Below are 57,671 nucleotides of genomic sequence, written 5' to 3'. Positions count from 1 at the left end.
TTCTCAAGAATTTGATCCTTAAAAAAGTATGGTAAAACAATAAGAAGTGCCAAAAGCACAACCAGCAATCCTCCGAATATTTTCAGAAATTTCTTCATTCAGTTTTGTTTTAATAATTTTTACATAACAAATATAAAAAACATCGAGAACATTAGCTTTTCCTGTCTCTTCAAATTTATATTAAAGTAAATTTAGTTTTTTTTCACGATCCTCAGCTTCCTATATGAAAGATTTAGAGTTTTTTAAGATTTAACCCGAAATTAAATACAGTTTTTTTATCAGAAATATGATGGGAAGGCTTGCAAACACTACTTTTTTTTCTCTATATTTGCACCGCCTTACAGAGGAAACAAGGACGCGTAGCATAACTGGATAGTGCACCACGTTACGGCCGTGGAGGTTGGGGGTTCGACTCCCTCCGTGTTCACAAAAACTTCGATAGTTTATCGAAGTTTTTTTATCTGTTTTGCAAAACAAACAGAAATTTTTATCGTAAAAATAAACGCAGATGTTTGTAAATTACAATTAAAATTTCTTATATTTGCACCGCCTTTTTAAGGAAACGGACGCGTAGCATAACTGGATAGTGCACCTCGTTACGGCCGAGGAGGTTGGGGGTTCGACTCCCTCCGTGTTCACAAAAAAACTCATCAAGAAATTGATGAGTTTTTTTTTATTCCAAACTTTTAATTATTGCTGCAAATGAGTTCCTAAGAATTTCTCCATTGAGCGATAAAAATCATATCTGTTTTCCTGATTACGAAAACCATGCCCCTCATTGTCTTTCACCATGTATTCAACCTCTACACCACGTTTTCTCATCGCTTCAACCATCTGATCTGATTCATCGATGTTAACTCTAGGATCGTTAGCTCCCTGAGCTACAAATAAAGCAGCCGTAATTTTATCTGCATGTAAGGCAGGCGAAACTTCAGCCAACATTAAACTATCTTTTACAGGATCACCTGCCATTTCGTAAAACATTTGACGATAAGGTTCCCAGTAAGGTGGAATGGTATTCATAAAAGTAAACATATTGCTCACTCCTACATAATCAACACCACATTTATACAAATCAGGCGTAAATGCTAATCCTGCTAAAGTTGCATATCCACCATAACTGCCACCGTAGATTGCCACTTTTTCCTTGTCCGCAATTCCTTCGTCAATAGCCCATTTTACCGCATCACTAATATCATCCTGCATGGCTCTTCCCCATTGCTTAAACGAACATTCCCAAAATTCGCGTCCAAAGCCCGTTGAACCTCTAAAGTTCATCTGTAAAACAGCATATCCCCTATTAGCCAGGAACTGAATCTCCGGGTTAAAACCCCAATGATCTCTAGCCCAAGGACCACCATGAGGATTTATCACGATAGGTAAATTTTTAGCTTCTACACCTACAGGCAAAGTAAGATAACCATGAATCGCTTTTCCATCGCGACTGGTGTACTTAATAGGTTTCATTTTAGCCATATACTTTTCATTAAGCCAAGGACTCACTTCCTGAATCAAACTTAATTCGTCTGTATCTTTATCGTAGAAATAGTATGCTCCCAAAGAACGATCACTGTAAGTTCTTACCAGAAATTTATCTTCATCTTTATTTGTACTTGTAAAATAACAATCATATTCTGACAATTCATTTTTCACACGCTTGTACATTTTTTCGAATTCTTTATCGAACATTTTGTAATGGTGTAAATCTGTAGTGTAGGAAGCATAAGCCAAAACCTTTCTCTTTTTAGAATAAGATAATCCTTCCACATCTACCATTTCGTGTGCAAACAGTGTTTCCACTTCTTTTCCTGTCTTAGGATCAAAAATTACAATTTCTTGCTTGTCTCTTCCTAAATTAGAACTGGCATATAACATCTTATTATCGAAAGTGAAAAAATGAGGAGACATGCTTTCCTTAAAGTTGGTTGTTAAGACAGGCTTAAATTCGTCTTTTTCAGTATCACGATACAATAAAGTAGCATTTACCATATCGGTAACGGCAGTTGCTATTCTTAGTTTTCCATCATGATCTGTCATCCACCCTGTTATATTACCAGGATTTTCATAAAGCATCGTTAATTCTCCTGTAACAATATTTAATCGATACGGATCAAAAACACGAGCATCACGCTTATTCATCGAGATAATTATCTCATCGGGAATCGCTTCCAAACGATCGATAATTCCTGTTCTCACATTTTCGAAGTCGGTAAAACAAATTAAATTCTTCCCATCAATATCAACTCCATACAGTTTGAAGTTCTCGTTCCCTCCGTCATCTTTCAAATACAGAATACGATTGTCGTTAGCCCAAAAATAACCAGATATATCTCTATCTGTTTCATAAGTTATCTGAATAGCTTTTTCCGAACCAATTTCCTGTACAAAAATATTCATGCGATCCTGATAAGGCGCTCGATAAGAAAATTTCGTTCCTTCCGGCGAAATACGATAAGAGGTTTTTTCAGGATTCTTAAAGAAATCTTCCAAGGCAATTGTAGGTGGTTTTTCCACTTTTGATTTTTTAGATTCTTTTGTTGTACATGACAACATAATTGTAGCAAGCATGAGCATACTCGCAAAGGCAATTTTTATTTTCATAGCTAATAAAGTATTGATGAACAACTAAATGAAACATTAATTTACAACAATATTTAGTAGCAAACAATAACTTATATCTAATAAAAAAGTGGGAAATAACACTTTTTAAAATGTCAATTATCAAATGATTTATTAATCACAAATTAGCCTCATTTTATAAACGAGCTTATTTGATCTTAAAATATTCGTAGATTTACCTCAATTCAAAACATTTTATGCGCACAAAGCTTATTTTTTTATTACTATTGAGTCTTACAGTAAGTTCCTGTTCTAAAAACAACAATGAAGAGCCTCCTCTTGTTAACGAATTTATTAAGGGAGTAGATTTATCCTTCTTACCACAAATTGAAGAATCAAATATTGTTTTCACAGATAATGGAATAACTTCTGATGCCTTAAATATTTAAAAAAAAAATGGATTAAATACTGTTCGGATTAGACTCTGGCATTCGCCTGTCAATAAACATTCTGCTTTTGAAGAAGTGAAAACACTATCAAAAAGAGCTAAGTCTATAGGCTTAAAAGTGTGGATTTGTGCACACTATTCCGATACCTGGGCTGATCCTGCAAATCAAGAAATACCACAATCCTGGTCGAATTTAAATTTTGAACAACTTACTGATAGTGTATATTCTTATACAACAAAGATTATGAATGAAATTCAACCCGATTACATACAAATTGGAAATGAAATAAATTCAGGTTTTTTATTTCCCCATGGAAATATTGATACAAATTTTTCTCAATTTAAAACACTTGTAAAATCAGGTATTAAAGCGGTTCGCGATTCTGATACAGAATGCAAAATTATGCTTCATTATGCCGGTCATTCCTACGCCTCATCATTCTTCTCTAATTTAAATCATTTAGATTTTGATATCATAGCTCTCTCCTATTATCCCCTATGGCATGGGAAAGATTTAAATGAATTGAAAACCAATCTCATTCAATTGAAAAATCAATATGACAAATCGGTAGTTATTGCTGAAACGGCCTATCCTTTTACTTTGTCTTGGAACGATTGGACGAATAATATTGTAGGTCTTGAAGAACAACTCATTTTACCGGATTATCCTGCAACTCCAAACGGACAATTGGATTTTCTTTTAAAGGTTCGAGAAATTTGCAAAGTAACGAATGCGCTTGGTTTTTGTTATTGGGGAGCTGAATATGTGGCTTTCGAAGGAGCAGAATCGAAAAATGGTTCGAGCTGGGAAAACCAAGCTTTATTTAATTTTAAGAATGAACTGCTACCCGCTGCTGAGGCGTTCAATTAAATATAAAATAAATTCATATTCAAGTTTACTCTTCTAAATAAAGAATAAAACACACAAAAAGACCTCAAAGTCTTTTATTAAAACTATTTTTATCTCGTCTAAATTAAATTAGACCTGATTAAAAGTGGAGAATAATAAAATGACTAAAAACTTTTCTGAATACTTAAAAGAGTTTGAACAAACTCTAAAGTCGGTATTTTACGAACGAGATGACATTAATAAATTCAGTTTAAACCGTGGTTTTCCACCATTGGTAATGCGAGAGATAATGTCTGGATCACCTCTATCTGTAGCCATTCCAGAAAATTACGGTGGACGTGGAGCTAAGGTGAAAGAATGTTTAGGTATACTATCATCGGCGGCATATGAGTCCTTACCATTGGCACTAACACTAGGTATAAATATTGCCTTGTTTCTTGAGCCTGTTGCAAAATACGCGAATGATACCGTTAAAAATGGCATTTTCAAGCGCTTTCTGGAAAAACAACAAATGGGTGGATTGATGATTACCGAGCCTGATTTTGGTAGTGATGCCCTAAACATGCAAACCCATTACACAAAAACCGATGATCGCTACCATATTAAAGGAACCAAACACTGGCAAGGATTAACCGGATTAGCAGACTTCTGGCTTATTACTTCCCGTCAAAAAAATGAAAAAGGAGATTTAGGACGCGACATTGACTTTTTTATTTGCGATGTAACTCAAAAAAACCAACAAGTTGTAGTTGAGGAATATTTTGATAATCTAGGATTGTACATGATTCCTTATGGCACAAATAAACTTGACGTGCAAATTCCACAAGAATACAAATTAGAACCAGAAAGTTCAGGCGTAAAAATGATGCTTGACATTCTTCACAGAAGTAGAATGCAATTTCCTGGTATGGGACTAGGCTTTATCAAACGATTAATGGATGAAGCCATTGATCAGTGCAAAACAAGGATTGTTGGCGGTAAGAGTTTACTTTCATTTGATCAAGTGCAACACCAAATCTCTAAAATGCAATCTGCCTACACCATTTGTTCTGCTTTGTGTGTGCGTAGTAGCAACAAAAGTGGCCTTGAAAACAATTTAGCTACCGATGGAATTGAAGCCAATAGTATTAAAACAGTTGTGACCGATTTAATGCAGGAAGCAGCTCAAACTTTGGTACAACTTTCAGGAGCCAAAGGATACCGTTTAAGTCATATTGGCGGACGAGGAATTGTGGATAGCAGACCGTTTCAGATTTTTGAAGGAGCCAACGAAATGCTCTACACTCAAATTTCAGATATGATTCTTAAACTAATGAAGAAAAAAAAGGAGACCAATCTTTTTCAATTCCTAAAAGAATTTAATCTAACTGATAAGGCTTCTGAGTATTTTAAAAAAGAGATCAACTTTTCAATTGATTTTGATCTTCCTCAACGAAAATTGGTTGATTTAGGAAAAGCTTTGGGTAGAATTGTTTCTGCTGGTTTTGTTCTTGATTTGGAAGATAAAGGCTTTAGAAAAGATTTGATCACAAATTGTATTGATTCCTTACAGCAAGATATTAGCAATTTAATTAACTCCTATCATATCAACAAAGGAGTTTCGAGCATAGAAAACTACAACGAAGGAAGTTCATGGATTGAAATGGCTTAAAACAAATACATATCTTATGTGCGAAACCACCTCATTATTGAGGTGGTTTTTTATTTGCTATTTACAATGATTATTTATTATGTAGCAGTAATAATCCACACTTAATTAACAGTATATTTTGCTTATATTTGGTAATATAAGCAACTTAACAAACCCAAATCTCTAGTTAAAACTATAAATCCAACCCAAATGAAATGTAACGTGAGCAAATACACAATCATTACAATGATATTACTGCTGTGTTTAAACAATACACTTTTAGCTCAAAAAAACAGTAAATTAATTACTGGGAAAATCATTAACAAACACACAAAGCAACCCATTCAAAATGTGGAAATTTTTATTTCAGGAACTACAATTGGAACTACGACAGGAAAAGATGGTACGTTTAGCATTAAATCCCCTTATATTCCTTGTCATTTAGGTGTTAATCATGTTAGTTATCTATCCAGAGTATTCACAATAACATCAGCTTCTCATTTAAATATTGAACTCATACTTAATTCGCGAAATATTAACGAAGTTAAAGTAAAGGGTAAAAATTTAAGGCGTAAAAATCTTCGATTATTTTACAAATACTTCATGTTAAATGCCGATCGGGAACAAATAAAAATCCTTAACGATTCGGTACTTAAGTTTAAACGTAGCGAGTATAATTTTCACGCTTATTGCAAATCACCACTACTCATCGAGAACAGATATTTAGGATATCGAATAAAAGTTTTAATACAAGATTTTAGTATCTGCAAAAAGCAACAGCCCGGAGGGAAAAATGTCAAATTAAAATCTATCAGTGGTGAAGATAGTTACAAACTATCAGCATTTTACTTTTATGAAAATTTACCAACTAAAAACGCTCTTCATATACAAAACATTGCACTCAATCGCAGAGGTCATTACTATGGTTCACTAAGGCATTTTCTTACCAGTTTATATTTTAAGAAACTAAATTCAAATGGTTATTTAATAAAACACCATTCTGATTCAACCGTAGCTGCATTTACTCTAACTTATGAGGAGCGCAATCTTAAAAGATATAAATTCAACAAAGATCTTTTAAATGTTACCTATTACTATGACAATGAACAAAGACCTAAACAGTTGCCTCTTACTATGGGGGAATACTTTTATTCAAATACAACATTTATGTCTCTGGGCAAAGAATTCGATGTTCGTCCTAATGGTACATCTTCAAACTTATCTTTTGAGATAAGAGGTGATATGGGGCAACGTTCCTTGGTAAATACTCTGCCTAATGATTATGAACCATCATTTTTAATATCACCTCGATAATTTTTCAATCATAATTTTAATTTATGGTTTATTAACATTTGATCGTAAAATTAACAATATAAGATTCCTATATTTGATTGAAAACTAGTAGTAACAAAAAATCAAATACAAAAAACAGCTATTTATGAAATTAAAATTAGCAATAGCACTTTTATTTAGTGCTTTATTTACATTCGGAACAGTTGCACAAGAAACAAAGGTTAAAAAGCCAAAAACATATTATTTTATCGATGGCAAAGAGGTTACTAAAGAGGATATTTACAAACTAAAACCCGAACAAATTAAATCATTAAATACAAGCATTTCAGATGATCAAAAAAACCAATTAATAAAAAAATATGGTGACGAAGCTGAAGATGCAATAATAATGGAGATTATTCTTAAAACGGAGGAGGAAATTAAAAATACAAAACCCATTACATCCGAGGAAGCTGCGGCAATGGGTGAAAAAATGGCAAAACAGCAAAAAGAGAGAGAAAAAAAAATAAAAGAATCTACACTCGTAAATACAGGTGATTTGGCTCCTGATTTTACTGTTGAAATGCTAGATGGAAAAAATATTAAACTATCTGATTTAAAAGGTAAAGTCGTGCTTTTAAACTTTTGGGCAACCTGGTGTGCTCCATGCATGAGAGAATTGTACGAAATGCCTGAGAAAGTATTGCAACCTTTTGCCGATAAAAATTTTGTATTTCTGCCTATTTCACGCGGTGAGAAAAAAGAAATGGTTGCTAAAAAAATAGAAAGATTAAAGAGTAAAGGAATTTCTTTCGATGCTGGATTGGATCCAAAAGAAGAAATTTTCAAACTATATGCTACCAACTATATTCCTCGTAATTACTTAATCGATCAAAACGGTAAAGTGGTTTATACTTCGATTGGCTACAGCGAAGAGAAATTGAATGAATTAATTTCGAAAATTGAAGAATTATTAAAGTAAGCGAAAAGAATAATTTGTAACACAAAAGAGATCAAGCTTTAAAGCTTATCTCTTTTGTGTTTAATATCACTTCTTCTCCTATTAAAGAAAGTGATAATTTAGTAGGTATTAAAAATTATATCTAATTCCGGTAAGAATTCCTATTGAGTATGGTTTATAATCAAATTCACTACTCTTATTTATAGAATTCAAATAGTACTTAAATGTCGGTTCAACACCTATTTGTAGTTTTGAGTTCAGTTTGTATTCAAATCCTAAACCAACTAAAGAGCTAAAATTTGTAGTACGTAAATTCTCGATCTCACCAATCTTACGCTTCGATCCTGAGGTATCATATACACCATTAGCAACAATAAAGTTAGCACCCAACCCACCACTTACAAAAACACCTAACCTTTTTTGAGTTAAGCTGTATCGTAAAATAAATGGCACTTCTATTGTCTCAAAGTTCTGCATTATATTCGATGATGAGTAGGAAGAATTTACATACTCACTATTTGCAGCTTGTGATGAATGATTTGAAAATTTAATTGCTCCTGCTGATGTTGAAGCTGGAAAAACTTTTCTTCCATTAGAACCAACAAAAGATGATCCTGATTCTCCAGTTAAATTCGCATCGTAAAATAACATTTCCTGACCACCTCCACTACTTAAATCTTGCCCAAAACTATTATATAAGAACCCTGTTTGAAGAGCGAGTTTTTTTCCCAATGCATAATTAACTTTAACTCCACCTCCAAAACTTACAATACCACTTGCAGCACTCTCTGCAGAAGTTTCATTGGAATATGCAGAAGATACTTGCCCCAATATCGACCATCTGTTTTCTTTTAAGGCATCTTTCGATTCTTGCTCCATTAACATCAAATTGGCTTTTATTTGCATTTCATCTGCTAAAAGAACTACTGGATCGACCTTTTGTGCCAAATTATATTTCAGCTCTTGAGATGAATCTTTATCGCGAGTAAACAATCGGCTAAATCCTAATGGAATTGCATCAATAATAGATTCTTTTGGAATTGAACCTGCCTTTGATTCTCTAACTATAAGAACATTAGATTTTGATACGTTCGATTCAGGCTTGGAAATGATATTATTCAGATCTGTGCTCTTCGTATTTTTTGCTTCTATATTTTGTGAATTAAATTCTTGATTGTCATTTTCTATCGTTTTTTCAGAATCCGTTTTAGTATTAGCGCTTATTTGCTCAAATTGTATAGCATTAGAATTAACATCGAAAAGTGCTTGATTAGTGATACTGAATAATAGAAGAATAGCGGCTGCTATTCCAGTTGAAATGTAAATTACTAACATTTTCTTTTTACGTTTTGCAAGCATCTTTCCATTAATTGCATTCCAAACCTCAGGATTCGGCTCAACACTCAATCCTTTCAATCTATCTGCAAACAGACTATCAATATGTTTGTTTTCGTCTAGCATATTTTCAGTTTGTTTTCATTTTCATTCAAATACTCATTCACTTTTCGTTTTAGTATCGCCCTACCTCTGGCTAAATTCGATTTAGATGTCCCTACCGTAATATTCATCACCTCAGCAATTTCATTGTGAGAATATCCATCAAGTACGTATAAACTAAATACCATTTGATACCTATCGGGTAAATTCTGTATCAATTCCAGTAGCATATTCAATGGAATGTCTTCTGTTATCGACTGCTCTTCAGTATCAATTTCATCTTCCCAAACCTCATCCACTACCTGAATATGCTTCGATTTTCTAAATTTCTCTAAAGCAGTATTTACCATTATACGACGCACCCAACCTTCAAAAGAACCTTTAAATTTATATGTTTTTATACTTTGAAACATCTTGATAAAACCATCTTGCAAAGTATCTTCAGCCTCCGCTAAATTATTGGAATACCGCAGACAAACCCCAAGCATTTTTGGGGCATACTCCTTGTAAAGAAACTCTTGTGCTTTAGACTTTCCTTTCGAGCAATCTTTTATAATCTTTTCTAATTTTTGGTTTTCCAAAGTGGTTCTCAACTTTTACCTTATCGACGTTTAACTAATAGTAGTACACAAATGAATAAGGTTGCGTCAAAATTACATTTTTTTCCAACATCTTCTTATCCATTCCTCATAATCAGCACCTTTAATACTTAAAACTTCTTTTTTTAAATTAATTAAGCAACCATATCAACAATTTGACATCATGCAAATGTAAAAGTTTTACAAACTATAAATGTAGATAAGCACCCGGGAATAAGTAAAGCTTATCTCAAAAATATTTAAAAAGACAAAAAATGAAGACGATTAGAGCCATAGTGGCAATTTTTATGTGTGCAATAGTTTTGATTTCATGTGATGATGATCTTGATACTCCATCAACACAAAGTATAGGTGATATTTTTGTTCGAATTGTAAAAGTGGATGATGAAATACGATACGCTCCAGTTATATACAACTATTCGAACTTTTCGATTAAAGAAATAAATGTAGAAGGTCCAACTGATAGTAATCTTAGTTATGATTTAACAAGCTACGATTCAGATACTGGATTCAGATGGTTACCTTCTGAAGATGATTACACGATTGATGATGTTACAAATGGAATATACACATTTCAAGTAACGGCCTCAGACGAAACTGTTTTTACAACTGTGGATAAATTACTTGATACCAGAATAAATCCAGTAGAAATCACAAACTTCGTTTACGATGAAGATATGCATAGTTTTGTACTAGATTGGAAAGATATTGAAGATGCCGATACTTACGTTGTAAAAATAATGGACTCTAAAGATGGAAAGTATCTGTATGTATCAAACAGATTGTATACATCGAATCATAACTTTAACATTTCATCGAATAAATGGACCTCATTTGAAAAAGTTGATGGCACCACTTATGTAATTGGCGTTTATGCTTACAAATTTGAAACAGCTCAAGCCAGCTCTGGTTACGATATCAATTGTGAATCGGTAGAATACCAGAATTTTGAATGGTAAACAATTAATTTTCAACAAAAAACTCGCTTTCCTAGTTGGAAAGCGAGTTTTGTTTTAATCCCTAATAATTGAACTTGATGTTCAGTATAAATTTGATGTTTTATGCAAAATTTAGAAACCAATACCCAAAATCAGGTTAGCAGTTTCTGCCTGTGGGTTAATACCAATCTTAGCCCATGCATTTAAAGAAAAATTATCATTAATCTTAATTTCTCTTGTTGCAGTAGCTCCAATATTTACAAAACCAAAGCTCTCTCCATACACTTGATCCTCGAAAGCATTCAAACCTGCAAATAGAGAAACAGTTTCACCTCCTATTTTCACAGGATATCCAAATTCCACGTAAGTTGAATAGTTTTGATCTCCATTCTCATCTAAATCCCGTCCGTAAAGCATAGTACTTACGCAAACACTTAATGGAAATTTCTCATTAACGTAGAAGTTTAAACTCGCATCAATCAGGTGATTTGTTGTACTTCTGTCTAAATCAAGATAGTTGTAATCGTCAATAGAAGCTCTATCGCGATTCGCGAATAAATCCCAAACTGCAACATTAAAATGATCACTAAATTTATATCCAACATGGAAATCGAACTCTGAGTAGGTATTGTCAAATGCATATCCACCCCAAGCTCCGAATGTGAAATTATTATTAGTGTAAGCCAAATCCATTTCAAAATTAGCTGTATTACTTACCATAATACCTCTCCAATAATGACGAGTAGTTACCGACGGACTAACTGTTACTTTTCCTTGTGCATTTACATTCATATTTGATGCAAATATGATTATCAATGTAAATAATAACGATATTTTTAGGACTGATTTTTTCATTAGATTCAAATTTTTGGGCTGTAGAGATCCAGAAGATTTAATTGACTAAATCTCTACAGTATGTTTAAAATGTAGTGGTTCAATAAGTTTATAGATACATAAATAAGAATGCTGCAATGGCAGTTCCTACAATTGGGGCAACGATAGGCACCAATGAATACGCCCAGTCGCTTGTACCTTTATTTTGCATAGGTAAAATAGCATGCATGATACGAGGCCCCAAGTCTCTTGCGGGGTTAATTGCATATCCGGTAGTTCCGCCTAACGAAAGACCAATAGCTACAACTAATAAAGCAACAGGTAAAGCACCTAAAGTTCCTAATCCAATCTTAGCACCTTCCATTCCAGCAGCTTCAAGAGAAGGACCTGCCAAGTAAAAGATAACGAACATCAATACAAAAGCACCAATGACTTCACTAATTGCGTTACTTCCAATGTTTCTGATAGCAGGACCTGTTGAGAAACAAGCCAATTTAGCTCCACCATCTTCAGTAGAATTAAAATGATCGCGATACATTAACCAAACAAGGAATGCACCCATAGCTGCTCCTAACATTTGAGCTGCAATAAAAAGACCTACTTTTGACCAGGCAAACATTCCTGCTAATGCCAATCCGATAGTTACGGCAGGGTTAATGTGAGCTCCTGAAACAGGACCTGCAACTGCAACACCTGTAAATACGGCTAATCCCCATCCCATTGTGATTACAATCCAACCGCTATTGTTTCCTTTTGTTTTATTCAATACAACATTTGCAACTACTCCGTTACCTAATAATATCAGTAACATGGTTCCTATAAATTCTGCAACAAATTCACTCATGATAATATGGTTTTATTTAGTAATTGTTAATAAAAGAATGCCGGAATTCTGTCTTCATCCATTCCTTCTTCTCCATATTCCGGCATTGGTTTAAAAATATATTAGATGTTGAAAATTAAGCTTCAGTATCCCAATCCTTTGAACGACCAAGGGCTTTGTTCCAACCATTAATCAATTTCTCAGATTTTTCTTTAGGCATTGCTGGCTCAAACTTACGATCCATTGCCCATTGACTCTTAATGTCATCGATACTATCCCAATATCCAACTGCCAAACCTGCTAAATATGCAGCACCCAATGCTGTTGTTTCAAGAGTTTTTGGTCTGTAAACCGGAGCATCCAATACATCCGATTGGAATTGCATTAATAGGTTGTTAATTGCAGCTCCACCATCAACACGAAGTTCGTTGATCTTAATTCCTGCGTCTGCTTCCATTGCTTTCAATACATCCATAGTTTGGAATGCAATACCTTCCAATGCAGCTCTTGCGATATGTGCTGAAGTTGCACCTCTTGTCAACCCTACAATTGTACCTCTAGCGTACTGATCCCAATGCGGAGCTCCTAAACCTGTAAGTGCAGGAACCAAGAATACACCTCCGTTATCTTCAACCGAACCGGCCAGTTCTTCAACCTCAGGAGACGATTTAATAATTCCTAAACCATCACGTAACCATTGTACAATAGCTCCTCCCATGAAAATACTACCTTCAAGACAGTAAGTAGTTTCGCCATTAATTTGCCAACCAATAGTTGTTAACAAATTGTTGTTCGACTTTACTGGCTTATTACCTGTATTACAAAGCATGAAACATCCTGTACCATAAGTATTCTTAACCGATCCTGGCTTAATACACATTTGACCGAAAGTTGCTGCCTGCTGATCACCTGCAATACCTGCGATAGGTACCTCGTGTGCGAATAAAGTAGTTACGGTATGTCCGTATACTTCTGAAGAAGATTTAACCTCTGGTAGCATACTTTTTGGAATGTCAAGTAATTCTAACATTTCTGTATCCCACTCTAAGGTTTTGATGTTATAAAGTAAAGTTCTACTTGCATTTGTAACATCAGTTACATGCACCTTTCCTTGAGTTAATTTCCAGATTAACCAGCTATCGATAGTACCAAATGCTAATTTTCCTGCCTCAGCTTTTTCACGAGCTCCTTCAACATTGTCAAGAATCCACTTCACTTTTGTTCCAGAGAAATACGAGTCGATAATTAAACCTGTTTTATCCTGAATCATATCAGCATGTCCTTGAGCTCTCAGTTCATCACAATATTTTGAGGTACGACGATCTTGCCAAACGATTGCATTATAAATTGGCTCACTAGTTTCACGATCCCATACAACAGTTGTCTCTCTCTGATTAGTGATACCAATCCCCGCAATACTCTTTCCATTAGCTCCTGCATGTGTAATTGCTTCTGCAGCAACTCCAGCTTGCGTAAACCAAATTTCGTTTGCATCATGTTCTACCCAACCCGGCTGAGGAAAAATTTGTGTAAATTCTTTCTGTGCCGTGCTTATCATCTCGCCCTTCTTATTGAAAACGATTGCTCTGGAACTTGTAGTTCCCTGGTCTAAAGCTAAAATAAACTTGTCTTCCATACTTCTAATTAATTTGGGTTATTGTGTTAATTAAAATACTCTCCTTCTGAATTCACTTTTGCTTAAAATTTTCCAATTGTAAACGATTGCAAAAGCGAGATAAATTTTTTTAATCCCGAAAGATTAAATTTCACCAATTCCAAAATGGAATTTTTTGATTAGTTAATTTGAAGGTGGTAATCCATGTGATAACCAAACCTTCCAGAGTAAAGTGTAGGACGATTGTGCAAAGTAATTTCGTGCCAAAACTAACAAATTGATTAATAATATTGTAACAATTAATAAAATCAGTAGTTATAAATAACAGACTAAGAACTACCTTTAATAAATGCTTTACTCAATTCGTCCTACAAATAATCTCTTATATCAAAATGTATCGAGATGCCAAGTTTTTGTAATCTTTTACTTGGTTCTCTTCCCATTGTTTATCGTATCCTAATTCCTTAGCCATTAATTCTGCTACCTTAGGAGCCATTCTTATACTTTCTTTTGCATCAAGAAGTAATGAACGTGTTCTTCTCGATAATATATCTTCAATGGTTCTGGCCATTTCATACCTAGCCCCCCAAACTACCTGTGCATTCAACACTTTTAGCTTTGAGCTTAAATACTCATCCAAACCATCTTCTTTTTTAGCTAAATCTAAAATCTTCTCTTCATCGGAGCCATAGAAATACATTGGATTATTTAAATCTGGATTTAGCTTATATCCATGAATTTTTAGATTTCTTGTTTTTGACTTTTTCTCTTGTAATCCTGCTGTTTTGGCAACAGTGTTCATTACATCTTCAGCCATTTGTCGGTAAGTAGTCCATTTACCACCTGTTAAGGTTACCATTCCCGATTCGGAAACAACAATTTTGTGTCCTCGAGATATTTCCTTCGTTTTTTTACCATCGCCACTAGGTGCTGCCAATGGTCTTAAACCAGCAAATACGCTTCTTACATCTGATCTTTTAGGAGGTTTTGATAAGAATCTACCCGCAGTCTCTAAAATAAAATCAACTTCCTCTTCCAACGCTCTAGGTTCTAGTTCTGCACAATCTTTGTGTACATCGGTGGTTCCTACAACAACTTTGTTATGCCATGGCACAGCAAAAAGAACACGACCGTCACTGGTTTTAGGAATCATCACTGCATAATCTCCCGGCACAAATTCCTTATCTAAAACCAAATGTACACCTTGACTGACCTTTACGATATCTTTTGCTTTAGGTTCGTCCATTTTGATAACTTTATCAACAAAAACTCCCGTTGCATTCAAAACTACTTTACCTTCTATCGTATATTTTGTTCCACTCTCCAAATCAGTAGCTTTCACTGCTGAAATTTTTCCATTCTTCTTTTCAAATCCTTCAACCTTCATGTAGTTGATAGCAACTCCACCATTTTCTACAAAAGTTTGACACATATTAATTGCCAATCTGGAGTCATCAAATTGTCCATCGTGATAAACAACTCCACCACAAAGATTTTCGCTTTTTAGTGTAGGAATATGCTTTAGCGTTCTTTTTTTAGAGAAAGGCAATGATCGCCCGTAACCTAATTTCCCAGCCATTAGGTCGTACATTGTTAAACCTAAAGTATAGTAAGGTGTTCCCCACCATGTATAATTAGGAATAATAAATGATTGATCTTTTACCAAGTGAGGTGCATTTTGCTTTAACAAACCTCTTTCTCTTAAAGCTTCCAAAACCAATGATATATTTCCCTGAGCAAGATAACGAACGCCACCATGAACAAGCTTGGTACTTCTACTCGAAGTTCCTTTAGCAAAATCATCCTGCTCCAGAAGTAGTGTTTTGTATCCACGAGTTACCGACTCAATAGCTGCTCCTAAGCCTGACGCTCCACCACCAACAATGATCACATCCCATTTCTGTTTTACACTTTCAACCTCTCTATACATCTTATTTCTCTTTGTAATAAACCACGTTTGTATTATCGCTTATAATTCCTCTTCCCAGTATTTCCAGATACTTCCATTTTGTTCATCATCTTGAACAAGCTTATCATTTTGTCCGGCCAAAAGGTCTAAGAAAAAAGAATAAAGGCGATTTTCCATTTGCATATCAAATTTCATGTCTTCCATAGCAGTAAAAAATAAATGTGAATACACAGCACTTTGTATTACTATGTAGTTCTATCAAAAAAAATGGAAGCTTTCTTCCAATCGTTTTATAAGCTAGTTTGAATAAATCAATTTCTAATTATAAACTCGAACAATACAAAGCTAAATAAATTACTTAGTAATGCAAGGTGCTAGGCAAAGAAAAGTATTGTTTTAATTTAGTCTAAAAACTCCATAAACTCCAGATTCCCAATATTTACTGACTTACAGCTAAAGCAATTCCTATTTTAATTTATAATAATCGAGTAAATTAAAATCATTCAATTTTATATCTACTGAACTTCTTGATGCAATATTATAAAAAAACTGACTCACCAATTAGGCGAGCCAGTCAATTATATCATTATTTATTAAGGTACTAAAAGTTAACTTGAATTCGTCCTTTTAATACTCCGATATTCTTATCTAAAGGATATTTTTGATTATCAACATCCATATAGTCATAATTCAGACGAAACATTACATTAGAGCTTAAATAGTAATTTACAGCTAAGCTATAGGTATCAGCTTTTCCCCCCTGAACACTCATATTACCAGCGCCACCCAACGCAGCATTTAAATCTGCAGGACCATAGCTACCATTAAAATAAGTTCCATCAACATCATTTAAATCTGTATGATCGTAACGTACAAGAAATTCGAAAGAACCAGCTTTAGGTCTCTTAATATATGCAGTTGATGAGTTATATTTATAATCATCGCCTAATAAAAATCCAGCTTGTACATAGTAAGCTTTTGTTTCTATATCACGAAGCTCACCATACCAATCAGGATAATCTTTAGGAGCTACAGGCCATGCATAAGTAACGTAATACAATGGACCATCTTTCATTAATTTTGACACATAATCATCATCACGAGTTACTTTAGCTTGAGTATACTCTGCTTGCAACATAAATGAACCCTTTAATGCTAATGTTTGGAAATTAAACCTCATATCAGACTGCGCACCATTCATGGTAGCATTTAAGAATTTGTGCTCAGGACCCGCTGCGAATTCAACTACACGATTGTAATCATCATCGTTGAAGCTTTCGTTAAAACCATTAGCTTCTGGCTTTCTGTAAGTAAACGATCCTCCAACTTGGAATACAAAATCTTCGTTTTGAATCGGAGTATATGCGACTTTCGAAGTAGTAGAAAATCCTTGATCACCTTTACTATTATTATCAACTGTTCCTGCAAAAATACCAGTTGAACCATAGAATTTTTGAGTGTAGTACGTATATCCCAAACCAACTCCACGACCAATACCCATTGATTGAGTTGTGTTAGAAGAACCAATAAATCTTAAGTTTTTACTTGACTCTGCCGCCTCAATTCCAAATGGCTCAAAGAAATTACCAACAGTAAAAGTGCTATTCTTTTTATGGTGATATCTTAAGAATGCATCTTTAATTTTCACCTCATCATTACCAAAGCCAACGTTTACCTTAGCACTCCATTTTCCCCATCTCACACTTGTTCCAAAGCGAATATCACTAACAGATACATCCGAACTCAAATCAGTTACATCATCAAAATAGTGAACACCATCCATATAAATTCTACCATTTATACTTACTTGATATTCTTTATCAGCAGAAGTCAATTTAATTCCTCCATTTGGGTTTTCAACTGATATTTCATTTTCCTGAGCATTTGCGCCTGAAGCTAGCACTCCCGTTAATAAGGCAGCTATATATAATTTTTTAAACATATTACTTTTGCTTAATAATTTGTAAATAGAAATTGATTAATAACCTAAAGCGTCCAACACTTCTTGAGCAGTTCCAACTACTTCACGCTTCTGGTAATTCATAGAAAGGTCTGTAAGATTAGTAAATCCACCATCGATAAACATATTTGGATTTACATCATAATTAAAGTTTCCTTGTACAGTTCTATTAGGATCATCGAAACGAGATACACCACCATAAAAGTAATCTCCATTATACTTTCTTAACTGATCTTCAGTATCAAATGAATAAGCATGTACAAGCATTCCTGCTCTGTGGTACATTTCACACATCCAAGGCTCAGTAAGATCTGGGTAACCATTTGGTTTACCTTCGATAGAAGGACCTGCAATATGACAGTTATATTCTACAGAGAAATTGATAAACTCAGCTAAAGACTCAATTGTATTAGAAGGTCTTACATAAGATGCACTTTCATCTTCCCATAACAACATACACTTAGGCACACCTGGCAATTCCTTTTCAAGGTTAACAATTGATTGTCTAGAAAATGATTGCAAAATAAAACGACCATTTGTATTCGCTACATCAACTTTACCTGCAATTGTAGGAATAACTTTTGGAGAAGAAGTTACATTCCATCCTTCAGTAGTTAAGAAAGTTGCCAAATCAGCTTCCATTCCAGAAAATAAATATGGTTCTTTGGTCTCGGCGTATACACCCGGACGATTTCCATTGTCCTGAGGATCAACTTCAAATTCATAATATCCAGCCCACTCACCTGCTTCGGTAAGTTTTGTCATATCTTTAACTGGCTCTCCATTTACATCTCTAAGAATTCTATATCCTTCAGCAATTTTCAGCACCTCTTCAAGAGTAGAAATTTTCTCACCAACAAATGACTCTCTTGCGTTCTCTGGCACATCAACATTAAACCAAGCACCAGCATCAAGCTTTCTCAATTCAGCTAAAGTAAAATAACTAACAGGATAATCCTCTTTTCCTGGGAATATACTCTCAATATTAGATGTTCTTCTCAAGTTATTATCATGCAGTGCTAATAATACACCATCTTTAGTTCTTTGCAAATCAATCTCAAGGTAATCAGCCCCCATATTTCTTGCCCAACGGAAAGCTGCTTCGGTTTCTTCAGGAGCCCAAAATGTTGAACCTCTATGCGCAATAACAATATCACTTTTCACATAATCTCTTACCGCTTTAGCTTCAGCACTAAGTTCTTTCAAAGGATATGTTTTGTAGTAATTAAATTCATTGTAATCAGGAGTATCATCTTCACACCCAACCAAGCCTACACTGCACAAAGCTACTGCACCAAATAATAGGTTTTTTAGATTAATTTTTTTCATATTACTGTTTTTCTAGGTTAAATTATATTTTCAATAAGTAGTTAATTTTTATACTAATGATGAATTCCATTATGGCCTCTCAACTCTTGTACCCATGAAATAGCAATAAAGAGTATTGACATTACACAAGCCGCTAAAAGAACAACGAAACCACCTGACCAACTCCATTTATCCACAACAGCACCCATAGCTATATTTGCAAACAACGCTCCTCCCATATAGCCAAATAAGCCTGTTAGTCCGGCAGCAGTTCCAGCTGCTTTTTTTGGAACCAAATCAAGAGCATGTACACCTATTAACATTACAGGTCCATAGATCAAGAAACCTATACAAACCAATGCAATAGAATTCGCAACAATAGAATCACTTATCCAGTACATGAATACTGAAATAGTTACAAAAACCATATAAATGATACTTACAGGAGCACGTTTTCCTTTAAAAACAGTATCACTTAAATATCCACAAAGTAATGTTCCTGGTATTCCTGCCCACTCATATGCGAAATATGCCCATCCTGTCTCTTCAATTGAAAAACCTTTAGCCTCTTCTAAATATAGAGGAGCCCAATCTAGCACACCGTAACGCACTAAATAAACGAAAGCATTCGCTATTGCAATCATCCATAAAAGTCTGTTCTTAAGAATATATTCAAGAAATATTTGTTTTGCAGTCATTTCCTTCTCAAACTTCTCCGAATAAGATTCAGGATAATCATCCTTATATTTTTCGATATTTGGTAAACCGCAAGATTGTGGTGTATCACGTATTAAAAGCCATGCTATAAAGGCAACTACTAAAGCAACTATACCAGGAAAGTATAGTTTTGCTTGCCAATCAACAAAAATGGCAACGCCCAAAATAGCTAAAGGACCAATAATACCTCCACCTACATTGTGAGCAACATTCCAAATTGACATTTTAGTTCCTCTTTCTCGAATAGAAAACCAATGAACCATTACACGTCCACAAGGAGGCCATCCCATTCCTTGAAACCATCCATTCATCAATAATAGAACAAACATTATCGCAATTGAAGATGTAGCCACAGGCAAAACTCCCATAACTATCATAGTAATTGCAGAAAGAACTAATCCAAGAGTTAGAAACCTACGTGCATTACTCCTATCTGAGACATTCCCCATAATGAACTTACTTAATCCATATGCAATGGAAACTCCCGATAAAGCAAATCCCAATTGAGTTTTTGAATATCCTAAATTCACTAAATCAGGCATTGCCAATGAGAAAACCTTTCGTACAAGGTAATAACCTGCATACCCTAAGAATATACCAACAAACACTTGCCATCGCAATCGTTTGTATGCAGAGTCAACATTATCCTCAGGCATCAACTCCTTATGAGGAGCTGGCTTTAAAAATCCGATCATATTAATAAAAATTAATGGTTATTGTAATTTTGATCATTCTCAATCTATCCGATAGAAGCTACTTATAATTCTCCATCCCAAAACTCCCAAATACTGCTATACTCAACATTCTTTTCTTTTAATTTTACTTGCTTTTGTAAATCAAGAATTTTCGAGAAAAAAAAGTATAAACGATCCTCTAGCTGTTCATCAAGTTTGACATCTTTCATAGTAGTATTGGAATGTAAATCTTATTGCACAACACATTGTTTAACTATGTATGTATTGTAAAAAAAATCTCTAATAATGCTTAAGAGATAAGTTAACCATCTATAGATTATCTTAATCCTTAAGAACAATGGCAAATCTAAATAAAATACTTAGCAATACAATGTGCATAGTAAAAAAAGATACTATTTATAACTATTCTAAAAAAATACATTAACAAATCCATTATCAGTGATTTACAAATAAAAAAAAGGTTATTCCAATTGTGAAATAACCTTTTAAATACTAAAAATATACTTTTTTAATCGTCAGCATCTATCCAATTTTGTGATCGACTTACAGCCTTTTCCCAATATTTCTTATGATGCTTAACAATTTCCTTATCCATTTTAACATCGTACTCCTTATCAAGTTTCCAATGATCTTGAATCTCCTCAACACTATTCCAAAAACCAACACCTAATCCGGCTAAATAAGCTGCTCCAACAGCAGTAATTTCCTTAATTTCAGGTCTAACAATAGGCAAATTCAGAAAATCAGCTTGATACTGCAATAAAGTATCATTGGCCATTAATCCTCCACCTCTTAATTGTTCTACTTTAATACCAGAATCAGCCTCCATTGTTTTTAGTACATCTGAAGAACGATGAGCAATACATTCCAATGAGGCACGTGCAATATGACCTGCACTTGTTCCCATATTTAAGCCCCAAAAGGTTCCTCTGGCATACTGATCCCAATAAGGTGCTCCCAAGCCTGTAAATGAAGGAACGATATACACACCTCCATTATCCTTTTCGGTTAAAGCAAGCGATTCAATTTCTTCAATTGAATGAATCAGATTTAAACTATCGCGCAACCACTGAACAACAGCACCTCCAATAAATACACTTCCTTCTAAAGCGTAGGTAACCTTATCTCCAATTCCCCATGCTATTGTTGTTATCAAATCATTTTTCGACTCAACTGGTTCGGTCCCCGTATTCATCAACATAAAGCAACCAGTATTGTAGGTATTTTTAACCATACCTTTTTCAAAACAAGCCTGACCAAATAGTGCTGCTTGCTGATCGCCACAAATTCCAGAAATCGGAATCTCTTCACTAAACATAGATCTTTTAGTGTATCCATAAATTTCACTAGAAGAACAAACTTTTGGAAGAATGGATTTAGGAATGTCCATTAACTCTAACAATTCTTCATCCCAACAAAGATCATGAATATTATAGAGCATGGTTCTACTGGCATTGGAAACATCTGTAACATGAACTTCACCTTTGGTAAGTTTCCAAATTAACCAGCTATCAACGGTTCCAAAAGCCAATTTGCCTTGTTCAGCTTTCTCTCTGACTCCTTCAATATTATCAAGAAGCCATTTTATTTTAGTTGCTGAGAAAAAAGCATCTAAAATTAAACCAGTTTTTTCTTTTATTTTTTTAGAGAACCCCTTCTCTTTTAAATCGTCACAAATATGAGAAGTTCTTCTGTCCTGCCAAACAATCGCATTATTAATTGGTTCACCTGTTTCCCTATCCCAGATAATTGTAGTTTCACGTTGATTTGTGATTCCCAATCCTGCAATATCCTTACCAGTTAAACCCGCTTTGGCAAGCACCTCTTCAGCAACTGAAGCTTGTGAATACCATATTTCCTTAGCATCCTGCTCGATCCAACCAGGCTTAGGATAATACTGTTCATACTCCTTTTGAACTTGGGCAACTATTTCACCTTTTTTATTAAATAAAATTGCCTTTGAAATTGAAGTTCCCTGATCTAAGGATAAAATATAATCTTTCATTCCCTGGTAATTATTAGATTTTTCAAAATTCTTAAACACTTTCTTCTATTCTCTTAATAGATAGATTTAAAGAATCAACATATTCTCGCATCACTGCAAGATGCGAAATCCCCTCATCAGTAAGTTTATAGTATTTTCTTGGAATACCAGTATCCATTTCTGCCCATTCCGAAGTTACCAGTTTCTCCTTTTTCAATCTATTTAAAAGAGGATAAATGGTTCCTTCAGCAATTTCGAGGGATGTAAATTGATTCATCTCGCTAATTAATTCATAACCGTAACACGGTTTAGATCTTAACAATAACAAGATAATATATTCCAAAAGTCCCTTCTTAAACTGGGATTTCCATTTGGTTATAAAATATTCGTTTATTTCTTGATTCATGGTTTAACAAACATATAAAAAAACACATAGTTTTACAAGATACTTTGTAAAAGCTATAAATTAAATGATCTTTCTCAGCTATTATTCTTTTTTTTAGATTACTTCAAAGATACTTCAACTCTGTACTTTGGTTTTCTTTGTTGTTCCGAGAGATTTCTCAAATCAGCAGTTCTTACTTCGAAATTTTGATTTGAAACATTCAAACTATCTTTCAAATAAATTCTTACCTCATTATTTCTATTTAGCAATATGGAATCTGTATAGCCGATTAATTTTTCATTTCCGATAAAGCGAATGCATTTCTCTTCAACAGATAAGTCAAGATCCGTGCTGTCCTTTGTAATAAAATTTTGAAATTCAATTGACGAATTTGTCCAACTTAGCAGCTCATTACCAACTAAATATCTTTTTGGCAAAGCTCGACTTTCAAAATATTTAGATACGCATTCTCCCAATGCTATCATTTTCTTTTCATCATCTATATTGGTCTCTTGCGTGAATGTAAATTTCAATTCAGGCTTTTTAGTAAGGATCGTAGCAATCTTATGTAGCGTTAGTTTTTCATTATCATTTAACTTATCCTGAGCAATTTCAAATGGCATTTTCTCGATGCTTTCTGGGTTGGTTCCAGCCAAATTTCCTAATATACCGAAAGGTTTTACAGCTGTTTTCACAAGAAAATTCATTAATGTTTTCCAAATAATTTTACCCAGCTTAAAATCAGGAGAATTTGGGTTTCCAGAAACAGGCAAGTCAAAATTAATCTGATCATTCTTATCTTTTAACAGGTACAAAGCCAAACGAACCGGGGCCTTTATCGTATTTGGATCGTTAGTTTTATCTCCAAAATCAAATTCCGAAATGTTAATTTTATTTGTATTGATTAACTTTTTTGGCTTCATTACAATACTCCAATCATAATTGAATTCTCCTTGTTTTATCGGTCTGGCAATATAGAATTCAGTATAAGGTGAAAAGCTCGTCAAATCAAGTCTATCTAATGTTCCATCAAATTTAAAATTATGAACATCTTTAAGACTAAACGTTACATTTCCTTCTGAATGTCCCCCTCCATTTAAATCAATGGAATAGTTCAATGGAATTTCGTTAGCCTTATCGGTTATTCTTCCAATATTCAATTTGATATCATTAATATCATAAATAAATTTTCGATTCAGAGTATGATCGGCAAACTCAACAAAACCTTTATCAACAACCAAGCTATCAATAGAATAGAATAATTCACTCTCTTCTTTTTTTTCTAATGTATCTATTGCAATATTTACAGAATCCACTTCCATAACCGGAGCAAATATCGATTCAAAATTGCTTTTCTCTTTAAAAAGAGCTGCATATATTTCAGGTTTAGTAAGAACAATCTTTCCAATTTCGTAATAGGAAGAACCCACGTGCATTGAATCTAAACCAACTATAGTTGATTGGCTACCTAAAAATTTATTCCCTTCGGTATCCTTTAAAACAAAATCGTTCATTTTAACCTTACCTTTTAAATAAACATCCATAAAATCAACCATACTACCATCAATTTTAATCTGAGTATTCAATTTACCATACATTTCTGAAACATGCATATAATCCTTTAAATAAGCTACAAAAGGACTGATATCGAGAGAACTTACTCCTAAATCGATCACGTATCTTTCTGTAGAATGATCAACATCTGCAATTATAGAAACATTACCTTCTTTGCCCAAAGAAAAATTGACGCCCATTTCAGATTTTTTATTGTTCCAGGCAATCAAAGGCAATTCCAAATTTATATTATTCAAATCCAGTTTATTTCTCTTTTCTATATCCTTATAAACAATGTATCCATTTGAAAACTTGATATCATGAATTGCAAATTTCAAATCAGATTTTTCTTCATCAATCGTCGTGCTGTCTACTATTGTAGTTTCATCTGAAGTTATTAAATCATCAAAATTAAAACCAACACTATCCTGAATTACCGATACATTTAATCCATCAAGATAAATTTGAGATACCGCATATTCTCCAGATATCAATTTCCAGGGAGAAACATTAACATACAACTCATTGAACGAAACAAACTCATTCGATGCATCTTGTTCTAAAAGCTTCAATCCTTTAATACGAACGGATACTTTAATATAATTAAAATGCAGTTCTGATATTTCTAACTTTCTACCAGTTAATTCTACAAAGTTATTTACAACATAGGATTTTACTATTGATGAGAGAAAAAACAGAAAGAAAAAAAGAATTGTAAAAATTGATAGAAGAATGATCTTCTTCTTTGACAAACGCTTCATAGTTTTATTTTATATTGACAAAACAAATCTAAAAATAATAATGATATTAAAATTGTTTTTTTTGTTAAGAATTAAAGCAAAAAAAAGGAGACTCTCGCCTCCTCCTTGTTTAACCCTAAACTATTAATGATTGTATATGTGAACGTCTCTTTGTGGGAAAGGAATTCCAATATTATTCTTATCGAACTCTTTCTTAACCGTTTCTTGCATATAGAAAAATACATCCCAATAATCTGCTGCATTCACCCAAGCTCTAACGGTAAAATTAACCGAACTATCAGCCAATTCTGAAACCGCAATAAAACTTGCCGGCTCTTTCAATACCTTAGGATGATTAGCCAGCAAACCTTCTAAAATACCTTTTGCTTTATCAATATCATCAGTATATCCAATACCAAAGCTCATATCAACTCTTCTTGTTGGTTGAGTAGAGTAATTAATCATGGAACCAGTAGATAAACCTCCATTAGGAATAATAATAGTCTTATTATCAAGTGAAAGCATGATAGTGTTGAACAATTGAATTTCCTTAACAACTCCAAGATAACCTTGAGCTTCTAGTAAATCACCCACTTTAAAAGGTTTAAAAATTAGGATCATAACCCCACCAGCGAAGTTTTGTAGAGTTCCAGAAAGTGCCATACCTACTGCCAAACCAGCGGCACCTAATATTGCAATGAAGGAAGTCATCTGAACACCAATCATTCCAATGACAGAAATCACCAGCATTATTTTTAACAACATGGATAGTAAACTTACAATGAATGGTTTTAATGTAGCATCCATCTCTTTCTTATCCATCAATTTCCCAATGCCTTTAGTAATCATCTTGATAATCCACAAACCGATTATTAAAGTAATAATAGCCAACAACAATTTTGGTGCGTAAGCCATAGCCATAGTCCATAGCTGATCCGACTTACCAATAATTACATCCATATCCATTTTTCTACAATTTTTGGTTTTCTATTTGATTCCAATTTACAAACGAATAATTAATGAGTAGCATAATAAAAATCCCCACTAACCAAACGTAGATTAAATTTAAATAAAAATTAGCGTAAATTAAAACCTACAGATCATTAATTATTTGCGACTTGTTGGTGATAAAATGATTTTTCTGTTTTGATTTTCTTAAACAATATATCTAAAACATTGATTTAACGGCAAAAAAAAGGAAGCTTACGCTTCCTTTCTCTTTCTGTCATAAAATCTTTTTCCATCGCTTTTTCCTCGACGATCTTTAGAAGAATCTCTTCTAAATCCTCCTCTATCACTTCGGTCTCTGCGTTCACCTCTATCGCGACCATCTCGATCTCCGCTTCTTGATCGTCCCTTACGGTGACTGATACTTCCACCACTTGGTCGGTCGCCCGAAATTTCGATTCTTATATTTCTTCCTCCGATAACTGCTCCAGCAAATCCTTTTACAATTTCATCGGTAAATTCTTTATCAACATCAAAGAATGAGAAAACACCCTTCAAATCAACTCTTCCTACATTTTTACCACGAACACCACATTGTTTGTGAATCAAGTTAAGCAAACGAGGTACATCAATACCATCTTTCTTACCTACATTGATAAACATACGATCTTCACCTTTTCCATCTTCTCTCTTGTTTCTTCTCTGAGTAGTAGATTTCAAGTTCAAATCATCGGCATTCTTGTAGTAATCCCAGAATCGGCTAAATTCTAAAGAAACAAATCGCTTGATTAATTCTTCGCGACTTAAATCTTCTAATTTTTCATTGATTCCGTCAATAAATGGAGCGATTTCTTCCTCCTGAACTTCAAGTTCGTTTACACGATGCATGAATTTCATTAATTGTCTCTCGCAAACATCTTTTCCCTGAGGAATTTTCACTTGCTCGAAATCGGTCTTCAATCTTCTTGAAAGATCTTTTACTTTACGTTCCTCTCTTGGAGTAACCAAAGCAATCGAAACACCTTTCTTACCAGCACGTGCTGTACGACCACTTCGGTGAGTATAGAATTCTAACTCATCTGGCAACATGTAATGAATTACGTGCGATAAATCATCAACATCGATACCACGAGCAGCAACATCGGTAGCAACCAATAACTGCAATGAGCGATTCTTAAAATTACGCATTACTCTGTCGCGCTGTACTTGAGTTAAATCCCCATGTAAAGCATCAGCATTGTATCCGTCTTTCATTAATAATTCAGCAACTTCCTGAGTTTCCTTACGGGTTCTACAGAAAATGATACCAAAAATATCAGGATAAAAATCGACAACACGCTTCAAAACATTGTAACGGTCACGATTGTTCAACATGTAATATTGGTGTTCAATATTCTTGTTGGTTGTATTTGCTTTTCCTACTGTTACTTCAGTAGGATCAGTCATATAATTTTTAGAGATTCGTCGAACTTCTGGTGGCATAGTTGCAGAAAACAACCAAGTCACTTTTTCTTCGGATGTAGAAGATAAAATATCATCAATATCTTCTTTAAATCCCATGTTCAACATTTCATCTGCCTCATCAAGAATTAAATATTCTACAGCAGATAAATTAACAGCCCTCCGTCTAATAAGATCAAGAAGACGCCCAGGAGTTGCAACAATTACATGTGCTCCTCTTCTCAATTTACGAATCTGCTCGTCAATACTAGCACCTCCGTAAACATTAACAACATTCAAGTTTAAGATGTTCTTCGAGAACGTCTTAAGATCGTCTGCAATTTGGATTCCCAATTCCCTTGTAGGGGATAGAATCAAAGCTTGCGGTGTTTTAACCTCTGGCTCGATAAGCTCAAGCAAAGGCAAACCGTAAGCCGCCGTTTTTCCTGTACCCGTCTGAGCCAAGCCCACGAAATCTGATCTTCCGTCTAGAAGAATTGGAATCGCTTGTTCTTGGATAGGAGTTGGGGTAACGAAGCCTAATTCGGAAATGGCTTCCAGGATGGCCTTAGACAGACCAAGATTTTCAAATGAATTCATTCTATAATATTTATGAGCCGCAAAGGTAACAATTAAAATAGGAAGTATTGCCTATTTGTGAATAGAATGATAGAATTTAGATTTAGCTCCTTAATTTTCTGATTTTTAACCAGTAAGAATAAATTCTTTTCTTGCTTAAAAATACAATATCAACATCAAATCAAATGATTTTTTATTATGATGATCATAAATGCAAGTCTACGTTTACAAATTGATATTTTTTTATGCTTTTAATCGGTTAGAATAAGAATTCTTCAAGCTTACTTTTGATTACCATCACTTAAAACAATTTGCAACATTTGCTTTATATCATTTTCACTTTGCATTTGCTCGCCAACAGCTTCTGCATTTTGCTTATACTCTTCCTTATTCAACAAATCCAACAGCTTATCTTCAAATTTTTGTGTATTTATTTTTTTAATAGAAACTCCTTTAGGTCCAAGATTTAATTTGCAAATACTTTCATTCCAGAAAAATTGATCGATAAAATGAGGAACTATTAAACTTGCACATCCATATTTTAAAGCAGAATGTGTTGTTCCTGAGCCGCCATGATGAACCACTGCATACATCTTTGGCATGATCCAATCGTAAGGTATTTGATTTACAAAATGGATATGATCTGCATGATGTTCAGGTTGAATTAATCCACCCCAGGATGTATTTACAATTGCAGGAATTTTGTGCTTCTCTAATACCGAAAGAATGGTATTTGTCTTTTCCCTAGGGTTGGTGTTTGATATACTTCCAAACGTAATGAATACAATTTTCTGATATTTTTCTATAAAATCAAGCAAATCCTGATTTGGCATCCATGAATTTAATTTATCACGCTCGTAATATCCCACTACATTTGCATTTGCCAACCAGTAAGATGGTTGTTTAAAAAGTGATGGTGAAATGGTATAAATCGATTTGGTCTGTTTCAACAATCTCTTTCTAATAGAAAAAGGATTCAACTTATTTCGCAGGTATTTTCGCGTGGAAAAATAAACGGCTATTGAAAGTATTAAGCTTTGAAGTGAATAGGTAAACGAATTTAGAAATGTTCCATAATTACCGCCACCCGCAAAACAGATTATCGAATGATGCTTTACCTTGTGTAAAAAACATGGAAAAGGATGAACGAATACTCCTCGCCCAGGATTCTGAAACTCCCACACTATAGGATACACACATTTCTGATTGTAGAATACATAGTCAGGCTGTTCACGATCGAGAATTTCCTTTTGTTGCTGAACAACTTCTTTGTTAATTCGTATAGATTTATTAGCTAAACTTAGCAATACCTTCATTCGTTTGAACCACGATCCGCTCCTGCTGGTTAACTGCTTCGATTTCTCACCAGTAATTAATACCTCCAGAAACTCTTTGGTAAAAGGATGAAAAGTAGCATTGGATTCTTCAACTACTTCGCGAAACTGTTCCGGAAAAACATAAACCACCTCCCAATCTTTGCTCCTGAGAATTTCTCCCAAAGCAAACAAAGGCTCTATATCTCCTCGACTTCCCAATGAAAATAATACTGCTTTCAAATTTAGATGGTTAACTAGTATATAAAATACATGAATTCAGATTTTGCTCTTGAATCTACAAAACAATAAACCGTAAACAAAGTATTTGTATAATCAATTCACAATATTTGATTGTACAAAAAAAACCGCCTCGCAATGCGAAACGGTTTTTATTATATTGTTTTTATTACAACTTAATTCCTTACCAACATAAATACCAATTCTGATTTTATGACCGATGGCATTTCAATTTTACGAAGATCCAAGCTTTTTATCCAACCTTCAATTTCTTTTTCTTTAAGACTGTACAAAACTTCACGAAATTCATCTATCTGATCGTCGTTGTAGTCGTTCTCTTCGAAGTTTTTATAGGCATCCAATTCTTCATCTTCGTAATAGATAATCTCCTCAGACAATTTATTGATTAAATCGGTCTCACAAACCTCATGTGCACCACAACACTCCTCCATCGGTTCCGATGCAGCTTCTTCTTCAACCTCCCCTTTACGCGCTCTTAGCTTCTGACCAATCCAAGTTGTCAGAAAAGCAATCGCAGCAATCACTACCAGTGATATCAATAAAACTTCCATGTGTGCAAAGCTAAAAATTCAGATCTAATAAATCAAGATATCTAGATATAAGTTTGATTATTCCTTAGTATCATTTTAAACCCTCATCCTATCCATCTCCTTAAGGTGAAGGAAACAATATTCGTCTATGTAATTCAGAGATTTATTTTTTCTTTCCTACAAATCGAATTACCATTGCTTTACCTTGATGTAACTCTCCCTCATCCAAGTCTACTTCCAGCTCTTCTATATAAATAGGCTCGAATTCTGGAAAATCATGCTCAAATTCAGAAATATCGTAAAGCAAATTATCGTTTTTTGGTCCTCCAGAAGATCTACCTAGTTGTTTTTTCGAGAATACTTCCACAATCAGATGTCCTCCTTTTGCAACCGAATTAGAAATGAATTGATGTGCTTTGGACCGATCATCCTCCGCTAAATGAAGATAAAACACTCCTACTGCATCAAAATTGCGATCGGAGACTACTAAATCCAATATACTAGCCTGAAAACAATTTACCGTAACACCTTGCTCCGATAAAAATACTTTTGCATTCCTCACAGCCTGTTCACTGTAATCAAAAGAATCTACTTTCCAACCAAGTTTCGAAGCAAATGCGGCATTTCTACCTTCACCATCGCCAGGCAATAACACTCTGCCAGTATTTAATTTAATCAGCTCACTCTCAAAAAAGGAATTGGGCTTGATACCGTATATATGTTTAGCTTCAGTATATTTTTCATCCCACATTTCTTTCATTACATCGTTGTTTTAAGGTTATAAAACAAAACCACAAATTACAGATAATTTGTGGTTTCTATCTCATATTAATTAGATATTATTTTCCACCAATTGCTTTCTCGTATTCTGCCTTGTACAATTTCACCTGATTGGTTAATCGTTCAATTTCAGCTTCATTTTTAACTTTCACTTTACGCAACCAACTTAATTTTCCGTCTCTCTCTTCTATTTGCTTTTTTAATTCGGCAATTTCATTGTCTTTGCGAGAAATCGCATCAATTGTCTTTTTCTTTTCTGTTTTCAGCTTTTTCTTATCCCATTCAGCTTCTATTCCAGCAGTTTTAATTTCTTCAGATAATTTTGCTGATTCAGATTTCAGATCTTGAACCTGTTTCATCATATCAGCAATTTTACTTTCGTTATTGCTATTTTGATTGATGATTTTATTGTATTTCTCAAGGGTTTCGTCTAATCGAGTTTTTAAAGCTGTAGTATCCGACGCCAATCCCATTAATTCAGTACTTAAACCATCGATCTCAGAATTCTTCATAGCATTACTTTCAGCCATACTGTTCTTCATTTCGTTGAACTCGGCTAAAGTTTTGTCTAGTTTGGAATTCAAATCACCAATTTGCTTTTTCTTTTTTGAGTTCTCTTTATCAAGAGCGCTAACTTTTGCATCGCTTCTACGCTTTGCATATTCCAACTCTTCATATTTCTTTTTCGATACCACACAAGAGCTTAACATCAGTGATACTAAAGACAGAACTAGCAATTTATTTTTCATAGAATGTATTTTTATGTCATTGGATAAATTTCAATTTCTAGTATTTAGAACTGAAATACAAGCGAAGATATTTCTTATTCAACAAAAAATAAATAAAACAGCCTAAAATTTAACATTTTTTAAAGCCAAAGCAGGTCATTTCTCTTTTCCTAAACTGATATTAACATATCTTTGTATACTTTAGTATGAAGAGTGAAACTAAAATTACCAGTTTGTAATTCATATTTGGCAAATTAATTGATAGACTCATTCAAACGAATAAAAAAATCCTACATAGCATGCAAAAATTAACTCTTTTAAGTATTGCTCTTTTGTTATTCTCTTTTGTTGGTAAGACTCAAGAGACACAAAATGAAGAAGAAAACTCTAAAATTATTCGAATAGTTGGTAAACTAATCAATAAACAAAACCAGGAGCCCATTCCATTTGCAAATGTTGGTGTTATAGGTTCTTATATTGGTGCTGCATCGAATCTCGATGGAATTTTCGAATTTAAAATCCCTGGTAAATACAGCGAAAAAATGATTCAGGCTTCGGCGGTTGGGTTTTCTACATTCACTGCAAAAGTTGCCGATTGTGTAAACACAGATACATTATTTGTTGAATTAATTCCAAAAAATTACAACATTGGCGAGGTTGAAGTAATGGCAGAATCTCTTGTTCTGCAAAAGAGAATTAAGATGGCTATGGAACGAATTCCTGAAAATTACATTCAAACTCCTTTCAATTACGATGTTTACTATCGCTCAGAGAAATTCGAAAACAGCGATTTAAGCCGCTTAAGAGAAGCTGCTGTTAGAATTTACGACGATAAAGGTTATCAAAGAGCCGATGCTTACCAGGTTTTTAAGGAGCGAGGATACAAATTTCTGCAGGTGCGTAAAAACTTTGAACCAGCTTCGCTTGCTGATGGGTCAACCTATTTAGATGAACTGTTAGAAATGGATATTGTAAGAAGTCGAGGAAATATTTTAAATGGCAATCATATTGGTTTCTACGATCTTAAATTAGATCAGATTACCGAATATGAAAATGATTCGATTTGGGTGATTAGCTACAAAAGCAAACGACCTATTCTAAGTAATACAGGTGATTATTACGCTAAATCATACTCTGGAAAAATTTATATCAAAATTAAAGATTATGCAGTAATTAAAAATGAAACACATGTTGTTGCAAGCAATTACTCACCACAAGGACGTAGTTTTTATGTGAACGAAGATCGCCAGAAATGGAAACCACTAAAAATTGAATATAATTTTAACGTTACCTACAAACAACATTCTGGAAGATACTATTTGAGTTACGTAAATTACAAACGTCATCACGAATTACAGGAAAAAACAAGTGGGACACAAAAGATTTTGGATATCAATACAGAGATGCTGATCACGAAGATTAATACAGAAGATCCTGAAGCAATCGAAAAAAGGTCATACTATGAGAATATGCCTTACGATAAGAAGTTTTGGGAATCGTACAATATTATATTTGACGGAGAATAAGGAAAGAGGCGAAAGCCTCTTTTTTTTATCATTACATTCTAACAATTGAATACACCAATTGATCCATATGCTTTCCATTTTTATACACAGCAGCAACTTGTCTTGACTCTAGTATAAATCCAGCTTTCTCAAGTACTTTTGAGGATGCAATATTGCCCGAAAACACATAAGCATACAAACGGACGATATCCATTTTGTCGAAAGCAATATCCACCATTTGTCTTACCACATCAGTCATTATTCCCTGATTCCAATACTCTTGCCCCAGCCAATAACCCAACTCCGCCGATTTACAATATACATCCTGCTGTTTCTCCACACCAATACAACCTACAGCATTTTCTCCCACAACAATTGCCACGTGATAAGCATCAACACTTCGATTCGAGAAACGAACCCAACGCAAGGCATCGCTATAGGTATAGGGCGAAGGAAAACTATCCTTAAGGAATTTTGAGACTTCTGTATTGTTTGCATATTTCACAATACTGTCTTCATCGCCTTCTCGCCATTTTCTTAGCAGGTATTTCTGAGTCATTTGTTTTTCCATTTTCACCTCCCTTGCTATAATCTACAAGTTCATGAAAAATATATGATCTCACAATTTTAGGGAATAAAAAAACCGCCCAAATAGGCGGTCAAGTATTTTAAAGCAGTATACCTTTATTCTTCGGTATTTTCTAATTGCTCTTCTTCTTTATCAAGATCTTCTAACATATTGTTTTCTTGCAACAAGTTATACCATTGGAAAACTTTCTTCATATCAGAAACATAAACACGATCTTCATCATAGTTAGGAAGAACCTCTACCATATATGCTTTTAATTCTTTTCCTGAAGCCTTGTGACTAATTGCTTTTCCTCCGTTTTCTTTCTCTTTGATGCTTTTGAAAACTTCAGCCAATTGTACATCCCCTTCGTCGGTAAAGATTGCAATATCCTCTAAAGCACTGATTTTTGATGTAGCATAAGCTGGCATACGTTTCTTATCAACCAACGATTCTACGATCAATGCATTTTTAGCATTGGATACCATTTTAAAAAGACCTGAATGTCCTGATATAGCTAATATTCCTTTCAACATATTTTCAATTTTTATTTGGAAGCACAAATTTATAATTCTATTGTATTTTATAAAACTATTTAGCAAAAAATAGTCAAAATAAGAGCTTTATTAAGCAAATCCTCTCTCCTTTTTAATTTGATCGAAAGCCTCGCTTACTTTTTGAAATTTTTCTTTCGCAGCTTTTTGAACATCTTCGCCCAAATAACTCACCTTATCGGGATGATATTTTACAGCCATTTTTCGATAAGCCTTTTTCACTTCATCATCGGTAGCACTTTTATCAAGTCCTAAAATTTTATAACTTGAATCAGTATCTTTCACAAACATCGATTTAATCGATGAATAATCACCAGATTGTATTCCAAGATAATATGATATTTTATCGATAATATTTTGTTCTGGTGAGGAGATTGAACCATCGGCTTGAGCAATTCCAAATAAGAAATGCATCAATTGCAATCGCGATGAATAATCCAAATTTGCCCGTATTTGATTACAAACTTGTTCAATCTGTATATTCTGCGTCAAAATATCCTTAAGCATGGCAACAGCCTCGCTGGCTCTTACTGGCCCAAAACTTCTTACCAGATAATTTTTGACGTAATCCAATTCAGAGCGAAGTACTTTTCCATCTGCTTTCATTACAGCAGCTACCAACACCAATAGGCTCATCACAAAATCACCCTGACGTGTTTGTCCTGCCGTGTTTCCTGTTTCAATTTTAACTGTATCAAATGCCGATCCAACCAAGTATCCTAAAACTCCTCCGATAGGTCCCAAAAAAGCCCAACCTAATCCTCCGGCAATCCATTTTCCGTATTTCGCCATATTGCGGTACTAATATTTTAATTGTTTTTGATTTTCACAAAGAAACCTAAAGATAATTGATTTTTAAAAAAGATAAGAAAACGTGCTAAAATGTTAACAAAGTTTAACAGCTCAAAGCTCCAATATTTATACCTTCTTTAGGTCATCATCAATGCTTATGATTTGTGGAATTATTAATTCGGAATTGTTGTAAATCACGTAATCCGACTTCGCAACTTTCACAGCTTCAGATATCTGATTTTCAATTCTTTCCTTCACAGATTTCTCACTCACCTTATCCCGTTTTATTACTCGAGAAATTCGAACTTCCTCCTGCGCAGTAATGCAAATAATTTTATCGAAATTCTTATACAAACCTGTATCAAACAAAATCGCTGATTCCTGAATAACATATGGCGCTTCTTTATTTGCTTCACACCATTTTGTGAAATCCTCACGAACAACAGGATGAACAATCGCATTTACTTCTTTCAATGCATCAGGTTGATTAAATATAATATCAGCAAGGTATTTTCGGTTCAATTGTTTATTCCGTAGATATACATTTTTACCAAACTTAGCTATAAGCTGTTCTCTGATGATCAAATTTTCATTCATTAATCGTTTGGCTTCTATATCTGAAATATAAACAGGAATTCCCATCAGACTAAATACTTTTCCTGCAATTGATTTGCCAGTACCTATTCCTCCTGTTAAACCTACTTTTAGCATGATAATGGATTATTGAACTGTTTTTCTATTCTCAATCAGAAAAGATACCGACTGCGGATAAAACCTTACATTGCTAACAAAGTCGGGTTTTCGCTTTAATTCTATCTTAAGTTTACTTGCATCTCCTTTTGCAGCTTCATCATAATCTACTCTTACGTCAAAATGATCGGTAGAAATGCTTTCATACTTATTCATTCCCACAAAATAGGACACTTTAACATCCCCAGGAAACAAACGTAGAATAACCGAATCAGGCAAATTATTTATTTTAATTGGCACATTTTTTTGAGCCTCGGTAAACCTAACAACTGGAACAGTTACTTTAATCTTTTTAGAAGAAATTTCCAGTCCATCCATCTGAATAAACCCAATATTCTCATCTGTTGTTTTCTTTATTCCAGATAGAACCAATTCTTTGGTTTCCATACGCTCAACTGAATCAATAATTGAACTTGCTCCTTTAATAATTACACTATCTGGTTCCAAAATCAACGGTTCACTTTGCATAAATTGTTGCTCAAATCCAATTCTTGCATTCAATTTAACCGGTACTTTTTTTTCCTTTACAGGTGAAAATTGAAAATACAGGGTATCCGGACTTATACTCAACAATTGAATACCAGAAGATAGTTCTCTTTCCAATCGCTTAATAATACCAGAAGTAATTAATGGATAGTTATTCTTCGAATTCTTATTGATTCGATAATTTGTGTATTCATTTACATCGAATGGATTCGATAAAAATGCAGTACTCACTTTGTATTTCAACAAATCAAAACCATAAGCCTGAACACGCAAATCCAATTTAGTTGGTAATTGGCTAACCAAAATCTTCTCTTTAGGTAGATTTGTATAGTTAACCGGATAATTAATACTAGTAGTATACTCTTTACTCAGAGCATTTAGAAACCAAAATATTGTTGAAAGTCCTACAAAAAACAAATAAACCAGAAGTTTCTTGTTCGAAGTAATTTTTTCTTTATTGAAAAATTCTTTTAGTTTCTGAAAATTAAAATTATCCAAGATGTAGGTGTTTAAAAGTAACTGTGCCCAATTGGACACAGTCAAGTTTTACTATTTTTGAGCTACGTCACTCATATCTTTAACAACCGCTGCTTTATCAACTTTCAAACGGTTTTGTCCTTCAACCTCAATAACAATTGCACGTTCCTGAATTTCAAGAACTTTCCCGTAAATACCACCGGTAGTTACAATCTTGTCTCCTTTTTTCAATTCTTCACGAAATTTCCTCAATTCTTTTTGTTTTTTCTGCTGAGGACGAATCATAAAGAAATAAAATACCACAATAATGGCACCCATCATTAGAAAAGATCCATATGGACTCTGCCCTTCTGCAGGCTGACCCATCAATAAGATGTTTAGTAAATTATTCATTTCAATCCAAAATTTATGGTCTTACAGACCGTTTAATTATAAAAATACAAATTCTTTATTCTATTTTACTTGAGCTGTAACATACAACTTCTTTTCTTTCTCTAAAGTATTACACAATACTGTAATTACTTTATACTGCTTGCCATATCTTCCCTTCGAATCAAATTCAATTGAAATTTTCGATTCTTTCCCAAATTTAATAGGTTTTTTATCCCATTTTATATTGGTACAACCACAATTGCTTTCGATATTCGAAATTATTAAGTCACGCTGACCAATATTCTTAAAGTAAAATTCACAAATAGCAATCTCCCCTTCCGAAATCACCCCAAATTTATGTAATTCTTTACTAAACTCAAATTTAGGATATGCAGTGATTTCACCAGCAAGATTCTGCTCTATTTCCTTCTTATCATTCTTTTTTTTCGCTCCATCGGAACATTGAACAAAAAGCACAACAAAAAACATTAGAACAAAACCAACAATTCTTTCCATACATGGACAATGGCAATTCTTCATATCATGTTCTATCTTACAAAGGTCGAAAGTACTAAAAATTGTAATATTCCATACAGATTTTTATAAAAACAAAGGTGTGTAAAATCTCAATTTTACACACCTTTTTAATTCTTTATCTAATTTGGTTTTACTTTTCGCCAACCAAACCTCTTCCAACTTTTTTAACGCTTCCGTTATCTTTAAGCTCTTTTACCAACTTATCCAAAATACCATTGATAAAATTACTACTGTTTGAAGTACTGTAAAACTTAGCAATTTCAAGATATTCGTTAAAACTAACTTTAACAGGTACACTTGGGAATTCCTTAATTTCAGTAAGTGCCAATTCCATAATCAGGATATCCATATAAGCAATTCGCTCCAAATCCCAATTCTTTGTATTCTTTTGAATCAACTCTATATGATCGGTATGATTCACTACAGCTTTGCGGAATAAATCTCTCACATACACTTCATCTTCTTTATCTTTAAACAAAGACATGATTGCAACATCCTGGTCATCTGTTTCTTTAAAAGATTTAACCGTTTTTAGCACCATACTAATGATGAACTCTATTTCATCATTCCAGTAGATACTTTTCTCTTCCATTAAAGAATAAAAATCTTCATCAGTAGCTAATAAGCTTAAAAAGAATTTTTCAACAAACTTCTTATCTTCCTGAAACGAATTCTGATCAGAATTCATATAATTAATATACAACTCAGAGTTGATCAACTTATCAAATAAAACTTTAATGTAATCTTCCTGATCATCCCAACTTATAGTATTAGAACTTGCATAAGCTTTCAACTGAATATTTTCAGCCAATTGCTTGATTACTTTATTATCGATAAATTTTGTGTTAGGGTTTAAATCTTCCTGAGTAGGAATAATTTTCTCTCTAGCGGTATCAATTTTCCTTTCGGCAACAAATGCCAACTCAACAATCAGCAGAAGTAAATAGTGGTACAAATCATATGCTTTTCCAATACTGAAAAACAATTCTTTCTCTGCTTTTGCAATTGTGCGATCCTGATTTTTATAATACGCATACAACAATTGCAATACTTTCACTCGAAGTAATCTTCTACTAATCATATCCTTAAAGAACTTTACAAATTAATTATTGTGGCTGCAAATTTAGGCTTTTTTTATTTGCCTGCAAGGCTTACGCTTAATTTCCGCATAATTAAAGTAAAAAAAAACAACTTTGCTTTACATATTACAACACAATCAATATCAAAGACATCCTTATGAAAAGGTTTGCATACTGATTTTAAATAACCCAATTTCATGCAATAAAACTCTTATTCATAACAAATAGTACGTATATTTTTTTATTTTTGAAGGCAAGAAAACAAAATAAATAAAAATTTATTTGAAATGGAAGGTTACGACAAAAAAGAAGGATTTGGAAAAAATAATCGCGATGAAATATTCTCAAACGCGGTAAGGGCGGGAAAAAGAACTTACTTCTTTGATGTAAAAGCAACAAGGAAAAACGACTATTACTTAACAATTACAGAAAGCAAAAAACGTTATGACAAGGAAGGCAACTTTTCATACGAAAAACACAAAATATTTTTATATAAAGAAGATTTTGAAAAATTCTCCAACGGATTAATGGATGCTATCGATTTTATACAAGCATCAAATAATGAAACCCCAAAAGAATTTCAGGAAGAATTTGTAGCCACTGAGCATCAAGAATCCACATCAGAACTAATTGAAGGACTCGAAACAGAAACATTTTCCAATGTTGAATTTGAAGACTTATCGGAATAATTCCAATATATTTTAATATAGAGAAAGCTGCTATTCTAGCAGCTTTTTTTGTTTCTATTAATTTCGTGCATAAAATCAGTAAAAACTATTATTTTTGCATACTGACATATTTTTATTCAGTCTAAAATAACGAACACCTGTCCGCTTCAAAATTTATTTTTTACTTGCAAAATACCTAGATGTTGGGATTGCAATTAAAGTAGAATTCTTATACGTTTGATTATTATTTTTAAGAGGTAATTCGGCAATAGGAAGTGATGGAAGAATTGGTGAATGAACGAATACTTTGAGTCAATTAATAATTTTCAATTAATTGATAAAACGGAAACAAACAAAGAATGAAACTTTCTGAATTAACAGATAATCAAGAAGGAATAATTATAAAAGTACTGGGGCACGGCGCCTTCCGAAAACGAATTACAGAAATGGGATTTGTCAAAGGAAAAATGGTAACCGTAATTAAAAATGCTCCTTTAAAAGATCCCGTTGAATACGAAATCATGGGATATCAAGTATCTTTAAGAAGAAGCGAAGCCTCATTAATTGAGGTGATTACCAAAGAAGAAGCTAAAAACATTAAATTTTCAGACTTTGAAGGAACAATTAACGACGAAATATTAAAAACTTCTGCTAAAGAAAAAGGCAAAAAAATTAACATTGCCTTGGTAGGAAATCCTAATGCTGGAAAAACAACACTATTTAATTTTGCCTCAGGATCGAAAGAACATGTTGGAAATTATAGTGGTGTTACTGTAGATTCTAAACAAGCTAAAGTAAAACAAAACGGTTATCAATTCGATGTAACAGATTTACCAGGGACCTATTCCTTAACTGCATATACACCAGAAGAATTATTCGTTCGAAAGTACATTCTTGGAGAAAAGCCCGATGTAGTAGTCAATGTTATTGATGCTTCAAATCTTGAGCGAAACCTTTATCTAACAACTCAGCTAATCGACATGGACATTAAGGTGGTTATTGCCTTAAACATGTACGACGAATTGGAGAAGAAAGGAGCTAGATTCAACTACAAGGCTCTTTCAAAAATGCTCGGGATTCCTATTGTTCCAACAATTAGTTCAAAGGGTAAAGGTATTAAAGATCTCTTCAATAAAATCATCGAGGTTTACGAAGATAAAGATCCAGTAGTACGACACATCCACATCAACTACGGTGTACATGTAGAAAATGCAATTTCTAAAATTCAGGGGAAAATTAAACAGGATAGGAAACTTTGCTCCAAAGCTTCTCCCCGATTTATCTCCATTAAATTATTAGAAGCTGACGATAGTGCAAGATTTTTGGTTAAAGAAAGCGACAAACATTTCGAAATTAAAGAAGAAGCAAAGAAACAGATTTCCAAAATTGAGAATGAATTTGATGAAATTTGCGAAACTGTTATTACGGACGCGAAATATGGTTTTATTGACGGTGCTTTAAAGGAAACTTATAAAGAAAGTCCGGTAAAAAGGCGAAGGAAAACAACAATAATAGACACATTTATAACCCATAAATTATTCGGTTTTCCGATTTTCTTTGTTTTCATGTTTCTTACCTTTTATGCCACTTTCAATCTGGGCGAATATCCAATGAACTGGATTGATACCGGCGTTTCAGCTTTAGGTGGTTTAATTGAAAGCTGGATGTCACCTGGTCCACTTAAAGATTTATTGGTAGATGGAATAATTGGTGGTGTAGGTGGAGTTATCGTATTCTTGCCCAACATCCTAATACTATTCTTCTTTATCTCCTTTATGGAAGATACTGGATATATGGCAAGAGCAGCATTTATCATGGATAAATTAATGCACAAAATAGGTTTACACGGTAAATCATTCATTCCATTAATCATGGGATTTGGGTGCAATGTTCCTGCTCTAATGGCTACGCGAACTCTTGAAAACAAGAATGATCGCATCTTAACCATGCTCATAACACCATTTATGTCGTGCAGTGCGCGATTACCGGTATATATTCTTATTATTGGGACATTTTTTCCCACCAATGCCAGCTTTATTTTATTTGGCATTTACATGCTGGGAATACTATTAGCCATTGTGTTTGCCAAGGTTTTTAAAGCCAGTTTCTTTAAATCAAAGGAGGCTCCATTTGTAATGGAACTCCCTCCCTATCGAATTCCTACTTTAAAAACCACAGTTCGTCACATGTGGAATAAAGGATTTCAGTATCTAAAGAAAATGGGTGGCGTTATATTGGTGGCATCGGTTATTATTTGGGCATTAGGATACTTCCCAAGAGATGTGGAATATACCAAGGATTACAATCATTTAATCAATGAGGTAAACCAAAATTACAACAAAATTGTTGCAAACTCTACATCAACAACAGAATTGGATATTAATAAATTGAACACGACTAAGAACGCAAAAATTGCTGACTTTCATAATTCGATGCTAGAAGAACAGCAACAAGGATCTTACATTGGACAAATTGGACAATTCTTTTCCCCAGTTATGCACCCATTAGGTTTCGATTGGAAAATGACTGTTAGTATTCTTACAGGTATTGCAGCGAAAGAAGTTGTTGTTAGTACTATGGGCGTACTTTATCAGGAAGGAGAAGGAGCAGATGAATCGAGTGATGGACTTAGAAACAAGCTTAGAGAACAGAAATTTACTGGATCACACAAAACAGGTCAGTACGTTTTCACCTCTCTGTCGGCATTGTCCTTTCTTATTTTTATCTTGATTTATTTCCCATGTGTAGCTGTAGTGGTTACAATTATTAAAGAATCGAACTGGAAATGGGCTACTTTTGTTGTATTTTATACCACTGGATTAGCATGGCTAGTTTCGTTTATAGTATATCAAGTTGGTAATTTAATAATGTAAAAATGGACATTCAACTCATACTAACATATCTAATTGTTGCATATGCAGTAGGCTATGTAATTTATCAGTTTGTAAAATTGTTTCAGAGTCAGAATTCAAACTGTGGAGGAAGCTGTAGTGGCTGTGATTTTAAAACTGAACTTAAACGAAGAGGCATAAAAACGGATATCCAAATCAAAGACAGAAACTTTACATATCTTAAAAACTAATTAAAATCAATTTGCCTATTTTTAAAAAGAAACAGCGAATTATAAAATACATAACACAAAAAAAAGGACAACGAATGTTGTCCTTTTTTTATATCATTAATTAAAACAGTTTAAGCTCCTAAAGTCGCAACCATTACTGCCTTAATTGTGTGTAAGCGGTTTTCAGCTTCATCAAATACAATTGATGCTGGAGATTCGAATACATCTTCTGTAACCTCAACTCCGTCCATTCCGAATTTCTGGTAAACTTCCTCACCAACTTTTGTTTCTCTGTTGTGATAAGCAGGAAGACAGTGCATAAATTTGCAAGCTGCATTACCTGTCATCGCCATAGTTTCTTTATTGATCTGGAATGGCTTCAAGATTTCAATTCTCTCTTTCCATACCTCATCTGGCTCACCCATTGATACCCAAACGTCAGTATATAGGAAATCACATCCTTTAACACCTTCTTCTGTGTTATCAGTAACTGTAACCTTAGCTCCAGTTTCTTTAGCGATCTCAAGACACTCTGCTACCAATTCCTCTTCTGGCTGAAGATTTTTAGGGCCAACGATTCTAACATCCATTCCCATTTTTGCAGCACCAACCATTAAAGAGTTAGCCATATTGTTTCTTGCATCACCTAAGTAAGCAAAAGAAACCTGACTTAACGGCTTATCAGTGTGCTCCATCATGGTTAAGAAGTCAGCTAAAATCTGAGTTGGGTGATACTCATCCGTTAAACCATTCCAAACTGGCACACCTGCGTGCTTAGCCAATTCTTCAACAACAGTTTGACCGAAACCACGGTACTCAATTCCATCATACATACGACCTAATACACGAGCAGTATCAGCCATTGACTCTTTCACACCAATTTGAGATCCTGAAGGACCTAAATATGTTACGTGAGCTCCCTGGTCATAAGCAGCAGTTTCGAAAGCGCAACGAGTACGAGTAGAAGATTTTTCGAAAATCAATGCAATATTCTTCCCTTTCATCGTTTGAACCTCAGTTCCTGCGTATTTTGCTCTTTTCAAATCTCTTGCAAGATCTAACATGTACTGAATTTCCTTTGGAGTGAAATCCAACAACTTTAAAAAATTTCTGTTTTTAAGATTGAAAGCCATTGTTTATTTTTTTAATAGATTACAAACACAAAAGTAATTGTTATCCGATATTTATAATAATATTCAATATAGAATTAATAAAATTTATTAATCCTCGTATTCCATTGTAATTTTAGTTCCGAACGCCTTATCTTCCAACTTAGTAGCTTCTGTAATTACAGATTTACCACCTCCGTTTTCAATAAAACTTAGGCAAGCACGGATTTTTGGAGCCATACTTCCTTCTGCAAAAGTCCCTTCAGCCATCAAATCCATCGTATCTGCATGATTCAAAAATTCTAATTTCTTCTCATTAGGTCCTTTGAAATCCTTATATACAAAAGGAACATCTGTTAAGATATAAAACTCATCTGCTTTAATTCTTGCTCCAATCAATGCAGAAGCCAAATCTTTGTCGATAACTGCTTCAACCGGACAAATATTTCCCTCTTTATTAATAGATACAGGAACACCACCACCACCAACAGTGATAACAATATTACCTTGACGAGCCAAATTTTCAATTACTTTCTCATTCATAACACGAATTGGCTTTGGCGAAGGTACTACTCTTCTCCAACCACCGTCAGCTTTAACTTCTTCTTTAAAGATCCATCCCTTTTCTGCTTTCAATCCGTCAGCTTGCTCTTTGGTGTAAATTTTACCAACACGCTTTACAGGATTTGCAAATGCAGGATCATTCTCATCAACCACAACTTGAGTCACCAAAGTCACAACATCTTTTTCGATGCCATTTGCTTTTAGCACATTACGCAAGTTTCTCTCAATCATATATCCAATTCCACCTTGAGAGTCAGCCACATCAATATCCAATGGCATTTGTGGAATATTATACAATTGTTCACCAGCATCGTTTCTCATTAAGATATTACCTACCTGTGGTCCATTACCATGAGCAATAATAACATCGTATCCTTCTTTGATTAAGAAAATAAGATTTTCTAAAGTATCAGTAGTATTCTTATTTTGTTCCTCTACAGTACCTTTTTGATTGCCTCGAAGTAAAGCATTACCTCCTAAAGCTACAACTGCTAATTTATTCATTACTTTTCGCTTTATGTTTTTCTTGTTAGTTCTGCAAAACTAAAAAAATTAATTTCAAAACAAACAATTTTCAGAATTTTTAAATCCTTTTTCATTCGCTGTTTTTCAGCATATTACAACCTTTTTCTTTTTACTGTTTACCATCTTTTTCTATAAAAGCATGAATTTCAAAGCGAACCCAAGATAAAACTTCACTCGTTTGCATGTAGTCAATTAAACAATGCTGTTATGTTTATTTATAATGAAAGTCAAATTATAATCTCAAATTCCATTTAATCGTATTTTTAAACAAAATTGAACCTTCTCCGTAAAAAATAATCTATCGCTCTCTGAAAGAAGATTAGATTTCATCTTGTTTTCTTATCATTTTTCCTACTTTTAGGGAGGTTAAACCGTAATTTAAGATTAGATTTTGGTACTAACTATTTTCGAAACCTAATAAATGCTACTTATATGAAGCAGGGCCTTTTCATACTCATTTTAACTCTAATCATTTACGGTTGTAACGATAAATCTACTAAAAGTGATCGTACGGATGAAGGTGTAATAATTTACGATGTTAGTTATTACGATTCGGAAAAAGACAACCCTATAGTTGCACTTTTACCTAATAAAGTTGAACTGAGATTTAAAGACAACAACATCAGTCTTACATCCGAAGGTTATCTAGGTTTTTTTAGCACTAGGTTTGTTTCTATCTACGAAAATGAAAATAGCAATATTCTTTTAAAGGTTCTCAGTAATAAATTCAATTATGAATTTCCAAAAGATGAAGTTGCCTTTATTTACAATCAACTTCCACCAAGTAAAATAAAACTTACCGATTCTATTGTCCACATTGCAGGTTATGATTGCAAAGTTGCTACATTGTATTTTGAGGACAAGGATTTACCTATTATTAAAGTTTGTTATACAAATGAGATTGGTCTTGCCAAACCAAACCGTAACACACCACTTAATGAAATAGATGGTGTGTTATTACAATTCGAAACTACAATGAATCAGGTAAAAGCTAAGTTTACTGCTAAAACCGTTCATCTGGTGCAAATAGACGATAAAGAATTTACCATACCAGAAGATTACATAAAATCTGATTTGGAAACTTTAAAAAAGTACATCGTGAATTTCAATTGATTAAGTTTTTAAAAATAAATTTCTCTTTTTGCACAATAAAATTCCTGTGGATTTACAAGCCATTTTTATTACTTTTACATAAATTTCATGGTGGCGTAAGTCAAGCAAAACACTGAAAACAACTCGAATGGCAAAAAAGAGAGCATCAAATACAAAAAAAAGCAAAAAAAGATTCCGCAAACCCAAATTTCTTACCGATGAAAGAACTCTATTCTTAATTGGTATTTTTCTATCGTTGTTTACCATTTATATTGGTTTAGCATTCTCCTCATTCATTTTTACAGGTGGAGCTGATCAAAGTAAACTTGATATAAGATGGCTGGAACTTATAGGTAATTCTGAAATTCGTGTAGAAAATTGGACTGGAAAAACAGGTGCATTCTTGTCAAACTTATTCATCAACAAAGGATTTGGAATAGCATCATACTCCTTTCTATACTTAATGGTTATTTTATCTCTTCGTTCTTGGGGAGTAAGAATACAATCACTTAGAAAAACCTTACTTTATACTTTGCTTTTTAGCATTTGGTTTTCCGTAGGGATGGCATTTGTTTTTGTAGATTCTGCAAGCGACTCTTATTTGTTCCTTGGCGGATCTCACGGCTACTACATCAGTGAATGGCTAATTTCAATCATTGGAAATGTTGGTACTTTATTTCTTCTTATTCTTAGTATTTTATGCATTCTAACTTTTGGTTTTCAGAACACTGTCAGCTTCTTTAAAAAATTAGTTACGAAAAAAGAAAAACCAGATATCGATTCAGAAAATGAAACTGATGATTCTATTTTATCCGATGATTTAACCGAAATCGAAGAAATTAAAGAAAATTCCGCTGAACTGCAAATAGATGAAACTCCTCAATTCGAAAATGAAGTTATTCTCACTTCGGAACCTGAAGGTTTACCTGAATTGGAAGACGAACTACCTATTGATGAGAAAAATAAGTTAGAGGAAGATGATGTAGAATTAAAGATAGAAACGGTTCGCAAACAAGAAGAAACAGTAAAAATCAACCAAGTTCCAACGGAAGATTTCGACCCGACATTGGATCTTTCGAGATATAAATTTCCTACGATTGATCTACTAGAGGAACATCATGCCAATAATTCTGCGGTAAGCAAGGAAGAATTAGAAAGCAATAAAAATAAGATTGTTGAAACTCTCCGTCATTATAAAATTGAGATTGTACAAATTAAAGCTACAATTGGTCCAACTGTTACGCTCTATGAAATTGTACCTGCTCCTGGTGTACGAATTTCGAAGATTAAAAACCTTGAAGATGATATCGCCTTGAGCTTATCTGCATTGGGTATTCGTATTATTGCACCAATCCCTGGAAAAGGAACAATTGGTATCGAAGTTCCAAATCGAACTCCAGAAATTGTTTCGATGAAAAGCATTATCGCATCCAAGAAGTTTCAGGAAACAAAATATGCTCTTCCTGTTGCTATGGGAAGAACGATTTCCAACGAAACTTACACATTGGATCTTGCTAAAATGCCTCACCTTCTAGTTGCTGGTGCAACCGGACAAGGAAAATCTGTTGGTCTAAATGCGATCATCACTTCCCTACTCTACAAAAAGCATCCATCACAACTTAAGTTCGTTTTGATTGATCCAAAGAAAGTAGAGCTTAGTATTTATTCTACAATCGAAAAGCATTTTCTTGCCAAATTACCGGATGAAGAGGAACCTATCATTACTGATATTCACAAGGTAATTGCAACCTTAAATTCTTTATGTGTTGAGATGGATACCAGATACGATCTGTTGAAAAAAGCACATGCAAGAAATATTAAAGAGTACAACGAGAAATTCATAAAGAGAAAATTAAATCCGGAAAACGGACATCGATTTTTACCATATATTGTGGTAATTATTGATGAGTTTGCCGATTTAATTATGACTGCAGGTAAAGAAGTTGAGGCACCTATTGCCAGAATCGCCCAATTGGCTCGTGCCATTGGTATTCACATGATTATTGCTACACAACGACCATCTACCAATATTATTACTGGTGTAATTAAAGCAAACTTTCCTGCGCGTATTGCATTTAAAGTTGCTTCTATGATCGACTCAAGAACAATTCTAGATAGTCCGGGAGCCAATCAATTAATTGGTCGTGGTGATATGTTAATCTCGACAAACAGCGATGTGGTTCGTGTACAATGTGCATTTGTTGACACGCCAGAAGTTGAAGCCATTACAGATTTTATACAGGAACAGCAATCATATCCTTCAGCTTTAATGTTACCTGAATATGTTGGTGAATCCTCAGAAGTATCATCTGATGTTGATCTGCAAAAAAGAGATGCCTTGTTCGAAGAAGCTGCCAGACTTGTTGTTGGTTCACAACAGGGTTCAACATCAGGAATTCAGCGAAGATTTTCAATTGGTTACAATCGTGCTGGGAGAATTGTTGATCAACTTGAAGCTGCAGGTATCGTAGGACCTTTTGAAGGAAGTAAAGCACGTCAGGTTTTAGTTCAGGATGAATATTCACTTGAAAAATTACTAAGTGAAGTTTTGAACTAGTCGTGGCACAATAATTGATTAATATCTTTGCATAAATTATAAAATCACTAAAAAATGAAGAACATTTTTTGTTTCCTTTTAATTGGAATGTTAAGCTTGAGTGTTTCGGCTCAGGAAAATAAAGCAAAAACAATACTCGATAAGGTTTCTGCTAAAAACAAAGAGTATAAAAGTATAAAGGCTGAATTTTTATTCTCTATGGATAATGACGAAGAAGATGTTCACGAAATATCAGAAGGCAACATTATACTTAAGGGAAACAAATACCGCTTGAAGTTAATGGGCGTGGATACCTATTTCGATGGAACAACAATATACACACACATTATTGATGCTGAAGAAGTAAACATTAGCGAGCCAGATGAAGAAGATGAAGAAACCTTAAACCCAGCAAAAATATTTTCAATCTACGAATCAGGATTCACTTTTAAATATATAGATGTAGAAAAAAGTAACACCAAAACACTTCATGTAATTGATCTATTTCCTGTTGATACAGAGAAAGGCTTTTCACATATCCGATTAAAAATAGATGATAAAACCAACCAGATTAGCTCACTTAAATCGGTTGGAAAAGATGGTAGCGATATTAGCATTATTTTGAAAAAATTAACCCCTAACGTGGAATACACTGATACTGATTTCGTTTTTAACACCAAGTCTAATCCTGATGTTGAAATCAACGATATGAGATAATAAACTCTTATTAGATATATTGAATCCTCTGCCCTTCGGTAGAGGATTTTTTATTGCCCAAACATGATTTTACCATATTGATTAAAATAATATTGTTAGCATCCTGTCATGTTCAATAAAGGTATTTTATTTATCTTCGGTGAGTAAAAACAGTTAAATTATGAAGCTAAAATCATCTTTTATAAAAGCTCTATTCCTATCAATTGGAATACTGATTTGTATTTCAAACTCATTTGCCAAAGAGTTATCCAGCCAATCAGAAATAAGCGTTCTAACCTATTCTCCAGGTGAAGAGTTGTATTCTCTTTTTGGACATTCGGGAATTCGTATAAAAGATCCACAAAATAAACTCGACATTGTATTCAATTATGGAACTTTCGATTTTAATACTTCGAATTTCTATTTCAAGTTTGCCAGAGGAAAACTAAAATACAAATTAGAATATGGAGATTACATTAGGCTCAAACAAAGCTATATGTATGAGAAGAGAGGTATAATTGAACAAAAACTTAATCTGGATATTAACACCAAACGTAAATTATTTACTGCCTTAGTTGAAAATTACAAACCTGAAAATCGTTTTTATCATTACGATTTTTTGTTTGACAATTGCTCTACGCGAATTCGTGATATCATTGAAAATAACATTGACGGCGAAATAAAATATACCGAAATAAATTCGAAACCTAAGACATTTTGGAATCTGCTTGATCATTTTATGGAAAAAAGCAGATGGATACATTTAGGTATTCATTTGATATTAGGTAAACCCTGCGATGTTGAGGCTACACCATATGAATACATGTTTTTACCTGACAATATGATGTTTGCCTTCGAGGATGCAAAAATTGTTACTGGAGATAGCATAATACCATTGGTTTCATCAACTAGAAACGTACTTGAAGTTGGTGAAGTTTTTAAAACAACCGTTTGGTACAAATGCCCAGGTTTTGTTTTCGGTATAATCGCAATGTTAGGTTTATTTCTGAGTCTTATTTATTATCGCAAAAAGAAAAATTTATTTGCAATTGACCATCTGATATTTAGTTTAACAGGTTTCTTAGGTTGGATAATTGTATTTTTATGGTTCTTTACCGATCATCAGGCAACCGGACCAAATTTAAATATTCTATGGGCGCTACCAATTCATTTTCCTTTGGCAACTATTTTTCTAATAAAAAAAACAAAACTATCCTATTTATACTTTTTAGTAACATCAATTTTACTTTTATGCATTGTTGGTTTATGGTCGTTCATTCCTCAATCATTACCAAATGAAATTTTACCATTTGTGGTATTAGTTCTTATTCGCTCTTTGTATGTTTCTAAAAAGTTAAAACACCTCATTAAAGAATGAATACATTAGATATCAATCTAATTCGATTTGTAAAACACTTTAGAATAGGATCATTTGATACCGATTATAGTGGCAAAGTAAAAATGACTTCCATTTGCAATTACTTACAGGAAATTGCTGGAATGCATGCTGAAGCTCTTAATTGGGGAATTAATGATTTAATGAAACAAGATCTTTCCTGGGTCTTATCCAGATTAAAAATTAAAGTTTTTAAATATCCTCAATGGAAAGATAACTTAAGAATTGAAACCTGGCCTACTGGTATTGAAGGTCTATTCGGAAATCGTGAATTCAAGATAGTAAACGAAGAAGGCACTCTTTTGATGATTGCAAGTTCAAGTTGGCTAATAATTAATATCAAAAGCAAGAGACCAGTGCGTCCTCATGAGATAATTAAGAATGATGAATTTGAGAATGCAGAAAAACTCTTTGAGCAATCTATCTCAAAAATAAAACCAATAAAATTGGGAAAATTAAGAGAATCTATAAAAGTTCACTACAGTGATATTGACATCAATCAACATGTGAATAATGTGAAATATATCAAATGGATTATCGATTCGTGTCCAAAAGATGTTCTCTACAATAAAGAAATTGAGGAAATGGAACTTAATTTCCTGCATGAAGCAAAATTCGGAGACCAGCTTATCGTTAATGCACAATCAAAGTCTGAAAACGAAATGCAATTTTCCATTCAAAATCAAAAATCTAATATTGAAAATTGCAGAGCCATACTCAATTGGAAATAAATTAAACACTTATGAATACAGTAATTACTAGTTTAGAATCAGCTTTTTTTCACCTGATTTCTACATCCTCTTTCGACCTATTTTTAACCTTAGTTCTATTTGGTATTGTCTTTCATTTAAAAGAGTATAAAAACTACCTATCACTCTTTTTAGCTCTGTCAGTAGGCACGATAGTAGGATTCCTTTTAGCATCGTTAAATGTTACCAGCTTCTCCTATTCTACAATAAAATTAGGAGTTGCATTTGCTTTTATTGGAGTAGGAATTCATAATATGATCTCCAACTCACCAAATGCAAACGCTGTACGATACAATTTCTTTGCTCTTATTGGATTAATTCTTGGAACAAATATCGAATTGCATTACACAAAAATATTTGGTTCTGGATTTAAATTCTTAAGCTTTTCTGGTTACACGCTTGGAGCAATTGTAGCTTTTCTGCTTATCTCCTTTATCTCCTGCATTCTATCGTCACTTCTTTTAATGGTTTTTAAAACAGATCGAAAAAGCTTCAATTTAGCCATATCAGGCATAGGTGTAGGTATAGCAATTGTGTTAATCTATCTTAGATATTAAAAAAAAGCGAATCAAATTGATTCGCTTTTTTCTGGAACTTATATAGTGTTTTATACTTTATGTGTCAATTGATCAACCTTACTAATTTCCATAAAGGAAACTCCTTTCGAAGGACCAAAACTACCACCGATAATAATCACCATATCATCACCTGTAAAATAATTCTTCTTCATCAACGAAAACATCGACTGCTTCACATATTCATCTCTACTAGCCAATAGTTTCCTATAACCAGCTTCCACACCATAAGAAAGAGCTAATTCTCGCATTACTCTTTTCGAATAACACAATGCATAAACTGGCGATGTACCTCTATAAGCAGATAAGTATCGACCTGTTCTGCCGGTTAAGGTATCGGTAACAATTGCCTTAACAGGCAATAATTGAGAAGATTTTACTGCCGAACGAGCTAAGATTGCAGTCAATTCCTGATTACTTGGTACAAAATTCTTTCTTGTATCAGGATATAATTCCTTCTCCACTTCAATAGCAACTTCTTTCATAGTTCTCACAGATTCCACAGGATATTCTCCATAGGCAGTTTCACCACTAAGCATAATAGCATCTGTTCGATTGTAGATTGCATTGGCTATATCACTAACTTCAGCACGTGTAGGTCTAGGATTATTTATCATGGAGTGAAGCATCTGGGTAGCAATAATAACCGGCTTCTTTCTTTCCATACATTTTCGAACAATACGTCGTTGAATAACAGGAATTTTTTGGGCTGGAATTTCAATTGCCAAATCTCCTCTAGCCACCATAACTCCATAAACATGATCAAGAATTTCGTCGATATTATCTACTCCTTCCTGATTTTCAATTTTTGCAATAATTTTTACTTTCGAATCGTATTTATCAAGGATGTTTTGAATTTCAATAACGTCTTCTTTATGACGAACAAATGAGTGAGCTATAAAATCAATATCCTGCTCTATTGCAAAATCAATAAAGGTTCTATCTTTTTTACTTAAAGAAGGTAACTTAAATGAAACACCAGGAACATTAACACTCTTTCTATTCTTAATTGGACCTTCGTTTTGAGCCTCTACTGTTAAAAATTGATCATTTTTATCTACAACCAATAATTCTAACTCTCCATCATCTATTAAAATTCTTTTCCCAACTTCAATATCCTTTACAAAATCAGAATAACTCACCAATAAAAAATCCTTGTTTTCTTCGTCTTCTGTTTTGCCTTTTACCTTAAGTTTATCACCCTTTTTAAGATAAAGTTCTTCCTCAACATCTACTGTTCGAATCTCAGGACCTTTTGTATCCAAAAGCAATGCGATTCGGTCTGACACCTTTCTTACATTATCGATAACCAGCTGAGCATCAGCATGAGTTTGATGTGCTGTATTTAACCTCACAACATTCATTCCTTCCTCAAAAAGTTGCGTAAGAAACCCGACATCACATTTTTTGTCTGAGATCGTAGCAATAATCTTTGTGTGCTTCTTCATAGAATTACTCTTTCATTATTAGTTTTTGGCACAACAAAGATAGTCAATTTAGAAGAAGCTTGGGGCTTTATATTTTATAGCATATTAGTGACAGGATAGAAAAAAATCATTAATCCTAAAAAAATCACCGTTTATCCAAATGAGAAATTAAAGCCTCAATCGCAAGTTTGTAAGAATTCAATCCGAACCCAGCAATTGTACCTAAACAATCTTTTCCAATCATAGTTTTGGAACGAAAATAATCCCTTTTATGAACATTTGATATATGTACCTCTATAACAGGTGTATTAACAGCAGCTATAGCATCCCCAAGAGCAATCGAGGTATGAGTGTAAGCTCCAGCATTTAATATTATTCCGTCATAATCAAAACCAACTCTGTGAATTTCATTAATCAACTCACCTTCAACGTTTGACTGATAATATTCTATACTAAATTTACTATATTCTATTTTCAAATCCTGAAAATATGTTTCAAATGAAACCTCTCCATATACAGATTTTTCGCGTACTCCAAGTAAATTTAAGTTGGGACCATTTATGATCAAAAAATTCATCTTATCAAAAATATTAAGGGTTAAACATAAAGAGTGGTTCAAAAACTTGCAAGCTTACGTAATATTTTTTTAAATTGCAGACAAGTTTTATCATAAAGAATTCGTATATTATCAATTGCAAAGTAAAACTAGCAATAAAATAGGAATTATTTACAACTAAACTACATACTAAAAACTGAAAAAAAATGAATTGGACAACAACAATTGAAAATTTTAAGACCTATCTGACCTTAGAAAAATCCCTATCTAAGAACTCAGTAGACGCTTACATTAATGACATTACGAAACTTACTACCTTTTTTAGAGAAAAAGGATTAGAAGTTTCTCCTGAAGAGGTAATACTTCAACATCTTAAAGATTTTGTTTCATGGATCAATGATGCAGGGACTAGTCCTCGTACGCAAGCACGTGTAATTTCAGGTATTAAGGCGTTCTTTAAGTATTTATTACTTGAAGAAATTATCGAAAAAAATCCAACTGCTTTATTGGAAGCACCAAAAATTGGTCGTAAACTTCCAGACACATTAACAACCGATGAAATTGACGTTTTGGTTAAGGCTGTTGATATGAACAAAGCTGAAGGACAAAGAAATAGAGCTATTCTTGAAACTCTTTACTCATGTGGTTTAAGAGTATCTGAATTAATCGATTTACGTGTTTCAAACCTTCATTTCCGTATGGGTTTTATCAAAATTCATGGTAAGGGAAATAAAGAGCGTTTAATTCCAATCGGAAAAAAAGCTAAGAAGGAAATTAAATTATATCTTAAAAACTATCGCGGTAAACTAAATATCGATAAGGATAGTGAAGATATTCTTTTCTTGAACAGAAGAGGTCGCAAGTTATCTCGTGTAATGATTTTTACGATCATTAAGAATTTATCAAAGAAAGTAGGTTTAAAGAAAAATGTTTCTCCTCACACTTTCCGTCACTCATTTGCATCTCATCTTGTTGAAGGTGGAGCTGATTTAAGAGCTGTACAGGAAATGCTAGGTCACGAATCAATTCTTACTACAGAAATTTACACTCACTTGGATAGAGAATATCTAAAGGAAACTATTAAAAATTTCCATCCAAGATCTAAAGACTAATTGTATTTTCACTCCTATTTTTAATAGGATTTTGAATTAATATCATTTTTTAAACCTCCAAAGTTCATCCTTTGGAGGTTTTTTTATATCATTTTTTATAAATTCAGATCAAATATAAGCTATCAAATCTCAATTTAAATATTATCATAATTTATCCTTATTTGAAGTGCAGGTATTTTACGCAAACGTTTGTATTTCAGGGGAAGGAATACATTATTTTAAACAAAAAAAAATAGAGAAAATTGAAAAAACCTTCATTTTGATGGCTTCTAGATCAATTTTCCCCACGGTAAAAGTAGTAAAACATACTGAGAAATAACACATTAAAAATTATAAAAAAACATATACATAGTAGGATTTATTCATATATAGTCATACTTTTGAAGCTCCAAACCAAATATAAATGTCACATGAACGCTATTGAAATTAGTATGATTGAAGATTTAAAAAAATCATTAAAAAAGCATTCTAACATTCGAGAGAATCTCTCAAGAGAAGAATTCATTTCTCAAGCAGTAGAAAACAAAGAAGCTGTTTTAACAAAAAACGGTGCATTGGCTACATGGACTCCAGCTCATTCAACTGGAAGAAGTCCTAAAGATACATACATTGTAAGAAATCCTGAAAGTGATTTTAATATAGACTGGTCTTCACCCAATAATATCGGCATGAATCCGCAAACGTTTGCGATGATTTTTGAAGATGCGTTGAAGGTGATTGATAAGAAAAATACAGTTTATGTTACCGACAAAGTTATTGGTGCCGATTCGAAATATGCACTTCCTGTTAAAACAATTTGTGATAAAAGCTTAAGTCAGGTTTTTATCGACAATATGTTTAGAGCGGTACCTGAAGATATCAATAAATCGATTTTTGCAGATGATGAGTTTTATTTAATTGCTTTACCAAATGATAAGCTAGATAAAGATCGTTACAAAGGACTCGTTAGAGATCTTCCTAACGGCGAAACTTCGGATATTTGTGTAGTAGTTGACTTTGATAAAAAGATGGGTATCGTATTTGGATCATCTTACATGGGATCAATGAAAAAGCTAATGTTCACAGTTATGAACTACTACTTACCATTCAAAGGTGTATTACCTTTGCATTGCTCTGCTAACGAAGGTCCTAATGGTGATTCTGCCCTTTTATTAGGATTGTCAGGAACTGGTAAAACAACCTTATCTGCAGATCCAAACAGAGCTTTATTAGGAGATGATGAGCATGGATGGAGTGATGATGGTATTTTCAACTTTGAAAACGGTTGTTACGCTAAAATGATTGATATCAAGCCGGAAAACGAGCCGGAAATTTACGAAGCGGTAATGCACGATGCAGAATACACAAAGCATGGAGCCATTATTGAAAATGCAATGCTATATCCAAACGGAGATATGGATTTCTTCGATGACAGATATACTCCAAACTCAAGAGCTAGTTATCCCCTATCGTTTCTTTCAAACATTAAAGAATCGTCTACGGCAGGAAATCCAAATACCATTTTGTTTCTAACTGCAGATGCGTACGGTGTATTACCTCCAATATCAAAATTGACAAAAGAGCAAGCAATGCTTTGGTTCTTGATGGGGTACACTTCTAAATTGGCTGGAACTGAAACCGGAGTAACTGAGCCACAGGCAACCTTCTCCAGATTCTTTGGTCAGCCATTTATGCCATGTAATCCGAATATATATGCTGATATGCTTGGTGATAAAATGGACAAGCACAATACCAATGTATTCTTAATTAATACTGGATGGAGCGGTGGATCTTATGGTACAGGATCAAGAATCAAGCTAAAATATACCAGAGCAATGGTAGATGCAGCGCTAAAAGGAAATTTAAATGATGTTGAATTCATTCACGATGAACTTTTCCACTTGAATATTCCTAAAACTTGTAAAAATGTACCTACTGAAATTTTAAATCCGATAAATACATGGGAAAACAAAGAAAACTATAAAAAGACATCTGAAAAGCTAGCGAAGAAATTCTCTGATAGCTTTGACAAGTCATATGGAAAGCAGAATATTCAACCAGAAATTGTATCACAATGTCCTGGGAAATAATATTCTTAAATGTTTAAAATAAAAAAGCCTCGGACGAGGCTTTTTTATTTGAGATTTAATTCTATATTTTTTTTATCATGAAAATCTTCATAATACATTAAAACTTCTTCATCTAATTTTCTAACTTGAGTTACACTTAATGTTTTAACAATATTATTTCGATTCATCACCAAACCATTAATTTCATCTCCCTTACCTGCAGTTTTATGAAAATTAAGAATTGATTCAACAGAAAAATCTTTATTGCATTTCCATTTATCAAACCAATCATTTCTTAAGCATTGTGCCTTATGATCGTATAAAGTTGAAGATGACCAAATTGCAGGAATTTCCGAATCCAAACACTTATAATGAATTGATTTGCCATCCCATCTTAGTTCTTCTGGTTGCCTTTTTCCATTATTACGAATAATAACAAGTGTAAATGGTTCAATTCCTGAAAAATCATAAGTCAAAATAAAATCAATACTAGATTTATATTTAGCATATTCTAACACCACCAAACCTCTACTTTTTTTATAAGGAGGCTCATGAGTGTGCTTTACAAAGGCACCATTTAACAGGCATAAAGAATAACCAGTCTCATTGTACATCATCCAAGTTCCAGCAGCTTCTTTAT

Annotated in this window: 52 protein-coding genes, 2 tRNA genes and 1 pseudogene (2 of these 55 only partly in view); 20 read left to right on the top strand and 35 right to left on the bottom strand. The window is 33.6% G+C overall.

The annotated features are described in order from the left end of the window. Nucleotides 1-98, bottom strand: partial view of an AsmA-like C-terminal region-containing protein gene (locus tag GCQ56_RS13145; RefSeq protein WP_152734932.1) — the beginning only. 2,386 nt of this gene lie to the left of the window's left edge; only the first 98 of its 2,484 coding nucleotides appear in the window; it begins with the start codon at nt 96-98; its stop codon lies off the left edge, out of view. Between the two features lie 255 nt (nt 99-353). Here GCQ56_RS13145 and GCQ56_RS13140 point away from each other — a divergent pair. Both GCQ56_RS13140 and GCQ56_RS13135 read left to right on the top strand, forming a co-directional pair. Next, nucleotides 354-427, top strand: a tRNA-Arg gene (locus GCQ56_RS13140). Between the two features lie 137 nt (nt 428-564). Then, nucleotides 565-638 (top strand) — tRNA-Arg (locus GCQ56_RS13135). 52 nt (nt 639-690) lie between these two features. Here GCQ56_RS13135 and GCQ56_RS13130 read toward each other — a convergent pair. Next, nucleotides 691-2,601, bottom strand: coding sequence for a S9 family peptidase (locus GCQ56_RS13130; protein ID WP_152734931.1), 1,911 nt, complete (start codon nt 2,599-2,601; stop codon nt 691-693). A gap of 215 nt (nt 2,602-2,816) precedes the next feature. Here GCQ56_RS13130 and GCQ56_RS20525 point away from each other — a divergent pair, with 215 nt between their 5' ends. From GCQ56_RS20525 to GCQ56_RS13110, 5 genes and pseudogenes are all read left to right on the top strand, one after another. Further along, on the top strand, nt 2,817-3,008 hold the full coding sequence (locus GCQ56_RS20525) for an arabinogalactan endo-1,4-beta-galactosidase (protein ID WP_227006073.1): 192 nt from the start codon (nt 2,817-2,819) through the stop codon (nt 3,006-3,008). 12 nt (nt 3,009-3,020) lie between these two features. Next, nucleotides 3,021-3,878: pseudogene (locus GCQ56_RS13125) on the top strand (arabinogalactan endo-beta-1,4-galactanase); the annotation flags it as partial. A gap of 124 nt (nt 3,879-4,002) precedes the next feature. Next, nucleotides 4,003-5,508 (top strand): acyl-CoA dehydrogenase family protein, encoded by a 1,506-nt coding sequence (locus tag GCQ56_RS13120; RefSeq protein ID WP_370452667.1) that lies wholly within the window; start codon nt 4,003-4,005, stop codon nt 5,506-5,508. 201 nt (nt 5,509-5,709) lie between these two features. Beyond that, entirely contained in the window at nt 5,710-6,801 is a 1,092-nt protein-coding gene (locus GCQ56_RS13115; protein WP_193323784.1) for a carboxypeptidase-like regulatory domain-containing protein, read from the top strand. 124 nt (nt 6,802-6,925) lie between these two features. Continuing rightward, a complete protein-coding gene (locus tag GCQ56_RS13110) occupies nt 6,926-7,741 on the top strand; it encodes a TlpA disulfide reductase family protein (protein WP_152734929.1) in 816 nt (271 codons plus the stop codon). A gap of 108 nt (nt 7,742-7,849) precedes the next feature. Here GCQ56_RS13110 and GCQ56_RS13105 read toward each other — a convergent pair whose 3' ends face one another. Continuing rightward, nucleotides 7,850-9,181: an outer membrane beta-barrel protein gene (locus tag GCQ56_RS13105; RefSeq protein WP_152734928.1), complete on the bottom strand. Its 1,332-nt coding sequence runs from the start codon at nt 9,179-9,181 to the stop codon at nt 7,850-7,852. Continuing rightward, nucleotides 9,175-9,738 carry an RNA polymerase sigma factor gene (locus GCQ56_RS13100; protein ID WP_152734927.1) on the bottom strand — a complete coding sequence of 188 codons (564 nt, stop codon included), beginning with the start codon at nt 9,736-9,738 and terminating at the stop codon, nt 9,175-9,177. The genes GCQ56_RS13105 and GCQ56_RS13100 overlap by 7 nt, the downstream gene beginning before the upstream one ends. A 272-nt stretch (nt 9,739-10,010) precedes the next feature. Here GCQ56_RS13100 and GCQ56_RS13095 point away from each other — a divergent pair, with 272 nt between their 5' ends. Continuing rightward, nucleotides 10,011-10,715, top strand: coding sequence for a hypothetical protein (locus tag GCQ56_RS13095; RefSeq protein ID WP_152734926.1), 705 nt, complete (start codon nt 10,011-10,013; stop codon nt 10,713-10,715). Nucleotides 10,716-10,826: 111 nt separating this feature from the next. Here GCQ56_RS13095 and GCQ56_RS13090 read toward each other — a convergent pair whose 3' ends face one another. The 18 genes from GCQ56_RS13090 to GCQ56_RS13015 all read right to left on the bottom strand — a co-directional run bounded on the left by GCQ56_RS13090 (nt 10,827) and on the right by GCQ56_RS13015 (nt 31,818). Further along, nucleotides 10,827-11,549 carry a hypothetical protein gene (locus tag GCQ56_RS13090; RefSeq protein WP_152734925.1) on the bottom strand — a complete coding sequence of 241 codons (723 nt, stop codon included), beginning with the start codon at nt 11,547-11,549 and terminating at the stop codon, nt 10,827-10,829. An 88-nt stretch (nt 11,550-11,637) separates the two neighbouring features. Further along, nucleotides 11,638-12,372: an MIP/aquaporin family protein gene (locus GCQ56_RS13085; RefSeq protein ID WP_152734924.1), complete on the bottom strand. Its 735-nt coding sequence runs from the start codon at nt 12,370-12,372 to the stop codon at nt 11,638-11,640. A gap of 115 nt (nt 12,373-12,487) precedes the next feature. After that, nucleotides 12,488-13,987 carry a glycerol kinase GlpK gene (gene glpK, locus GCQ56_RS13080; protein WP_152734923.1) on the bottom strand — a complete coding sequence of 500 codons (1,500 nt, stop codon included), beginning with the start codon at nt 13,985-13,987 and terminating at the stop codon, nt 12,488-12,490. A gap of 361 nt (nt 13,988-14,348) precedes the next feature. After that, nucleotides 14,349-15,896, bottom strand: coding sequence for a glycerol-3-phosphate dehydrogenase/oxidase (locus tag GCQ56_RS13075; RefSeq protein WP_152734922.1), 1,548 nt, complete (start codon nt 15,894-15,896; stop codon nt 14,349-14,351). A gap of 39 nt (nt 15,897-15,935) precedes the next feature. Next, complete coding sequence (locus GCQ56_RS20300) at nt 15,936-16,079, bottom strand: hypothetical protein (protein WP_193323783.1); 144 nt, start codon at nt 16,077-16,079, stop codon at nt 15,936-15,938. A 397-nt stretch (nt 16,080-16,476) separates the two neighbouring features. Next, complete coding sequence (locus GCQ56_RS13070; RefSeq protein WP_152734921.1) at nt 16,477-17,817, bottom strand: OprO/OprP family phosphate-selective porin; 1,341 nt, start codon at nt 17,815-17,817, stop codon at nt 16,477-16,479. Nucleotides 17,818-17,853: 36 nt separating this feature from the next. Continuing rightward, nucleotides 17,854-19,164, bottom strand: coding sequence for a glycerophosphodiester phosphodiesterase family protein (locus tag GCQ56_RS13065; RefSeq protein WP_152734920.1), 1,311 nt, complete (start codon nt 19,162-19,164; stop codon nt 17,854-17,856). A 53-nt stretch (nt 19,165-19,217) separates the two neighbouring features. After that, on the bottom strand, nt 19,218-20,555 hold the full coding sequence (gene glpT / locus GCQ56_RS13060) for a glycerol-3-phosphate transporter (RefSeq protein ID WP_152734919.1): 1,338 nt from the start codon (nt 20,553-20,555) through the stop codon (nt 19,218-19,220). A gap of 62 nt (nt 20,556-20,617) precedes the next feature. Continuing rightward, nucleotides 20,618-20,764, bottom strand: a complete 147-nt coding sequence (locus GCQ56_RS20295; protein WP_193323782.1) for a hypothetical protein — start codon at nt 20,762-20,764, stop codon at nt 20,618-20,620. A 299-nt stretch (nt 20,765-21,063) separates the two neighbouring features. Continuing rightward, on the bottom strand, nt 21,064-22,560 hold the full coding sequence (gene glpK / locus GCQ56_RS13055) for a glycerol kinase GlpK (protein ID WP_152734918.1): 1,497 nt from the start codon (nt 22,558-22,560) through the stop codon (nt 21,064-21,066). A gap of 31 nt (nt 22,561-22,591) precedes the next feature. After that, nucleotides 22,592-22,945: a PadR family transcriptional regulator gene (locus GCQ56_RS13050; RefSeq protein ID WP_152734917.1), complete on the bottom strand. Its 354-nt coding sequence runs from the start codon at nt 22,943-22,945 to the stop codon at nt 22,592-22,594. A gap of 98 nt (nt 22,946-23,043) precedes the next feature. Continuing rightward, a complete protein-coding gene (locus tag GCQ56_RS13045; RefSeq protein WP_152734916.1) occupies nt 23,044-25,239 on the bottom strand; it encodes a DUF748 domain-containing protein in 2,196 nt (731 codons plus the stop codon). A gap of 123 nt (nt 25,240-25,362) precedes the next feature. Further along, nucleotides 25,363-26,184, bottom strand: a complete 822-nt coding sequence (locus GCQ56_RS13040) for a mechanosensitive ion channel family protein (RefSeq protein WP_152734915.1) — start codon at nt 26,182-26,184, stop codon at nt 25,363-25,365. Nucleotides 26,185-26,421: 237 nt separating this feature from the next. Further along, nucleotides 26,422-28,206 carry a DEAD/DEAH box helicase gene (locus GCQ56_RS13035; protein WP_152734914.1) on the bottom strand — a complete coding sequence of 595 codons (1,785 nt, stop codon included), beginning with the start codon at nt 28,204-28,206 and terminating at the stop codon, nt 26,422-26,424. 260 nt (nt 28,207-28,466) lie between these two features. Then, on the bottom strand, nt 28,467-29,741 hold the full coding sequence (locus GCQ56_RS13030) for a glycosyltransferase (RefSeq protein WP_152734913.1): 1,275 nt from the start codon (nt 29,739-29,741) through the stop codon (nt 28,467-28,469). Nucleotides 29,742-29,914: 173 nt separating this feature from the next. Beyond that, nucleotides 29,915-30,310, bottom strand: coding sequence for a hypothetical protein (locus GCQ56_RS13025; RefSeq protein WP_152734912.1), 396 nt, complete (start codon nt 30,308-30,310; stop codon nt 29,915-29,917). Nucleotides 30,311-30,452: 142 nt separating this feature from the next. Further along, nucleotides 30,453-31,049: a bifunctional 2-polyprenyl-6-hydroxyphenol methylase/3-demethylubiquinol 3-O-methyltransferase UbiG gene (locus GCQ56_RS13020; RefSeq protein WP_152734911.1), complete on the bottom strand. Its 597-nt coding sequence runs from the start codon at nt 31,047-31,049 to the stop codon at nt 30,453-30,455. 79 nt (nt 31,050-31,128) lie between these two features. Further along, complete coding sequence (locus tag GCQ56_RS13015; RefSeq protein WP_152734910.1) at nt 31,129-31,818, bottom strand: hypothetical protein; 690 nt, start codon at nt 31,816-31,818, stop codon at nt 31,129-31,131. A gap of 278 nt (nt 31,819-32,096) precedes the next feature. Between GCQ56_RS13015 and GCQ56_RS13010 the strand changes: the two genes are divergently transcribed. Beyond that, nucleotides 32,097-33,323 (top strand): carboxypeptidase-like regulatory domain-containing protein, encoded by a 1,227-nt coding sequence (locus tag GCQ56_RS13010; protein WP_152734909.1) that lies wholly within the window; start codon nt 32,097-32,099, stop codon nt 33,321-33,323. 31 nt (nt 33,324-33,354) lie between these two features. On the opposite strand, the gene GCQ56_RS13005 is transcribed toward GCQ56_RS13010, so the two are convergent. The 8 genes from GCQ56_RS13005 to GCQ56_RS12970 all read right to left on the bottom strand — a co-directional run bounded on the left by GCQ56_RS13005 (nt 33,355) and on the right by GCQ56_RS12970 (nt 38,919). Beyond that, entirely contained in the window at nt 33,355-33,873 is a 519-nt protein-coding gene (locus GCQ56_RS13005; protein WP_227006072.1) for a GNAT family N-acetyltransferase, read from the bottom strand. Between the two features lie 113 nt (nt 33,874-33,986). Continuing rightward, nucleotides 33,987-34,406, bottom strand: a complete 420-nt coding sequence (locus GCQ56_RS13000) for a DUF5606 domain-containing protein (protein ID WP_152734908.1) — start codon at nt 34,404-34,406, stop codon at nt 33,987-33,989. A 90-nt stretch (nt 34,407-34,496) separates the two neighbouring features. Next, on the bottom strand, nt 34,497-35,216 hold the full coding sequence (locus GCQ56_RS12995) for a TerB family tellurite resistance protein (protein ID WP_152734907.1): 720 nt from the start codon (nt 35,214-35,216) through the stop codon (nt 34,497-34,499). A gap of 126 nt (nt 35,217-35,342) precedes the next feature. Then, nucleotides 35,343-35,927: a dephospho-CoA kinase gene (gene coaE, locus GCQ56_RS12990; RefSeq protein ID WP_152734906.1), complete on the bottom strand. Its 585-nt coding sequence runs from the start codon at nt 35,925-35,927 to the stop codon at nt 35,343-35,345. 9 nt (nt 35,928-35,936) lie between these two features. Continuing rightward, the gene (locus GCQ56_RS12985) at nt 35,937-36,950 is read right to left on the bottom strand and encodes a YbbR-like domain-containing protein (RefSeq protein WP_152734905.1); all 1,014 of its coding nucleotides are present in this window, start codon (nt 36,948-36,950) and stop codon (nt 35,937-35,939) included. 51 nt (nt 36,951-37,001) lie between these two features. Beyond that, nucleotides 37,002-37,322: a preprotein translocase subunit YajC gene (gene yajC / locus GCQ56_RS12980; RefSeq protein WP_152734904.1), complete on the bottom strand. Its 321-nt coding sequence runs from the start codon at nt 37,320-37,322 to the stop codon at nt 37,002-37,004. A 60-nt stretch (nt 37,323-37,382) separates the two neighbouring features. Next, nucleotides 37,383-37,841: a DUF1573 domain-containing protein gene (locus tag GCQ56_RS12975; RefSeq protein ID WP_152734903.1), complete on the bottom strand. Its 459-nt coding sequence runs from the start codon at nt 37,839-37,841 to the stop codon at nt 37,383-37,385. 127 nt (nt 37,842-37,968) lie between these two features. Further along, entirely contained in the window at nt 37,969-38,919 is a 951-nt protein-coding gene (locus GCQ56_RS12970; RefSeq protein WP_152734902.1) for a transcription antitermination protein NusB, read from the bottom strand. Nucleotides 38,920-39,204: 285 nt separating this feature from the next. Here GCQ56_RS12970 and GCQ56_RS12965 point away from each other — a divergent pair, with 285 nt between their 5' ends. The 3 genes from GCQ56_RS12965 (at nt 39,205) to GCQ56_RS12955 (ending at nt 42,667) form a co-directional block, all read left to right on the top strand. Next, on the top strand, nt 39,205-39,606 hold the full coding sequence (locus tag GCQ56_RS12965; RefSeq protein WP_152734901.1) for a DUF3276 family protein: 402 nt from the start codon (nt 39,205-39,207) through the stop codon (nt 39,604-39,606). 338 nt (nt 39,607-39,944) lie between these two features. Continuing rightward, on the top strand, nt 39,945-42,458 hold the full coding sequence (gene feoB, locus GCQ56_RS12960) for a ferrous iron transport protein B (protein WP_152734900.1): 2,514 nt from the start codon (nt 39,945-39,947) through the stop codon (nt 42,456-42,458). 2 nt (nt 42,459-42,460) lie between these two features. Beyond that, nucleotides 42,461-42,667, top strand: a complete 207-nt coding sequence (locus GCQ56_RS12955) for a FeoB-associated Cys-rich membrane protein (protein WP_152734899.1) — start codon at nt 42,461-42,463, stop codon at nt 42,665-42,667. A gap of 110 nt (nt 42,668-42,777) precedes the next feature. Here the strand turns inward: GCQ56_RS12955 and GCQ56_RS12950 are convergent, their stop codons facing one another. Then, nucleotides 42,778-43,779 carry an ornithine carbamoyltransferase gene (locus GCQ56_RS12950; protein WP_152734898.1) on the bottom strand — a complete coding sequence of 334 codons (1,002 nt, stop codon included), beginning with the start codon at nt 43,777-43,779 and terminating at the stop codon, nt 42,778-42,780. A gap of 87 nt (nt 43,780-43,866) precedes the next feature. Beyond that, complete coding sequence (locus GCQ56_RS12945; RefSeq protein WP_152734897.1) at nt 43,867-44,823, bottom strand: carbamate kinase; 957 nt, start codon at nt 44,821-44,823, stop codon at nt 43,867-43,869. A gap of 453 nt (nt 44,824-45,276) precedes the next feature. On the opposite strand from GCQ56_RS12945, the gene GCQ56_RS12940 reads away from it, so the two are divergent. The 6 genes from GCQ56_RS12940 to GCQ56_RS12915 all read left to right on the top strand — a co-directional run bounded on the left by GCQ56_RS12940 (nt 45,277) and on the right by GCQ56_RS12915 (nt 51,870). Next, nucleotides 45,277-45,957, top strand: coding sequence for a hypothetical protein (locus tag GCQ56_RS12940; protein ID WP_152734896.1), 681 nt, complete (start codon nt 45,277-45,279; stop codon nt 45,955-45,957). A gap of 127 nt (nt 45,958-46,084) precedes the next feature. Continuing rightward, complete coding sequence (locus GCQ56_RS12935) at nt 46,085-48,493, top strand: DNA translocase FtsK (protein WP_152734895.1); 2,409 nt, start codon at nt 46,085-46,087, stop codon at nt 48,491-48,493. Nucleotides 48,494-48,547: 54 nt separating this feature from the next. Then, entirely contained in the window at nt 48,548-49,189 is a 642-nt protein-coding gene (locus GCQ56_RS12930; RefSeq protein WP_152734894.1) for an outer membrane lipoprotein carrier protein LolA, read from the top strand. A gap of 160 nt (nt 49,190-49,349) precedes the next feature. Next, nucleotides 49,350-50,546 carry a DUF4105 domain-containing protein gene (locus GCQ56_RS12925; protein ID WP_152734893.1) on the top strand — a complete coding sequence of 399 codons (1,197 nt, stop codon included), beginning with the start codon at nt 49,350-49,352 and terminating at the stop codon, nt 50,544-50,546. Continuing rightward, on the top strand, nt 50,543-51,295 hold the full coding sequence (locus tag GCQ56_RS12920; RefSeq protein ID WP_152734892.1) for an acyl-[acyl-carrier-protein] thioesterase: 753 nt from the start codon (nt 50,543-50,545) through the stop codon (nt 51,293-51,295). Before GCQ56_RS12925 ends, GCQ56_RS12920 begins: the two co-directional genes overlap by 4 nt. Before the next feature lie 11 nt (nt 51,296-51,306). Further along, on the top strand, nt 51,307-51,870 hold the full coding sequence (locus tag GCQ56_RS12915) for a hypothetical protein (protein ID WP_152734891.1): 564 nt from the start codon (nt 51,307-51,309) through the stop codon (nt 51,868-51,870). 50 nt (nt 51,871-51,920) lie between these two features. Here GCQ56_RS12915 and pyk read toward each other — a convergent pair whose 3' ends face one another. Then, entirely contained in the window at nt 51,921-53,336 is a 1,416-nt protein-coding gene (pyk, locus tag GCQ56_RS12910; protein ID WP_152734890.1) for a pyruvate kinase, read from the bottom strand. Between the two features lie 124 nt (nt 53,337-53,460). Further along, on the bottom strand, nt 53,461-53,892 hold the full coding sequence (locus GCQ56_RS12905; protein WP_152734889.1) for a type II 3-dehydroquinate dehydratase: 432 nt from the start codon (nt 53,890-53,892) through the stop codon (nt 53,461-53,463). A gap of 185 nt (nt 53,893-54,077) precedes the next feature. On the opposite strand from GCQ56_RS12905, the gene xerD reads away from it, so the two are divergent. Beyond that, entirely contained in the window at nt 54,078-54,983 is a 906-nt protein-coding gene (xerD, locus tag GCQ56_RS12900) for a site-specific tyrosine recombinase XerD (RefSeq protein ID WP_152734888.1), read from the top strand. Nucleotides 54,984-55,393: 410 nt separating this feature from the next. Then, nucleotides 55,394-57,052, top strand: coding sequence for a phosphoenolpyruvate carboxykinase (ATP) (locus tag GCQ56_RS12895; protein WP_227006071.1), 1,659 nt, complete (start codon nt 55,394-55,396; stop codon nt 57,050-57,052). Nucleotides 57,053-57,096: 44 nt separating this feature from the next. Here the strand turns inward: GCQ56_RS12895 and GCQ56_RS12890 are convergent, their stop codons facing one another. Then, nucleotides 57,097-57,671, bottom strand: the 3' portion of a protein-coding gene (locus GCQ56_RS12890) for an NRDE family protein (RefSeq protein WP_152734887.1). It continues 136 nt past the right edge of the window; 575 of the gene's 711 nt are visible here — the last part of the coding sequence; its start codon lies off the right edge, out of view; it ends in the stop codon at nt 57,097-57,099.

The sequence above is a fragment of the Marinifilum sp. N1E240 genome (assembly GCF_009295825.1).
GTDB lineage: Bacteria > Bacteroidota > Bacteroidia > Bacteroidales > Marinifilaceae > Marinifilum_A > Marinifilum_A sediminis.
This window is presented reverse-complemented; position numbering and strand designations above follow the sequence as displayed.

Coding starts and splice junctions, on each gene's coding strand:
- GCQ56_RS13130 (WP_152734931.1), bottom strand. CDS start 2,601: ATGAAAATAAAAATTGCCTTTGCGAGTATGCTCATGCTTGCTACAATT.
- GCQ56_RS20525 (WP_227006073.1), top strand. CDS start 2,817: ATGCGCACAAAGCTTATTTTTTTATTACTATTGAGTCTTACAGTAAGT.
- GCQ56_RS13110 (WP_152734929.1), top strand. CDS start 6,926: ATGAAATTAAAATTAGCAATAGCACTTTTATTTAGTGCTTTATTTACA.
- GCQ56_RS13105 (WP_152734928.1), bottom strand. CDS start 9,181: ATGCTAGACGAAAACAAACATATTGATAGTCTGTTTGCAGATAGATTG.
- GCQ56_RS13095 (WP_152734926.1), top strand. CDS start 10,011: ATGAAGACGATTAGAGCCATAGTGGCAATTTTTATGTGTGCAATAGTT.
- GCQ56_RS13090 (WP_152734925.1), bottom strand. CDS start 11,549: ATGAAAAAATCAGTCCTAAAAATATCGTTATTATTTACATTGATAATC.
- GCQ56_RS13085 (WP_152734924.1), bottom strand. CDS start 12,372: ATGAGTGAATTTGTTGCAGAATTTATAGGAACCATGTTACTGATATTA.
- glpK (WP_152734923.1), bottom strand. CDS start 13,987: ATGGAAGACAAGTTTATTTTAGCTTTAGACCAGGGAACTACAAGTTCC.
- GCQ56_RS13075 (WP_152734922.1), bottom strand. CDS start 15,896: ATGTATAGAGAGGTTGAAAGTGTAAAACAGAAATGGGATGTGATCATT.
- GCQ56_RS20300 (WP_193323783.1), bottom strand. CDS start 16,079: ATGGAAGACATGAAATTTGATATGCAAATGGAAAATCGCCTTTATTCT.
- GCQ56_RS13070 (WP_152734921.1), bottom strand. CDS start 17,817: ATGTTTAAAAAATTATATATAGCTGCCTTATTAACGGGAGTGCTAGCT.
- GCQ56_RS13065 (WP_152734920.1), bottom strand. CDS start 19,164: ATGAAAAAAATTAATCTAAAAAACCTATTATTTGGTGCAGTAGCTTTG.
- glpT (WP_152734919.1), bottom strand. CDS start 20,555: ATGATCGGATTTTTAAAGCCAGCTCCTCATAAGGAGTTGATGCCTGAG.
- GCQ56_RS20295 (WP_193323782.1), bottom strand. CDS start 20,764: ATGAAAGATGTCAAACTTGATGAACAGCTAGAGGATCGTTTATACTTT.
- glpK (WP_152734918.1), bottom strand. CDS start 22,560: ATGAAAGATTATATTTTATCCTTAGATCAGGGAACTTCAATTTCAAAG.
- GCQ56_RS13050 (WP_152734917.1), bottom strand. CDS start 22,945: ATGAATCAAGAAATAAACGAATATTTTATAACCAAATGGAAATCCCAG.
- GCQ56_RS13045 (WP_152734916.1), bottom strand. CDS start 25,239: ATGAAGCGTTTGTCAAAGAAGAAGATCATTCTTCTATCAATTTTTACA.
- GCQ56_RS13040 (WP_152734915.1), bottom strand. CDS start 26,184: ATGGATATGGATGTAATTATTGGTAAGTCGGATCAGCTATGGACTATG.
- GCQ56_RS13035 (WP_152734914.1), bottom strand. CDS start 28,206: ATGAATTCATTTGAAAATCTTGGTCTGTCTAAGGCCATCCTGGAAGCC.
- GCQ56_RS13025 (WP_152734912.1), bottom strand. CDS start 30,310: ATGGAAGTTTTATTGATATCACTGGTAGTGATTGCTGCGATTGCTTTT.
- GCQ56_RS13020 (WP_152734911.1), bottom strand. CDS start 31,049: ATGAAAGAAATGTGGGATGAAAAATATACTGAAGCTAAACATATATAC.
- GCQ56_RS13015 (WP_152734910.1), bottom strand. CDS start 31,818: ATGAAAAATAAATTGCTAGTTCTGTCTTTAGTATCACTGATGTTAAGC.
- GCQ56_RS13010 (WP_152734909.1), top strand. CDS start 32,097: ATGCAAAAATTAACTCTTTTAAGTATTGCTCTTTTGTTATTCTCTTTT.
- GCQ56_RS13005 (WP_227006072.1), bottom strand. CDS start 33,873: ATGGAAAAACAAATGACTCAGAAATACCTGCTAAGAAAATGGCGAGAA.
- GCQ56_RS13000 (WP_152734908.1), bottom strand. CDS start 34,406: ATGTTGAAAGGAATATTAGCTATATCAGGACATTCAGGTCTTTTTAAA.
- GCQ56_RS12995 (WP_152734907.1), bottom strand. CDS start 35,216: ATGGCGAAATACGGAAAATGGATTGCCGGAGGATTAGGTTGGGCTTTT.
- coaE (WP_152734906.1), bottom strand. CDS start 35,927: ATGCTAAAAGTAGGTTTAACAGGAGGAATAGGTACTGGCAAATCAATT.
- yajC (WP_152734904.1), bottom strand. CDS start 37,322: ATGAATAATTTACTAAACATCTTATTGATGGGTCAGCCTGCAGAAGGG.
- GCQ56_RS12975 (WP_152734903.1), bottom strand. CDS start 37,841: ATGAAGAATTGCCATTGTCCATGTATGGAAAGAATTGTTGGTTTTGTT.
- GCQ56_RS12970 (WP_152734902.1), bottom strand. CDS start 38,919: ATGATTAGTAGAAGATTACTTCGAGTGAAAGTATTGCAATTGTTGTAT.
- GCQ56_RS12965 (WP_152734901.1), top strand. CDS start 39,205: ATGGAAGGTTACGACAAAAAAGAAGGATTTGGAAAAAATAATCGCGAT.
- feoB (WP_152734900.1), top strand. CDS start 39,945: ATGAAACTTTCTGAATTAACAGATAATCAAGAAGGAATAATTATAAAA.
- GCQ56_RS12955 (WP_152734899.1), top strand. CDS start 42,461: ATGGACATTCAACTCATACTAACATATCTAATTGTTGCATATGCAGTA.
- GCQ56_RS12950 (WP_152734898.1), bottom strand. CDS start 43,779: ATGGCTTTCAATCTTAAAAACAGAAATTTTTTAAAGTTGTTGGATTTC.
- GCQ56_RS12945 (WP_152734897.1), bottom strand. CDS start 44,823: ATGAATAAATTAGCAGTTGTAGCTTTAGGAGGTAATGCTTTACTTCGA.
- GCQ56_RS12940 (WP_152734896.1), top strand. CDS start 45,277: ATGAAGCAGGGCCTTTTCATACTCATTTTAACTCTAATCATTTACGGT.
- GCQ56_RS12935 (WP_152734895.1), top strand. CDS start 46,085: ATGGCAAAAAAGAGAGCATCAAATACAAAAAAAAGCAAAAAAAGATTC.
- GCQ56_RS12930 (WP_152734894.1), top strand. CDS start 48,548: ATGAAGAACATTTTTTGTTTCCTTTTAATTGGAATGTTAAGCTTGAGT.
- GCQ56_RS12925 (WP_152734893.1), top strand. CDS start 49,350: ATGAAGCTAAAATCATCTTTTATAAAAGCTCTATTCCTATCAATTGGA.
- GCQ56_RS12920 (WP_152734892.1), top strand. CDS start 50,543: ATGAATACATTAGATATCAATCTAATTCGATTTGTAAAACACTTTAGA.
- GCQ56_RS12915 (WP_152734891.1), top strand. CDS start 51,307: ATGAATACAGTAATTACTAGTTTAGAATCAGCTTTTTTTCACCTGATT.
- pyk (WP_152734890.1), bottom strand. CDS start 53,336: ATGAAGAAGCACACAAAGATTATTGCTACGATCTCAGACAAAAAATGT.
- GCQ56_RS12905 (WP_152734889.1), bottom strand. CDS start 53,892: ATGAATTTTTTGATCATAAATGGTCCCAACTTAAATTTACTTGGAGTA.
- xerD (WP_152734888.1), top strand. CDS start 54,078: ATGAATTGGACAACAACAATTGAAAATTTTAAGACCTATCTGACCTTA.
- GCQ56_RS12895 (WP_227006071.1), top strand. CDS start 55,394: ATGAACGCTATTGAAATTAGTATGATTGAAGATTTAAAAAAATCATTA.